We start from the raw sequence: 57,671 nt of genomic DNA, 5'->3' as shown, positions 1-57,671 counted from the left end.
ACCGTAAAACCTGGTCGCTGCAGGTCTTCCTCCCCTGAGGGAATAAAATAATGCCGGTGATTCCTCCTTCGGCCAGCCTTTCCAGGCAAAGCTCCTCATCGTCGCAATCCTTCGTCATTTTCAAAATGAGGTCGCAGCCGTGCTTTCGCACTTCGGCCTCGGCGGCGGCGATGATTCGGGCAGTATAATCGGACAGGTGAGGCATGATGAGCGCGATCTGCCCGCTCCGCTTCTCGACCGCCGGAGCCGCCTCGGGATCCTGGGGAGGGAACCCTCCTTGCGTGATGCGTCCGTCTTTCGGTTCGGCAAGGAACGTTCCTCTTCGGGGCAAGCGGTACACCAGACCCTGCTCGGCCAGCTTTTGCAGCGCTAGCTTGCTCGTCATTCGGCTGACGCCAAACAGCTTGGCAAGCTCGCCCTCCGAAGGAACCGGATCATGCGGCCGCAGCCTGCGGCTTTGAATAATCTCGATGACCTGATCGGCCACCCGGTGATAGAGTTGGTTCTGTTTGGTCAAACGGATATCTTTCATCACATTATCCCTCTAATCGTTGAGTCGACTCGAATCCGCAAGGGATCTAATTTGAACATAAAGAATGTCACTGACATATTCAATGATATATATGTAAATGTCTTGTAAAATCTATGTTAAATCCGGATTTTATGCTCCAAAATCAGGAATTGTATATCAGTGACATCCCCTCTTTACAAGCAACCGATTATTTGGGACATACGGCATTGCGGCTCCAAAAGAAAAAACCGACCCCAATTCCAGGTCGGTTCATCCTCAATTTTCATACTTTATCCACATAAATAAATATATTTCCAAAGTATTATACCGAGTTGAAATCATACTCGATCCTAATCGGACCATTCGAATGCTCTATTCGGATGTCTCGTAATGTACTCCAGCAGCTTCCCTCGAAATACTTTAGCAGGTGTGCCGAGCACCCTATCTCTATGCCAGATCAGTCCGTGGTTCAAGCGGACCGGCTTAGGCAGTGGAATACTGACAACCGATCCTGTGGCAAGCTCCTTCTCCATGGTGATCTCCGGCACAAACGCAATGCCGAGTCCGCATGCGACCATAGAGCGGATCATCTCTGTGCTTGGAAACTCTGCTTGTGGTGCGGAAGCGGGCAGTCCCAGCTCCGCCAATATGCGCAGACCGTCGTTGTGGTAGACACAGCGACTGCCAAAGCCGATCACCTGAACACCGGTTAATCCGCTCCAATCTTCGGAGCGGATCCGGCTGGCGAGTTCATTCGAACAAACGAGCACTAAATTTTCTTCGACGAGTGGCTCGAACAGAATGTCTTCCCGCTCGGGGTCTTTCGGTACGATACCGAAATCAATCTCATGGGAGGCGACCTGGTCGACAATATCTCCTTGGAATCCGGTCTCGAGCAGAAGCGTCACTTCCGGATATTCGGCGAAAAACGGATTCAAGAATCCGCTTAGCCGCGTAACGCAGAACGATTCGAGCGCCCGCACACGGACAGGCCCTCGCGGTCGTTCCAGACTCCCTAAATCCTCCTCCAGCATTTGCCCAAGCTGTACAAATTGCCTGGCATAAACGGCCAGCTTCTCTCCGGCGTCCGTCGGTTTTACGCCACGGGAAAGCCGGTGAAACAGTTTATTCCCACAGATTTGCTCCAGCATTTGAATCTGTGAGGTGACAGTCGACTGCACGTACCCCAGCTTATCAGCCGCACGGCTGAAGCTTCCCTCTCCCACTACGGTTAGGAATGTGACCAGAAACCGCCCTTCCAGCTTCTCCAGCACGCTTTGTCCTCCTTGTGATATCGAATTATCCGATATTATGCATCGTTTATTTTCGTTTTTCGAATATGTAATACGATGATAGCATAGGAGTTAGTTCCGGAACAATGAAAATGTAGGAGGGTTACGATGGAGATGGAGAAGGAGAAGGAAAAGGAAAAGAACATCATCCCGGGCTTCCGCCTTGGCATATACGTGTTCAAGGATGCGGAAATCGTGGACTATGCCGCCCCGTACGGGGTATTCTCTGTGGCCCGCAGACTGGCTCCCGAGCTTGAGGCATTCCTCGTTGCAGACGCAATGCATCCTATTCAGACGCAAGCTGGTCTTACCGTACTGCCCAACTATAGTTTCCACGACGAGCCTGACATGGATGCGTTCCTGATTCCAGGGGGCTTCGGTACCCGACAGGAAATGCATAACGGCCGACTGCACAGGTACATCCGTTCTTTGCCGGAATCATGCCTGCTGACGAGCGTATGCACCGGTTCCTGGGTGTACGGTCAGATGGGACTGCTCGATGGCATCGCCGCGACGAGCCGGAAGGAAGCTGACCGATTGGAGGCATCAACGCTCGGCAAAGTGCCGATCGACCGACTCGCGGAAATCGCCCCGGCGTGCAAGATCAGCCGCGCCCGGGTCGTGGACAGCGGTCGGATGATCACCGCCGGCGGCATCGCTTCCGGCATGGAACTCGGGTTTCACCTGCTGCGCCGGGCGGGCTATGACGAAACCTTTATTTCGGAGGTAGCGCGAATTATGGAATATCACCAGGCGTATGACGGATACCGGGACGATATCGAACCGGGCCGCGCGGCAATCAGAGGTTAAGCAGCATGTCCAGCGACAATGTGTACCATTCCGGTGAACTGGCCGTACAAAGATTAGCAGGCGCCGAGGCGATCGCAGAGCAGAACGGAAGAATGATCAAGAGCAGATTTCCTAAGGGCGCGGCGGTTTTTTTATCGAAGCAGACGCTGATCATCGCTTCTTCCATTGACAAGAACGGGAAAGTCTGGTGTTCGCTGTTAACCGGCAACCCGGGATTTATCGAGCTGTTAGACGAAGTCACCTTGGTGATCGAAGCCGTTCCCGTGGAAGGAGATCCCCTGATTCATCACTTAGGGGGCAATTCGAATCTCGGATTGCTAGCGATCGACCTCTACAAGAAATCGAGATTAAGAATGAACGGCCAGGCCGTGGTTGACAGCGATCATCGGCTAGTTATCAACATCGAACAAGTTTACGGCAATTGTCCGAAATACATTCAAAGAAGAACAGCGTTGTTCGAAGCCGGTTCCCGGAGAGTTCCTAAATTAGCTGAGCACAGTTCGGAGCTCAATGCCGTGCAATCGGCGCAGATTCGGAATGCGGACACTTTTTTCATCGGCAGTATCGGCCCTGAGGGGAATGCCGACGCTTCGCATCGGGGAGGGCCGCCGGGTTTTGTAAAGATGCTTGACGAACGCACGCTTCTTTTTCCCGATTATTACGGCAATTCCATGTTCAATACGTTAGGCAACATCTACTGCAACCCAAGTACCGGTTTATTATTCGTCGATTTCGATAACGGGCATTACCTGCAACTGACGGGGCGCTCGGAAATCATATGGGAAGATAACGAAATATCCCGCTTTCCAGGTGCGGAGCGGTTGGTACGGTTCGAGATCGACGAGGTGCTTTATACCGAAAATGGTACAAATCGAGTTTGGGTAATCGAAAACAAGGAGGAAGAACGATGGTAGCGGAAAAGTTTCTGATTGTGATTCATGCGAACCAACAGGATGTCGGCAAGGCGGTTCATGGACTTTTGTACGGGCAAGAGCTTTACGAAGCAGGCTGCGAAGTTGAAATCGTATTTGACGGGTTAGGGACGCAGTGGCCCGATGAGTTCGGCAAGCCGGAGCACCCATTTCACGCTTTGTTCAAGCAAGTGATGAAATCCGGAATCATTAAAGGAGGTTGTCAGGCTTGCTCGGGATTTTTCGAGGTAACCGAGCAAATCGAGAACGCTGGCATCCCGTTGATCGGTAACGAGGGTTCGGGCGGGCACATTCCTTTCGGCCAATATGTAAAAGACGGTTTCTTACCGATCGTTCTCTAACAATGAGCCTGAAATAGAGGGGCTTTATCAACCATTATAAATCGCTAGCGGATATAAATGAAAAAGAGCCCGGTATATTTATTACCGGACTCTTTTCATATAAACTGCCCAATACATAGGATGCCTGGCTATTAGAGCCCCTTCAAACAGAGACAGCCTCTATCTCATTAAGGCTTCGATACGGATACGAGAAGCTCGTTATCCCCGGAGATGACCGTCACTTCAGGCGGTAGGATCAGGTCTTTCACGAAGCGTGTATCTCCGACTTCCATCGCACTGATGTCCAGCTCAACGGTGGTTGGCAGGTCTTTCGGGAAAGCCTCTACTTCAACATAAGGGTCCTGGATTTGCACAACGCCGCCTGACTTGGTTCCGATCGGAGTCCCTACGAATTTCACCCCGAGCTTCGTACGAATGATTTCGCCCGTCTGGACGAGCTGAAAGTCGACATGCACAAGGGCGCGGGTTACCGGGTTCCGCTGAAGATCCTCCAGCAGCACCGTCATGGATCGGTCCCCTTCCATCTGCAGCTCAATAAAGCCAGATGCCCCTCTCTTTAGCCATTTCTCAAATTGTTTCGTGGAAATGTGAATGATTTCGTTATCTGCGTTTTTGCCGAACACAACCCCTGGCAAACGCCCCTTCTGACGTAAATTACGAAGTCCCGAAGAATTTAATCGCGGACGTCTTTCTGTATGAATGCATGCAGCCATGCTCTACCTCTCCTTTACATGAGTGATCTTAGCGCTGTAACAGCAGCCGTCGAACCTCCCCTGAACGGGGATCAATAGAGAAACATAGCATCCAGACCTCCATCCTATCAGATCGATCGCAATACATTAAATGTAAAAACCCCGCAAATACAGACGAAGGCACCCCACTCCGAGGAGTGGAATGCCTATGGGTTTTATCTACCATATCATAGTTTGATGGATATTGGTATAGGGGTTGATTTTTGTAGCAAATGTTGCCGGTGGGGCCGCCTTCGCTGGCTCAGAATCGCCTCTAAGGTGAGGCGGTTATTCCCTTCATCTTCTTTGCCTGGTAATACAATCTGAGCCGGCATACTATAACCGTTATATTTACGAGCGATAATACAACCAGCCATATGATCAGCGATGACATGGCGGTCCATAGTCCATACCAGGGCAATACTCGACCGGCTCCAATAAATGTAGCTAACGGCGACAGAAATAATAGAATCAAGACAGGGAGCAGTCCCCCGGCTAATGAAACGATCCATTTACCGGTTGTCATGGCCTTGTTGCTTCGATGGATACGATAGAGCCTATAGATCCCCCAAGCAATCGTCGCAAGCACCAGGAGAATCATAACCGCCTCCATATTTTTGCTGCTTACGATACTCGATTCAATCTTTTCGCCTTTCATAATCTTTGCGATTCCGTCGACAAAAGCCGAATAATCGACAAAGGCGTTTAAACCGGAGTTAAACATCATAGCAATGCCCAGCCGCTGATCCAAATCGATCGTCTCTTCCGCCTTATACGTCCATAGAATTCCGCTATGGGAAATCCTCCGGCCCCCTTGCTCATCCTCTTCCGCAAGCCACCCCATTCCATACGGGCCCTTCTGTCCGGCCGTGTGGTACTGCTCCATCAGCTCTGGCGTAAGAAGCCTGCCATTATATTGGGCGAGCATCCACTTGGCCATATCCTCGGCAGTCGAAATCATACCGGCGGGTCCGTCAACGAACCAAGAAGGTTCAGACTGTCTTACAGGATGGCCAAGCAATATATAATGTCCCCGCGGAATGGCGGAGTTCTCATTGATCTGCCGTGTGTTGCTCACATTAAAGGTATCTCTCATTCCCAGAGGCTCAAAGATATGATCCTCCAAGTAATCGGAGAAGTTCTGTCCGCTCATTGTTTCGACCAATAAAGCCAAATATTGATAGTTCGGATTGTGATAGCTATAAGCTGCTCCAGGATCATTCGCTAGCTGAACCGCGTTCAACGACTCGTTAACCTGCTGCAGCGATTGATATGGGGCCGAACGGGTCATGTCGGGATTCACCTTGTCATTAAGTCCGCTTGTCTGGTTGAGCAAATCCCGAACGGTAATATCGCGAACGCGCTCGTCCTTAGGTGCGAGGTCGGGAAAATATGATGCGTACGGCGCATCAAGCTCGATTAATCCTTTGTCCGCCAGCTGAAGGACAGCCAGTGCCGTAAAAGATTTGCTTAACGAAGCAATAGGAAACGGGGTGCGGTCGTTTATATCACGGCCCTCTGTAGCGCCGTACCCTTGCGTATAGAACACCTCATCGTTATGAACGATGGCAAGGGCCGCACCCTGAATATGATTGGCGCTCATTGTTTTTTTAACGTATTCATCGATCTCCTGTTGGACTTCTGTTTTGCTTCGAGCTTCAACGGCGGAAGCGGGTCTGGCCAGGATGCCCATCAATAGCAGGAAACAACTCAAGACTAGCCACATTTTCTTCTCTACGGTTCTCATACCAGCACTCCTTATTTCATGTTAAGGAAATGCTAATCGATCTTTTTCAACTATTTATCAACTCCGTACCAAAAACTTGCCGTTACGCTCCCACCGCCATGGAGGCCGTTGGCTACCTGCAGACTCCCCTCATGCTTTTCGCAAAGAACTTTGCAAATGTAAAGCCCCAGTCCGTGATGTTCATTCGCATCCCATACCTCTCCGCGATAAAAGGGAAGCACGGCCTTGCGGAGCGTCACCTCGGAAAAGCCTGCGCCGTCATCCGCGACGGTTATAGAAAAGAGGTCCTTGCCGACGTTATAATGAACGCTTACGTGACTAGAGGCATAACGCGCTGCATTTACGATCAAATTCTCAAAAACCTGCATCGTCAAATGGACATCGACCGTTATTTCGTTCGCTTCCTCGGCAATGGATGAACCGAAAGTCTTACCATTCCGTCCGGTAATTTGGCGTGCGCTGTCATTCAGCAAGGAGATGAGCTCATCCGTTTCAATCCTGCGGCTCTGTACCGGCATATCCTCCAGCTTCTGAATAGAATTCATCGCCTCCGTGAAGCTTTCAAGACGGACGATATGCGCCTGCATCGTTTGAATCGTGTCCAAGAGTTTCTCCTCGGATATTTTGCGCTCCGGCAAGTAAGCGGTCAGAAACTCAGAGTATCCTTTTAGAACGGACAGAGGTGTTCTCAGATCATGGGCAAAAATAGCGTTAAGTTGTCTTCGCTCTTCGGCCGATCGCCAAAGCGTTTGGTGGTTCTTCTCCAACTGACCGCGCATGTTCTCAAATACACGGCATAATTCCCCCATCTCATCCCGGCTGTCGTAAGAAATATGAAACCCCAAATCGTTCGCCGAAATTTTCTCCGATGCCTGCATCAAGATTTCAAGCGGTTGTTTCAGTTTCCACCGATAGAACAAGCTGCCCATCAGGACGATGCTGACGGCAACCGTTAACAGGACAACAGCAACGAGGGATGGCAGCAACCAGTCGTTCACGGAAGAATAGCCGGCAAACCGCAACCGTATGCTTTCCGCCCATCTAAACTCCAATGTGATGACGACTAGAACGGCGATGAGCGTAAGGCAGCATAATAGGATGAACGATTGCAGCAAGGTTAACCGCTTCAGGCTCAGCCAGTTTATCATTTTCGCCATTTGTAACCCACTCCCCATACCGTTTCAATCCTGTCGGCGCAGCCATGCTCTTTCAATTTGACACGAATTCGCCGGATATGCTCCGCTATTACGGCGCTGTCGCCTTCGCCGTCCAGTCCCCACACTTTTTCAAAAATACGCTCTTTGTCGAACACCATTCCGGGATGCATGGACAATAGCTCTATAATATCGAACTCTTTTTTGGCCAAGGGAATTCGTACATCGTGGATGTAAAGCGCGCGAGCCGAATAATCAATGGCCAAATCTTCGCTAAATCGTACGGACGTTTTCGTTTGGCTTCGCATCTCCCTGCGCAAATGTGCCTCTACCCTGGCACCCAGCTCATGAATACTGAACGGCTTGGCTATATAGTCATCCCCTCCGGCCTGAAATCCCGATATTTTATCCGCATCCTCGTCGCGGGCGGTTAGAAACAGAATCGGACAGGACACAAAATGCCGGATTTTCCTGCATAATTCCAGACCGTCAAGCTCCGGCATATTGATATCCAGCAGCACAAGATCCGGTTGATTCTCTAGTTGCCGCAGCGCCTCGCTGCCATCCTTCGCCGTCATCACAAAATACCCGTTTATTTCAAAGTAATCCGTGAGCAGTTTGCGAAGATCGGCTTCATCATCTACGATCAGTATCTTTTTCATCCTGCCCTCCCCGCCCCCCTATCCATTTCTCTGGATCCAGCATAACAAAAATCGCCGTCCGAGTCCCGACAGGGACCGTGAACGGCGACAATTCTAAAGTCATCACTTAAGCTGCAGTCTTCTCGGGTATACGTATATCTCAATCTAAAAAGCTAGTCGGCCATTTCCGCCAGCACCTTGCCCAACCGATCAAGCTGCTGTTCATTAGCTTCTATGCAGATGGGCTTCGCTTTTTCAAACTCCTCTTTCTTCTTGAAATTTTGACGGAAGGTGACCCTGGTTCGGCTATCCAAGTCTTCGAAGGTACCCGTCACCCGAAATTCGTGAACGTTCAGATGATCAATCACGACCCGCTCCGCCGGGACAAGCTCAACAAAGACATTATGGTTAGGATAATCCACGCCATCCGGTCCGTGCATAGTGAACTTCCACGTACCTCCCGGCCGTATATCGCACTCGTGAAACGTATTCTTGAAGCCTCTCGGTCCCCACCACTTTGCTAATAAATCAGGGGTTGTCCATGCCCGAAACACAAGCTCCTGCGGGACATCGTACTCGCGCGAAGCAATAAGCTCATTTTCTCCTATAATCATGTTCCTACCTCCCCTTCTATTTCCTTGCCCAATGTCTCTTCATGAACCATCTCCACTCATTTTGCGCTAGCTATGTACCGGTAACTCTAATGTAAATCATTACGTTGCGTAAGGTTCAAGTGCAATCGTAAATTGTTAGTTACTTATAACTAACACCCACTTCAAAAAAAATATGCTCAGCTTGATGCATGAATATTGCCGACATGTTCCTCCTTACTGTGTAATAAGGTTCGTCTTACAAAACCCATGAAGACCAGTAAAGCAATGAACCCCGAAACCGCGCATGATGCAAATAGAGCAGGGTAGCCGAACTGTTGGGATCCTCCTTTCGTTAGTTATAGATAACTAACATTTTTCATTATCAATACCTTGGGGAACTGACTGTCAATCGTATATGCGTGCTATTAGAAATGAATGGAGTATGTAGTCACCACATACCCCATTCATTCCCACCATATTAAACCCTCAACCCAGGCATGCATGAAACGAAGAACCATTCTTAGCGGCTTCTCAGGACATGCTCGATTCGCTTATCCGGCATGAACCAAACCACGGCAACAAGTACGAAAAAGAACCCGGATATCCAGACACTCACGTAAGCGGTCAAGGCCGCAGTCAAGTAGAGTAACGGTGATAGTTTCCCCTTCCAGTCCTTCCCCATCGCTGCAACGAATGAGGAATCACCGGAATGCTGGCTCATGATCATGCGCTGAAGCAGCCAATACGAGAACGCCGCCAGGAGCAGAATAATACCGTACAGCGCCGTTGGAGTAGGTGCAAAATGGCTTTCCCCCATCCACGCCGTCGTGAACGGCACAAGGGATAGCCAAAAGAGGAGCAGCAAGTTGAGCCACATCAATCTCCCGTTCATGGTTCGAACCATATGCAGCAGATGATGATGATTGTTCCAGTAGATCCCGATATATACGAAACTGAAGATATAGCTAACAACTTTCGGGCCAAGTGCGATTAGCGCATGCCAGTCATGGCCTTCCGGCACTTTGAATTCCAGCACCATGATCGTAATAATAATGGCCAGAACCCCATCGCTGAATGCTTCCATCCGATTTGCTTTCAATGCGTCTCACCTATTCCCCTCGCTTCAAGTAATGACCCTTAACCTTCTCCTCACCATTTGCTTATTAAGATCGTCACTTCACCGAGCCATCAGTCTATGCCCGCCGCTTTTAGCAGACGAAGCAGCAGCTCCTTGCGCGGTCCCTGCGCCTTGCGAGCCAATGCAGTCAGCTTCTCCGGCTTGCCCCAGATCGGATACAGTACCCGCTCGGCCTCGTCGTCCGACAGCGTCTCTATTTGCTGCACGAACAGCGTCAGCTTGTCTTCGTTCTCCAGCTCCGGCTGAATCTTCAGCTTCAACGAATCGTGGGAGCGCAGCAGACTGGCGATCAAGGTCGGCGTCGAGCGTTCCGTAATGCCATAGGTTTCGGCGAAAACGGCTGTAAACTTGTCATGCATCAGCTGATGCTCATCATCTACAAGGTCCATATAAGCTTCAACAAGCGGAAAATACCGCTCAGAGGAAAGCCCCAGCCCAAACACGGCATAACTGCCCGGCATGACGCTTTTTTCATCCTCCGCATCTTCATACCACTCGAATTCTACCATCGCCTCACGAGCGTACTCCTCTAATAACGGATGCAGCTCGGAATAAGCCAGAGCATTCGCAAAAAAACGGTGCGTATCCGATTTGGCCAGCCCCTTGATGGGCAAATACTCTCTCACGCTGGATTTTAGCTTGATTTTGTAGCTTTTCGGGAAGTCCTTTCGGAGCAGCGAGAGAATAAACGATATCGCCCGCTCATACGCCCCGGCTTCTTCCTTGCGAATAACGATGGTGAAAAGGGAAAAAACATTGTTCGCCTTGCATTCGACCAACTCATGGCGCATATTGACTTCGTCGTGTGAGAAGCTATCGCTGCCCTGTTTCAGCATACGTGAGGCTTTGCCGCTGCCAAGCTGCTCCGCCAGCTCCAGAAAAGTCTGCCCTCTAATCTTGCTATAGTTTGGCTCATACCGAATAATCATTACTCCGCCGTACAACAGAAGGTCAATAGGCTGGTTCGGCTCATCCTTGTTCTCAAGAACCGCATCCGGCTTGATCACATACTCATTGGCCCTGTATTCGGAACGGGTAACGTCATAGTAGCGTGGCAGGAATATATCCTCGGCCCAGCTGGTCAAGGCCATAATAATATCTCTTCGATGCTCCGCAAGCGCCTCAACCCGGCCTTTATTCAATTCTTGGATCCGGTCAAATAAAGCGATTGTCTTTGCGGCCTCCGGTTCAGGGAACAAATGCGGATCCAGCAGATGACGCGCCAAAAAGAAGGTTTCCAGCGGCTTTGTCGGATAAGTGCCCTTCTCGATTTTCTTCTCGATATAGGAATGAATTCGCTCCAGAAGCTGCTGCTTTTTCGCTTCATATTCGGTTTCCAGCACCGTTAATTCGACAAGACCGTCTGCTGTCGCGAAGGTTCCTTGAAAGGTAAACCGGTAATCGATCAGCGGCGACGTTTCCACCTTGTTCAGCCTCTCCCGTACGATTTTCACGAGCAGTGGCTGAACCTCATGCAATATCTGCTCTCGTGTAAAGGGCGAAACTCTCATCGACTTATTGCCTGCCGCGCTCCCCAAAGGTTTCAAGCTGTCAACGCTTGTCCTCCCCGGCCGATAATCCAGCATGACAGAGTTAAAGATGCCTACTTGCAGCGTGGTGCGTAAGACCACTTCCTCTGCGTTCTTTCGATTCTCCTGCTCGTCAAACCATGTATGAATGGCCGTTTCCATCTCTTCCAGCGCTTCCTTCTGCAGCTCGTTCATTGTGTTCCACCTTTCCGCTTGTCCCATCTTTTCTCAACATTATCATACTATGAAAATAAAAAAACTTACGGCCGCTCCATCCGATATGTTGCAATTTCTTCAGTCCTTCCGGGCTCATTCACTCGCTAACGAGACTCAGGAATGACTGCAGTTACTGATGATTCGACTAATTCATCAAGAAATCGGATAACAAAAAGACCGTCCTCCGCATGCAACGCAAGTCAGTGGTCGGTTCTTTTGACAAGATTGCCATTTTGCTTCGATCGGGGTTTTATCCGTACTTCGTTTCCAGCAATCCTCCAGGATCCGATCATTGCTTTGCGCCCCCTCCACAAATCATGAGAATTGCCAAAAACCTGCTATTGGATGTTGTATCCCCTCCGCCCCAATCTTCGCAAAAATATATAGAGATCCAAAACCAAAAGGATAACTGTAGTCGTCTCGAAGAAGCATATCGGGGTAACCATCTTCATCTACCTGAAATAAAAAAGAGTATGACTCCTCCTTCAGCTTCGTGAAATAGTAGTCGTTATTTTGGATAAGTCTCGGATTCCCGCCTAGCTTGATCAAAAAAGACTGATCCATGGATTTCTCGTCATTGCTTATATCCCCGGCGGAAATTCCATGTTTTAAGAGACCTGGATTCGTGAACGTCTCTTTAACGCTTTCCTTTGAAATTGGATGCTCGACCACCTTTATCGAGCACTTCGGATAAACATTATTGTCCAAATATTCCTCATAGTCCTCTGGGATGAAGATCGAAATCATGCTCTCCGGTTTAAAGGGATGGACGAGGCACATGTAAAAATAATATTTTTGATTACCTTCGTGGATAAGGTCTGCTTGATCATCAAAGAAGTCCGGTGCATTCCCCCCGATCCAGCCTGTACCCTGTTCGTTCGATAGACTTGGTTCCGCATAATAAAGAATACAGTCTGTTTTCTCAACTAAATAATTTGTGTGGTTCTCCATTTTACGCCTCTCCCTCAAGAAACTTCATGAGGTGCATTTCAGGCGACGCGAGGAACTCTGTAAAGCTGCATAAATCCGCATAAGTCTGATGTTCCTCGTCGTAGCAGCCGATCAGCCCTTTTTTCTTCGGATTCCAAACGAGCTGCAGATCGGAGTAATTGTCGATATCGGCTGATAGACGCAGCAGCTTTTGCTTGCCAACTTTCATCTCAATCGTATCGGTCAATGTGAAAAAGTCGATATGCCTGATTTCATACTCGTTTTGCGCGAGCTCAAGGCGCAGCTTGTCTCCCGTAAGGAAGCTGACCAGTTCATCCGTTAGCTTATATTTCTTTAACTCATATTTTTTGTTTTCCATATCATGCATCTCATCCGGCTCCAGCGATTTCAAATAATCGGCCAAGACGGTATTTTTATTACTGACTGCAATTGTATAAGGCCGCTCGCCGTTCTTTTCCGCTAACGTAACGTCCGCGCCGTGTTCAATCAAAAACTTGACCATGGCCATATTCCCAATTCGCGTCGCAACGGTTAACGGAGTCGCTTGATAAGGATAGACCATATCTGGTTTATTATAGTTGATGTCTACCCCTTGATCGAGCAGATACTTGAGTGTCTTCATGTCATGGTCCGAGGCGGCTTGACGCATTACGTCACCGCCATGCAGCTTGATATCTAATCCGAGCTCATGAATAAGCGGAATGTTTTTTTTGTTGCCATTGTAGGCCTCTGAATAGGCGCCTGATCCGATTTTATTGAGCTTGTCCATCTCGGCGCCTTGCGCTGCAATATAGCGGACGATGTCCTCCCTGCAATAGCGAACAGCCCGCAAAAAAGCCGGATTATGATGGACGTTCAGGTTGACGCCGTGCTCGACCAGCAGCTTTACAACATCCATTCTCTGCGTTACAAGCGCCAGATCCAACGGACTTAGCTTGGTGCGCTTGCTGAGTACGATGCCATCTTCAATATCCCAGCCTGCGGCAATTGCAGCCTCTAAAGCGGGAATATTGCCTTGGTATATATGCATCGCGATTTCAGGCAGCTCCTCGAACCTCCCGATATCTTTTAGAACGATCATCCAATACCACTCCTACTCAAAGTCTTATAAATACCTTTTTCCATTAAGAATACCGGGAGCATCAACAACTCTTTTTTCAAGTCTGTACCTGCTGAAATCAATACTAAATGAATCGATTCATTTAACAGTAGTTATCGATAACCATTGAGGTATGGCAGCTAAAGGATTATGCTTCCAATTATATAGTTTTTCGATTTCTTCTTTTGACATCTTTTCTCTTTCACCGCTTACCTCAAACCAGTATGTATTATATTCCGCGTACATTTCTTCGATATGCTTAATGCTAAGACCTGATGAAACAATTGCATTCAGAATATCCTGCATACGCCATGTATAAGTTGGTATGACCCCATGGGGCCCTATTGAATCATATGGCCTTACGACAGTAATCTGCTTCGTATCATCTCCGAATGGACGTGTAAATGGATGAACCTCATACATTAAATACGTGCCATTATCCTTAAGAATTCTATGTATATTTTGATACATGGAATTTAAATCATTAATCCATACATGAACTCCATTTGAAGTATAGACTAGATCATAGTCATTGCTCTTTATTTTGCTTAATTCCATCGAATCATCGCAAATGAAATCAATGTCCCAGCCGTGCTTTAAAGCAACTGCCGCGCCGTTCTCCAATTGCCGTTCCGAAATATCGACTGACGTCACTGTCGCTCCCAACAAATGAAACGCAAAGACGGCATGGTTATCGCCGCTTGAAGGCACACAGATTCGCTTACCCTCCAAGCTCGGAAATGCCTCATGAATCATTGCATAAGTCGTAGGGTGAAATGCTGATTCAGGTTGGGCTATTAACTTTGAAATACGGTCATCTGAACGGTATTTTGCGAAATCTGTGTCAGACCATTCATTCCAGGCTTCTTTTACTTTATTGTTCTTCCCCATAAAAATTCGAATCCTCTCAAAATAATTAATGTCTTTGGTTAATCCTGTGAATGAAATTATTATCCCAAGAAGAACCATAACACTAAAGGGAAATAATGGTTCCTAATTAATCTATCCTGTCCGTTAACTTAACCTAGCCAAGGCGGTTGCCATGTCCGGGAAATAAAAGTATTAAAAAAGCCAGCGGAAACGTACCGCCAGCTCATTTTCGTGCCGTATCACACTGCAGGCATGTTTAGTATAAAATTGATACTCAGCCGGCTCGATCGGGGCCCCTCCCGCGACTCCAGGCGCGAGGCCTCGGTCATACGTCAGCCTAATTTATTCTCGTTCTCCTGCCGCATATTCGCCTGGACAGACGTCCATCACTTCTCTGGCAGGCTGGATCAGCGACATTTCGAACCTGCAAGGCCAATGCACCTCCGGTGCCATCTCCCCGTTCAGCAAGCCGGCGATCGTCTCGCCGTCGTTCACCGGCACGTCCGCTTCAAACAAATAGGCTGCAACACTGAATGCATGCCGTGACACGTCGTTTGGATCCAAGGTATGAAAGTGATACTGGACATCCGGAAGTCCAAGCGCAAAGAGGCCGAGCGAATCGACCAAGCTGTCTTCGGTGCCATGAATGGTAAAATAGCGGATATTCATGCCGAACTGCAAGAACCTCGCGGCTCCTTCGTACGGATTATCCGCAATTTCGGACGGATGCAGCAGCTTCCCGCTCGATGGAATCCAGATCGCTTTGCAGGTCGGGAACAGGCTTACGGCAGCCTCCAGCCAATCCGCCAACAAGGCGCTGCGCGATTTATAGTCCAGCCCCGCCGCCATGAAGTCGCTGATCAGCAGCTTATAACGGCACTGTTCCAGAACGTCCTCCCCATCCGGCATTGTCCAAAACTGGGTGCGCTCCATGTCGGTAATCGACTCTGGTTGAAAAGGCGTAACGTCTGCCATCATTACCTGAGCCGGCATTTCCCCATCCCGGTAGGCTACTTTATACGCCTCTACGGCAAACGACGACAACGCGTCGGATCCCGACACGATATCCGTTTTTCCGCATTGGGTTTCTATCGCAATCCGGATGGCCTCGGCATTCGGCCGTTCCGCTTCCTCCTCAAACAGCAGGTACATTTGAAACAACCGCTGAAACTCGCTTTTTTCGTCTAAATTTTGCTGAAGCACGCGTTCGCTCTCCATTTTTCCCCTACCACTCCGTTCGTATGTCGTTCCCCTCTACTATAGAGATTGCCACACGGTTCCGGCAAGTCCGCCCAGGAAAATGATTCCAAAGTCGGATTTATGGGGCGCTCAGCCTTTCCTGAATCGGAACGCCCATCTCCGCCTTATGCCTATCAAAGCAGCTTATATCGGACATAAATTTTTCTCCGTCACTTGTTGTACGGTTCAGTTTAACGGGGATAACGAACAGAGGGCGAGTAAAACACGTCACTATGCATGTGCAGAATTCTGTCCCAGTTCCCGGGATTGGTCGTGTCTGGAGAGCGGTTCTCTAGAATGGCCTGATACAGGGTTGTTTTTTCCTCCAAATGGGCAACATGCCGTTTGGCTTCCTCGAGCTTAGCGAGCGCCGCTTCTTTATGCTCCATCATGAGTGTGTAGCGTTGCGGAATGGTTGAATCCCCTTCGAGACATAAATCGACGTACTTTTTAATGACTTCAATCGGCATCCCGGATTGCTTGAGGCATTTGACGCCAAACAGCCAGTTGATCGATTCTTCGTCGAACATCCGGATATTATTCTCATTGCGCTGTACGCTTGGCACCAGGCCTTTATCCGTGTAAAAGCGCACGGCATGCTCGGTGAGTCCCGTTATCTGGGCAGCTTCTTTGACCGTATGCATTGTGAAATCCTCCTGAAAAATAATTTGAAAGACGGCTTGACTTCGTGTAACACGAAGGCTCTAAGCTAATTGTAATGCAAATCGGCTGTAAGCGAAATCTTCGCTCGGCGGTACCGATTCCCCTGGGACTCGCGGCCGTTTGCCGTAATACATTTGAACAATAGGAGGAATTACAATGCAAACCGTAACGTTGAACAACGGAGTAAACATGCCGATCGTCGGCTTCGGGGTCTATCAAGTTCCCGATGCGGAAGAATGCGAGAACGCAGTATATGAAGCACTAATGACCGGTTACCGCCTCATCGACACCGCCGCCGGTTATCTGAACGAGGAGGCAGTCGGACGAGCAATTAAGCGCAGCGGCATACCGCGTGAGGAACTGTTCATCACGACCAAGCTTTGGGTCCAGGATGCCGGCTACGAGAGTGCCAAGCTGGCATTTGCCAAATCCCTGAAGAAGCTGCAGCTCGACTACCTCGATCTGTACCTGATTCACCAGCCGTTCGGCGATTACTACGGCGCTTGGCGCGCAATGGAGGAATTGTATCGCGAGGGCAAAATCAAGGCGATCGGGGTCAGCAACTTCCTGCCTGACCGTCTGATGGACCTTATCGTACACAATGAGGTCGTCCCCGCCGTCAACCAGATCGAAACGCATCCGTTCTACCAGCAGACAGAGGTCACCGCTTTTTTGAAAGAGCAGGGAGTTCAACATCAGTCGTGGGCGCCGTTCGCCGAAGGACGAGGCAACATGTTCGGCAACGAAGTGCTGACCTCGATCGCTGAAAAACACAACAAGTCCGTCGCCCAGATCGTGCTGCGCTGGCTTGTTCAGCGTGAAGTCGTTGTCATTCCAAAATCGGTGCGCAGAGAGCGGATCGCCGAAAACTTCGACATTTTCGATTTTGAGTTAAGCGCGGACGATATGACACAGATCTCTACCCTCGATACGCGGGAAAGTCTCTTCTTATCATACCGCGATCCGGAAGTCGCCAAGATGATGGGCAACTGGAGAGTCGACCTGTAAACCTCGGTCGAAACACAATCCCATAGAGAGAGCTATCGACGAAAAATGAAAAGAGGATCGATTTTAATACAGTACCTACGATCCTCTAATTCCGTTATCCGACCAAAAAACTAGCTCTGCAGCAGCTCGTCCCGCGCTTCGGTCAGCGCGAATCCCAGCAGGTTTTGGCCCCGCCATTTCACGGGGTTCTCCGCATTTGGATTGGACTGGCTCATACCGATCCCCCAAATGCGGTCCTGCGGGCTGGCTTCGACGAGGATGCGGTTCTTCGTCGACTTGAGATAATCGCCAAGCTCCGGATTCTGCGAAAACTTGGCCAAGCTGGCTCGTTTGACGATGCCGTAGCATTCCTGATCCCAGGTATCCTTGTCGAAGTTTCGGACCGCGCGCCCATAAGCCTTCATTTCCTTGGGATGCTTAGCTGTAAGGATCGACTCCAGCATTTCATGGTCGCCGAACAGCCTTGCCTTCTCAGCCATCATAAACTGCTCGGCACAGGAATACTCCGTCCCCTCTACCGTGAACGGGCACATCCACCACTGGCTGAAGCAGCTTTTGTCGATGCTCCCGTCCTTAGGCGGCGTATGGCCCCAAAAGAATACAAACTTGAACGTTTTCCCTTTGTTATAAGCTTGTTTTAGCTCATCGAGATTGTAAATCATCCGTTATTCCTCCAGTTTTCTTCGATACAAGCGGGATGGCCGATGTCCCGCATTTTCGGTGTAATGATCGGTCTCCGCCACGAGATCGGCCACCTTGCGCCGGAAGGCCGCCTTTAATAGCTCTTTATCCAAAATGACCTCATAAACCTGCTGCAGCTCCGTCAAGGTAAAAAGCTCTGGCATCAAGTGCAGCGCAATATCGGTATAGTTCACTTTTCCCCGCAGCCGCTCGATCGCGCATGCTATAATCTTCGCGTGGTCGAAGGCCAAACCGTTATTCGATACGATCTTATAATCCGTGCTGGTCGATGTCGTCTTCACGGTCAACGTCCTCGCCACGACCGCCGAAAGCTCCTCCTCACCGCTTAGCTTGAGTTCATACTCCAGCGTCTTGACGTATCCGTCCTCCATCATCTCTTTCTGCTCCCGCAGCAGCCGATAGGATACCTTGAACCAAGCAGCGTCGGCCGCATCGTCTCCCGCCTGAAGCTCCAATTTATCGCTGTTGATCAAAGCCATATAGCTGCAGCTCATCACCCAGGTTCGGGGATCTCGCCCGATGTCACTGAACGTATACAACTGCTCCAAATAAACGTCGTCCACGCCGGTCTCCTCGCGCAGTTCCCTTGCCGCGGCCTGTTCAGTCGTCTCGCCCGGCTGGACAAAGCCGCCAGGCAGCGCCCATTTACCCAGGAAAGGGTGACCTCCCCGGCGGATGAGCAGGATGCGGAGCTCCTTTTCGGGTAGCTTCCGATAGCTGTCAGCCGCCTCATCCGTAACCGTGAAGATCACCATATCGGCTGCCACCGAAGGCCGCTCGTAATTCTCTGCCCGGTACTTCTCCAAAAATTCGCGTTCCGTTAGTCCGTCCCGATCCAACAAATCCAATGGGGGCGCCTCCTTGTTTTTTCATTCTAAGCTAGTTGTGGTTATGTGTTCATTTTACTCCCTGCCTGCATCTAATTCTAAACGTTTTAGCTCCCCGAAATAGTTCCGATAGGGCTCGAACCCCGCCAGCACCTCGTCTACCTTGCGCATGCGCTCCTCCAGGCTCCCCCGCAGCGTAATGTAGGGGATGCGCCGCTCCTTCAAATCCGCGATGATCTGTTTATGAAAAACATGCCGCTTCTGATCCCCGCTTCGATCCCACGTATCGTCGTAAGGAATATCGTCGTCGCACAAGAAGAACAGATCGTAGCGCTGCGCGTTCTCCAGGGCAATCCGCGTTAATCGCTCCGGCGCCCGGCCGTGGTAATCCATAGCGAACATATACGTCGTAATCGCATTGGTATCGACGAACAGAAATCGGTTCGCCGCAAGCAAAGCTTCCTCTTCACGCTCGATATGGCCCACAGCGATTTCATCGAACGCCTCCAGGATGATTCTGCGGTCCACCTGATGCTCGGTCCAATAATCGCGCCCGTATTCGCTAGCATAGGTCGTGTGATACCGCCGCGCCAGCGCTTCGGTGATCGTCGACTTCCCCGTCGACATCGCCCCAACGAATACCACCTTCGTGATTAAGTCCCGGTACACGATATCACTTATGAACTCCCTGTATTTATACGGATCGGAACGGATCATCGTTGCAGAGATCGGAACCTGCTCGCGGGCTTCATCAACCCGCCGGTCAACCGAGCCCAAAGCGAGGCTCATATGCCTGCCGTAAAACTCGCTCGAATAAAAATGCGTGACCTGCTCCCCGTTCAGTAAACGGAGGATATACTGTTCCTCCCGAATCTCATGCTCTCGGTCATCCGAATACCCGTCCGGTCCGTCCCAAGCTTCAACGACCCGGACTGCCGGGTATAGTCGCCGAATCCAATTCGCCCGGATGTGAAGCGGGATCGGCGTCACCGTCGTCTCGTAAATGACCACGATCAACTCATCGACCTCTTGCAGCGCCGTTTCGATCATGAACTGATGCCCTTTATGCAGCGGGGCAAACTTCCCCAGCGTTAATCCGAGCTTTTTCATGCCGCCACCTCCCTGGCCCCTTTGTTCCAATTGTAATAGCCGTATACCGCATTAACCAAATACGCGCTCCACATGACGATCATCAGCATGCCTTCGCTGCTGCCCTCAAGCAGTCGAATCGCCCAGAGCAGCACCGTAAACAAATTCAACACAATATAGACAAGCCATTGCTCCTTGAATCTGCGGACCATTAAGAAGGTGGCTACAACGGACAACACCGTCGTAATAGCATCGATGTAAGGCGAGTTCTGTCCCGGGATGAACGAAAGCCCAAATCCCAGCAGCAAACAGCCCAAGATACAGGTTGCGCCAACGAGAAGCAGACCTCTAAACTCCATTTGGCGCATGATCAGCTTGCCGTCTTGGCGGTGATTTTTCCACATGTAGAAGCCAATGACGTTCATCGGAACGAAGAACAGCAGATTCAGCATAACCTCTCCAAACAACCCGTTAAAATAGGCCAGATAAGCGTAACCGATGGTGTTGTACATGCCGAAAACATAGCTCATCAGGCTGCCCTTCGCCGCAAGCACCACGCACAGCACCCCGGTAATAAAAACGGTAAATCCGAATAAAGAATCCTTGGACATCACCGTAAATCCCACCGCAATCAAGGTAAACAGCGCCAACCAAGCGATTTCGAACAGGTTCCAGCCGCGCGCAACCATCTTCACAATACATCCCCCCTGCTTTCTTCACTGGTTTATAGAGCGAAACCACCCAGTCAATACTTAGTATCATTTTGTTAATAACATTTTGTTACTATCAAAAATAACAGAAAAGCCTGCGCATGGCAAGTGAAATCTGCCCATTTATCGCAGACATGATCGTTATGATCTTGTACATTCCGCAAAATCATGAGAGGACGAACACCACTTGTTACAACACGGAATATACAAATACATAGGCACTTATCCCAATCATGCTTATTCTGTAAGCTTGGCGAATCGGAATAGGCACAAAGGAGTGTGTAGGTTGGTACTACAATCATCTCACTATTTTGCCCACGGCAACACTGCGCGCGGGGCTCATTTCTTGTATACATCCGCATTTGACGGATTGAACAAGATTTTTGTCCTTACGGGGCCCCAAGGTACGGGGAAATCGACGGTCATGCAAAGCTTGGCGGATCGCCTGCTGGATCAAGGCTTTCATGTACAATGCTTCCACTCCCCCCTCCGTCCCGACGAACTGGATGGCATCATTTTTACGGAATTGAAGGTTGGTATTGTTGACGGCAGAGTCTGTAGGGGAATTTCGGATAGCGGGGCCGATAACATCGTCTTTATCGATTTCGGGGAAGCATTCGATAACAGCCTGATTTCACCGGAAGACTTGGTCACGATAGAAGATCTTAGTGGCAAGCTTGAGGACGCCTATTCAACTGTGTATGAAACATTCGCAACGGCACTACGGATTCATGACGAGTGGGAAAAATATTATATCGAAAATATGGATTTCGCGAAGGCCGATCAGATTGCACTGGAATTCATTCAAGAATTATACGCCGGTCATGAAAGCGATACGCCAATCGCTCCGCGTCACTTATTTTTCGGAGCTGCGACCCCGAGGGGGGCGTTCGATTTTATTCAAAGCTTGACCGCTCAGCTGGAAAGACGGATATTCATCAAAGGAAGGGCGGGATCCGGCAAATCGACGCTGCTGAAAAAGCTTGCATCTGCTGCCGAACAGAAAGGAATCGACGTTCAAGTGTTTCATTGCGCCTTTGATCCGAACAGTCTGGATATGCTGATATTCCCGGAGCTTCGAACTGCGATCTTCGACAGTACCGCTCCGCATGAATATTTCCCCGATCGGGACGGGGATGAGATCCTAGATATGTATACGCGGACCATTGCCCCTGGAACCGATGAAGCCTATGCTAACGAAATAGCGGCTATCAAAGCACGCTATTCGGCAAAGATGAAAGAGGCCACCTCCCATCTGGCGGAAGCCGAAGCCATCGATTCTCAGATTAAAGCCTACTATGTTGCGGCCACTGATTTTTCGATCGTGGAGAAACTCCGCCTTCAATTACAGTCCGAATTGAATGAACGGATCAGCTCCATTCAGACTTCACAATAAGATACAACCCAAAAGCGTTCGTCAATGTCTACCTTTGAACCGTTTAATCGCTTCCTCGGTCACCGGCTCGAAGAGGTTAAGCAGATTGCCATCGGGATCGCGGAACAGCATAGAACGGTTCCCCCACGGCATCGTGGTCGGTTCCTTTACCCAATGATCGACGAATGGCTTCAAGCGCACATATTCGGCTTCGACATCATCGACGCGGAACTCAATAATGACAGTGCGATTATTGGCCCCCACTACGGAACCCGCGCCGAATAGCTGTGCCGTTTGGGAGTGGCCGATGGCAAGGGACCATGATGGCAAGACGAGTTCGGCAAATACGGGCGCGGGTCGCTCCGCCGAAACCCCCATGACTTTCTCATAGAACTCGACGAGACGATCCACGTCGTCAGTAATGATGCGTACAGAAGCGAAACTCACAAGTTATTCCTAATAATGGGTTTGGCTGTGCCCCACAGCCGTTGTAAAACATGCTTTTTTTACTTATTTCATTTACTTGTCCAATAATAAAAAAACGCTACTGACAACGTTATGTCAGTAGCGTTTTAGAATTTTTGGGGCTTCGTTCGATTCCTTCACCTTATCTGCGATGTCATGGTTAAATCGAAGGCATACTCGCAAGCGGCCATCAGCCTCTGACACACAAGAAACCATTAAAGACATTTATCGCGGTTGGGACGCCCCGTAGGTCATCGTATTGAGCTGCTATGCCGAGTTTTATTATACTGGCTGGAATACGAGGTTCCAAGTTTATAGATTTCCTGTAAAATGATGCTATGAAAAAAATATTATCTTTCATGGATTGGGGCATATTCGCTCTTCGTTCGTACCATTATATCTTGCTGTTGTTCCAGGCTCTGGCGGTAAGTGAGTTTTCGATCCGAACGTTATTAAATGTGACCTGGCTGGGCGCAGCCCTTGTCGTCCCTTTGCTGTTCTGGTTTCCTGGGCGCCGGATGAACAAAGTCTGGTTTTGCATATTGGAGTTATTGCTTGGCGGTTCTTATTATGTGAATTCTGTCATTCATCCGGATCTGACTTCAAAAGCGGACTATTTGCTGCCGAGTCTTACAATCGGGTACTTATTAACTAAGCAATCTCTTTGGATCATTCCCATGCTTGCTTTCATTCCTTTTTCCTTTCAGTCTTCCCTAAGACTGTCCTGGGAGCAAGCCCTAAGTCTCGGAACAGACAATCTGCTGTTCTGCTTCATCGGCATGTGGGCAAGCCTCGTAGCCAATGCGTATGATCAGAAGAATAAACTGGTAGCCGAAGTGGAGCATCAAAATAAGCTCTTAACTCACTACTCGGCCGAGATCGAGAAAATGACTTTGCTTGAAGAACGCAACCGCATGTCCAAGGAGCTTCATGATACGCTGGGTCATTCCTTTATCTCACTCATCCTGAGTCTTGATGCTTCTATTGCCCTTATGGATAGCAAGCCTGCCGAGGCCAAAGATCGGTTAATTCGCTTAAGGGCATTGGCTGAGAGAAATCTGGACGATATGAGAAACATCGTACACGAGATGGGGGAAGAAGAGGAATCCAGTCTGATCCGACAGATTGAATCCCTTGCGGCCCGTTTCCGGGAGCACACGGGTACGGCCCTGACTGTGAGTCTGCCGGGGACAGAGAGGTCGATACGTTTTGAAGTACGGCAAACAATCCTTCGGATCATCCAGGAGTCCTTTACGAATGCATTAAAACATGGAAAGGCAACTCAACTTCATCTGGAGCTTGGGTTTTCTGAGAGCCACCTGCTATTGTCCGTTCGAAATAACGGCAAGCCGATCGACAAGCTAAATTATGGCTTCGGCTTGACCACGATGAACCACCGGGTTGAGCAGTTAGGAGGCAGCTTGCACCTGTCATCCAGGGAAGGAACTCCAGTGATCACCGAAGTCAGATGCGAAATCCCGCTGAAAGGATTGGTACCGCATGGAGAAGATTAAAGTGCTGCTTGCTGATGATCAAGAATTGATTCTCGAAAGTTTACATATCGTGCTGTCCATGGAACCGGATTTGGAAATTGTCGGTTTGGCCAAGAATGGGGAAGAGGCACTGAAGGGCTGTGAGCAGTTTTTGCCGGATATTGTGTTGATGGATGTCAACATGCCGGTCATGGACGGCGTCGCCGCAACAGCCCTGATTAAAGAGCGGATGCCTGCAACTAAAATCATCATGCTAACCTCCTATAAGGAAGTAGAGTATGTGCTAGCAGCGTTAAGCCATGGAGCGGAAGGTTACCTGCTCAAAGCCCTTCATCCCAGAGACCTGGCTGCAGGCATACGGGTGGTTCAGGCGGGAGGGACTTTAATTTCGCAGGAAATGGCGAGTAAAATGATCAAGACCATGAACAATGCTCCCCCTGCAAAAAGTAACGAATTTGGGCTCACCGCCCGTGAAATGGAAGTGCTGCATAAGCTGGCTTCTGGCCTGCGTAATCAAGACATTGCCGAGTCGCTGTATCTTAGTGAAGGAACGGTCAAAAATTATATCTCCACGATTTATTCAAAGCTGAATGTGAAAGGTAGGCGCGAGGCCGCCCGTAAAGCCCGAGATTCGGGAATGCTGGATCATTCATAAGCTGATTCCCAAGAAGCCGGTAACTCATTAGAGTTACCGGCTTTTTTCTCAATAGCCATAGATTAAATGATGACCAAAGCGCACTGTCTCTTTATGACTTTTTCAGCCTATACTCTGAGCATCAAACAATAGAAGAGGCGATAAGAAATGAAGAAAAAAATGTCCGGAAATAAAGAACTTCTGCAGAAGCAGAATGGCAGGAAGTTAAGTGCTTGGAGTTCATTTTGGCGCTTTCCAATCGTCTGGATGCTTGTGGGAGCTATCGGTATTGTTCTTATCGATACGTTGTTCCGACAGCTGACTGAGCGAGTGGATGGGATGATTTCCCTTGTCCTTACACTAGTGATGGGGTTGCTGGCCATCATGGTTTATAAGCTCACGCTGACATACCTGGCCCGGCGTTCCACTCCAGAGATAACTAGACAACGGGCAGGGATTGAAGCAGTCCTTGGCGTACTTACCGGGACAATCTTTATCGCAGGGTCCGTCTTTATTATTATGGCTCTGGGAGGTTACTCCTTTCAGTGGGCAAGTTCTGCGAATGCGGGTTCTATTCTACTATCCTCCATTGGAGCAGCTTTAGGAGCAGCCATTGTCGAGGAGCTTATCTTTCGTGGACTTATGTTTCAAGCCATTGATCGATTGGGGGGGAAACCGCTCGCACTCGTTGTGACCTCACTATTCTTTGGAATTGCCCATCTTGGCAATCCAGGGGCAACATTATGGAGCGGGTTCGCCATAGCCCTGGAAGCAGGTGTTCTGCTCGGAGCGGCCTTCCTGTGGCGGCGGAACTTATGGTTTGCCATGGGGCTGCATTTTGCATGGAATGCCATTGAAGGAGTGCTAGGCATTCCTGTTTCCGGACACTCGGCTCCCGGTCTGTTTACTGTAGAGGTGAACGGTGCCACACTTCTCACAGGGGGCGATTTTGGACTTGAAGGTTCCATTGTTTCGGTTGTGGTCAGTCTTCTGATCTCCATTCCAATGCTAATTGGGGCTGCGCGGTATCGAAGGGTTCAGGCCCGGAACCTTCCTGTATCAAAGTAAACACGGCAGCTTATAGAGACATTGAAAATCCTGCAATTTTTGATCCATCTAATTAACCAAAAGGTACCTTAAGATAAAAGGCTCTCCTGTCATCACCATTTCGGATGACCCAAGGAGAGTGTTATTTACGAACAAGGCGTTTCCGGAGCGTAAAACGTGACACTTTAACATCTATAGAGAGAAATCAAAAAGGCACCCCATCAGGTGCCTTTCTTCTTTGGCGTATCTTTATTCAATTCGCTTTATTACGTAAAATACTCAATTTTTGAATTAGGGAAATAAGTATGGATATACCTGCCTAGCGTATCTTTAATATCCTCCTGCTCTTGATCAGTGTACACGTATTTTCCAATCCCATACCGCCCCCACTTCCACTTTCTCTTCGTTTCATCAAGTTCCAGCTTCGTCATCGGATAGTTTTTCTGTATGACATTCTTCGCTGGTTTAGTAAAGCGATGCTGAATCAGCTCAAAGGTCAAATCCTTTTTAGAAGAATGGGTAAGTGCGGATTCTAATTTCTCGAACATATCCTTGTAGCCCTCTTTCCATCCATCATGCAAATATATAGGGGCAATAATGAAACCTAATGGATATCCTGCCTCCCCAACTTTTCTGGCAGCTTCGATCCTCTCTGCCTGTCTGGATGTACCTGGTTCAAAATTTTTAATAATATAATCGTCATTCATACTAAATCGAAAGCGAGTCCGCCCATTATGCTTGGCATCAAGTAAATGATCAATATGAGCAAACTTGGTTACGAAGCGTAGTTGTCCCAAGTCAGACTTACCAAAGTATTCGATAGCCTTCTTGAGCGTATGGGTTAAGTGATCAATACCCGCGATATCCGATGTACATGATGCTTCAAACCTTGTAATCTCAGGGGCTCGCTCTTTCATATATTGGTCCGCAGCCTCAAAGATGTCGTCAATATTGACATAAGTCCGAATGTACGGCTTACTTCCCATCGTCGTTTGTAAATAACAATAATGACAATGGCCCATGCACCCTGTTGCAAACGGAATAGCAAACTCTGCCGAAGGCTTTGAAGTATCGAATTTTAAAGTTTTCCTAACTCCGACAACTAATGTTGACTTTGCTATTCGATATTTTTGAAAATCATTGTCTCCAGGCAGGTTCCGAATTTGATTATGTGAGGTTGTCTCACGGATTTCGATGCCCATTTTTTCAAATTTAGATATTAATTCTTTTCCCAACGGATAATCCAATGCCCTTGGCTCTACATATACGAGTTGAGGCACAAATGGCTTAACCATAATACGCCCCCATATCGGATAAACCGAATGCCTCTCTATAGGCGTGCTCAGCTTCACTTGCTGTTGGGTACACCGCAATCTCATCGTTCAATGGGTAATACGTCTCATAAATAAACAGCGCATAATTTCCCGGCGAATCAGGATCATTCACTACGGCAGCTTCCTGGACATTTGCGACACCCTGAACATGCGGGTTACGAATGATTACATACACAATCTGTCCCGGTTGATATTCATTCATCACATCATTGACCCCTATCCTAGATGTTTCGGTTAGTATCACACAAAACAATCTGGAATATGCCGACATGTAAGGAGATCTGATACTGAGGGCATATAAGGGGAATCAACCCGGCATACTCTCTCCCAGCCACACTGTCCTTGCTTCTTTACCAATTCCAGATGTATCTCATTTCCCTAAATCCGACATCCCATATTTTCAACACTCAAATTAACAATTCGACATGCCTGATTTCAGTTCACCGCTGCCTGAAACGGCATATGCACGCATAGAAACTAACTGTTGACTTAAACCATGGTTTAAGTCGTATCCTATTCTTGTCGACATTGAAATGTAAGATTTGGGGGCCTTCAAATGAAGTATTGTTCCATTAGCGAAGTTTCAGCCAAATTCAATATTCCAGAATCAACATTGCGTTATTACGAAAAAAAAGGGTTGCTGCCACGAATTGAGCGTGATGAAGCAGGCAGGCGGTTATTTTCAGAAGTCCAAATGGCGCTCCTTCAAACCGTAATTTGCTTAAAAAATACTCGCATGCCAATAAAGGAAATTAAGCAGTACATGGATTGGATCCAAGAAGGAGACGCCACAATTGAACGCCGACTTGAAATGATGACAAAACACAAACAGAACGTGCTGGATGAGATTTCGTTAATGTCAGACTCCTTGCAAGGTATTGATGAAAAAATAAAGCGCTATACAAATCGAATCAGGGAGGAACGAGCATGAATCTTTCAGGGAATACAATTCTCATTACAGGTGGAAGTGCTGGAATCGGATTAGCCTTTGCAGAAAGGTTCATAAAGGCTGGAAATAAAGTCATCGTTACTGGACGGCGGGAAAATGCACTTCAACATGCAAAAGAAAAACTTCCAAGCCTGATAACTCGTGTAAGCGATTTGAATAAGGAATCCGAGCGTGCAGCATTATTTGACTGGGTAACAGGAAACTATCCGGAAGTAAATGTGTTGGTTAATAATGCAGGGATCCAACAACGTTTTAACGTGTTGAAAGCAGATGCGACGAATAATTGGAGCTATTTCAACAAAGAAATCATAACGAACCTTGAAGCACCGCTCCATCTCTCTATGCTGTTTGCTCCGTTTTTTGCAGCAAAAGAATCGGCGACCATTATTAACGTAACATCAGGGTTAGCTTTTACACCGTTTGCGATGGCTCCGATTTATTCAGCAACGAAAGCGGCACTTCATTCGTTTACGATGAGTCTAAGGCATCAGCTGTCCGATACGTCTGTCGAAGTTATCGAAGTCGCTCCTCCGGCAGTAAATACAGATTTAGGCGGTGCGGGATTGCATACGCATGGCGAGCCATTAGACGCCTTTGCGGATGGAATCTTCAACGAATTAGCAAAAGGCAAAATGGAAATCGGATATGGTTCTTCTGTGGCCCGCTTGCGCATGTCACGAGATGAAATCGACAAATACACAGAAAAGTTGTATAAGGCAACGAAAAACACCGTTGAATAACCGCTTGTATAAAAAAAGTACTGCCATGACGCAGTCCCCGATCAGCCAATCTACAGTTGCTACGACTTCAAATTGGCATATAAGGAAAAACTCGCTTCCATAATGGATGCCCTCTTTAAATAACAAAAAAGCAGCATTATTGAACGCCAAAAAACTTGCCTTACTTACGATACGGTTCACTGTATCATAAGTAAGGCAAATTTCTTTTCCACTCGCATCTCATCTCCACGTACCCGTCATTAAGCTCAGCGGTCAGCCGCCCGTTCATCTTTAACATGAGACTACGGGCGATGGTTAAACCCAAGCCTGTTCTTCGACTTGATCTGGATCGATCCGCTGTGTAGAAGCGGTCAAACAGCCTGTCTAAGTCTTGCTCGCTCAAGTTATTTGCTTCATTCCTGAAGATAAGTATGATGTTCCCGCCTGCTTCTTTCAAGCTAATCGCTACATTGCCTGTCGCATGCCGGAGCACATTGCTGATTAGGTTTTCGATTACACGTTTAACCGCTGACGGATCCACGTTGGCAATCAGCACTTCATCCGTTATTTGCAAGTCCGGTTCCAGATGTCGCTCGTTAAATTGATCATAAAATCCGGTCAGCACTTCCCACAACAATGCATTCATGTGTACCGGTTCAAGCTTAAGTTCATAATCAGCAGATTGCACGAGAGACAATTCGAAGAATTCCTGAAGTAATAGGTGTAAACGATCAGCAGTTGCTCTGGTGGTGGATATATATTCCTGCCTTTTCTCTTCTGTAACCGAACTAGCCCCCAATAATTTGGTATATCCGATTATAGCCGTTAGCGGCGTCCTCAAATCATGAGACATATTAGCGATCGCTTGTCTCAATTCGCGATCACTGCGTATTCGCTCCCTGTTCGATTGGACCGCCAGATCCATCAATTGATTAATATTTCCGGCAAGCCCTTCGATATCTTTGTCCAGTAAAGCAATATCAACCTTCTTCCCGCTTAAGCCTTTATGAAAGCGTTCGACCTGGCTGGATAAGCGTCTCATCTCCTTCTTGACCATCACAAGGCGAAAGAGAAAAATGAACATAAACAGAACCGCAGCGATCGCTATATAGATCATTTTTCCTCTCCCTTACTATCTTTATTATTTAATCTCTTTCCTCTTAAACACCAGAATCCCGAAGAACACCAAAATTAGAAGGCTGCTGAATCCAACCGACAAAGACTGGATCACATCGGCGTATGTCATCCGGATTCGGAAGGAGTCGATAAGATGATGGAATATCGAATAGCGATACATCGCTTCCAGAACTCCTGGCAACGGTCTTAGAACTTCTGCTACGGAGATGAACAATGCAATTACGATGGAAATAATAATGGTTTTCCCGCTATCTTCCGCAAGCACCGCGATCAGCATCAATAAGGCAACTAGGGCCAGCATATGAATGAGGAACAAGCCTACTGCTCTTGCCAAATAGCCCAAGGCCGACGGGTCTGTCATTTCTCCAAATCCGAACAATACCTTCCCGCCTATGATTACAATGAACGGACATACACCCGCTAGAACCATGGAACCGAGTGCCAAGACGATAAACTTAGCTAAAAAGATATGACTTCTGCGGTTTCCGCTCATGACAATGTTCTTGACGACTCCTATTGTAAAGTCATTCGCCACAAAAAATCCGGCAAATGTACACAAGAATAGCATGAAGTAGAATGGGGCTGTAGCAAGTGCAAGCGAAGAGAACATTTCCAGACCCGCGCCCATAAACATATTATCCATCTTCCACCATCCGATGGTAATTAGAACGTGCAGGAGAGCAAAAACAACCGTTACAATGATCATTAGTGTCCAAAACATCCTATTTTTGCCGAGTTTGAACAGCTCCATGCGCAATAAATTAATCATGGAATCCGCCCCCAACCCGTTTAGTAAAATAGCTTTCCAAGTCATCCCCGTCTGGCGCAAAATATTCAATGACCAGACCGCTGCTTGTCAAAGCCATAGATACCCTTCTGACATCATGATAGAGGCTGTAAAGCTTGATCGTACCGTCCTGCAAAACTTCATAATCCTGGGTGCCCAGTTCCATCTCGAGAACAGTTGCGGCCTTGCTTGGATCATCAACTCGGATGCGTAGATGCTGCTTGCACTTCTCATTTAACTGTTCATGGGTCATTTGCTCCAACAGTCTGCCTTCATGGATAATGCCGTACTTCGTTGCCATCTGATGAAGCTCGCTCAAAATATGGCTGGAGATCAGAATCGTTAATTCCAACTCGCGATTCAGCTCCTTGACCAGTTCTCTAAGTTCCACGATGCCTCCAGGGTCAAGGCCATTCGTCGGTTCGTCGAGTATAAGCAGCTCCGGGTCGCCCAGCAAGGCGATTGCCAAGCCCAAGCGCTGCTTCATGCCGAGTGAGAAGTTCTTCGCCTTCTTCTTCCCCGTATCCTGTAGTCCGACGAGGGCAAGCGCTTTCGATATGCATGCCTTACCCGGGATGCCCCGGAGCAGCCGATGGACTTCAAGATTATCGCGGGCCGTCATATCAGGATATAACGCAGGGCTTTCAATAATCGCCCCTACGCGCTTCCGGGCTTCAATCAACCCCGCCTCGCTGCTTTCTCCAAACAAACGGACAGATCCGCTCGTTGGCCGGGCCATGGCAGTCACGATACGCAGCAACGTACTTTTTCCTGCTCCGTTCTGCCCGATAAAGCCGTATATATCTCCCTTTTCCACGACCAAGTTGACATGCTCCAGGGCGGTCTGTTCCTTGTATTTCTTCGTCAAATCGATGGTTGCCAGAACAGTCTGTCCCACTAGGATCTGCCTCCTTTAAGCCGATAATAAATTCTCTTTCCCGTCATGAACACCGCACATAAGAAGATGATCGATAACAGGATCGCCAAAGCCGGCCATAGTCGAAACACATCCAAGGTCGTCGAGCTATTGTCCTGCAGCTCCGGAACAACAAACATTAACCATCCTATTCCCGCAATAGGAATCAATTGAGGGATTAACCGCAGATAGTAACGCACAGCGGAATGGTGCTGGCGCTGATCAGACCACTTTTTACTGCGCAGGATTCCCCTGATCCCAAAGCTTGCATACAACAAAGTAAGAAATCCAAGCGATAAATCAATGATGGTAGGCACAGGTGCCTTTATCGCAGGTGCTTGTCCCTCGGTCAGCTGAATAATCCCTGAGCTCATCTCGTATGCATGCTCGAAGGTCGTTGTGAAGCTGTTAAGGATTACAGCTATGGCATAACCGCTGCTTAGTACGATGCTTTGTTGAGCTTGATAGCTTGATAATGCTCCACTATGCTGTATTCGTTGCGGCGCAACACCCGAAGAACTAAGCGACCAGCCTAGACCGTAATGCTCACTACCAGGCTGCGGGGAATAAGATTCCTCCAATAAGGATGAAGACAATAGTCTAACTCCTGATGGGCTTACCCCATCATCGGTATGCATGGAGAGCCATTTTCCCATATCTGCTGCTGTAGTAACGATTCCCCCTGCTCCACTGAACATGATCTCCATCTCTGATATTGGAATTGCTGTACCGTAGGCCGTCACATGCCCGCGAGGCAACCCTGGAATCGCAACCCTAGAGTTCACAGGCGAGAGCGAGTCGTCCATACCGAGTGGGGAAAACACCTTTGTGTCAAGATACGCAGCGAACTCCATGCCGCTTACGTTCTCCACCAGCCATGCCAAGATCCAATAGTTCGCATTGCTATAGAAATGCCTCTCCCCGGGGTTGGATTGAAGCTTCCAGGAGTGAAGACGACTAACGCCTTGTTCCAAGGTATCCGCCTTAGGCACAATGGTTGGGTTGGGAATCCCGGATGTATGGCTAAGCAGATGGCGTATGGTCACTTGTCCGAATCTGTTATCATCCATCGTCAGCTTAGGCAAATGGCGGATGACCGGGTCATCCAGTTGAATGGCTCCTTCATCCACGAGCTGCAGTATTGCAAATGCGGTAAATGTTTTAGACACGGAACCAATTCTCATTAACGAGTGTTCCGTTATGGGACTGCCCTCGGAATCATGCCCATAGCCTTGCGCATGGATGATCTCGCCATCCTTAACGATAACAATCGAAGCACCAGGCAGTCCATTCCGTCCCAAATAACGTTCAATATAGTCGTCTACCGTTTCCTTGTCGAGTACAGGCGCAGCGGCAAGGGTTGGTTGAGGAAGATAAAAAAACGGGGACAGAAGTGCTATTGTTATTACTATGAGTAGAAATTTTCTCATGTTACACTCTCCTATTTCAGCTGATGAACATCATACTAATCATCAAATCCTAATAGAAGATTAAATAAACTATTAAGAAACTATTAATTCATCCTTTCAGTCGATACCCCATTCCCCAGATCGTCTCAATATACTCGGCCTCCGGGTTTGCCTGGGCCAATTTTTTTCTTAAATTGCTCACATGTACGGTAATCGTATTGTCCTCCCCCAAGTAAGCGTCTCCCCACGCCGCTTCAAATAGATTCTGCTTCGTATATACTTTCTTGGGATAAGACATTAAGAGTTCAAGCACCGCAAATTCCCTCGCGGTCAGGATCACATCGGAACCGTTGACCGATACCGTCTTCGTATCTATGTTCAGCAGAATATCCTTGTACGTCAATTGCCGGATCGGATCGGGCTGCGCGACACGTCGATATCTGCCAAGATGGATGTCGATTCTTGCCGATACCTCTTCAACATCAAATGGTTTTGTAATGTAGTCGTCCGCTCCCATTCGTAAAACGGCGACTTTTGTCTGCTGTTCCCCTTTGGCCGATATAATGATAACCGGCAGTTGTCGATCCGGTCCTAACTGTTCAAGGATTTCTTCGCCGCTTCGACCGGGAAGCATCAGATCGAGCAGGACCATGCTCCACTCCTGCTTATTCGCCAAATACAACAAAGCCTCTGTGCCGGAATAAGCCGGCTGCGGAACATAACCACTATTGGCTATAATTTCGCACAGTAATTTATTTATTTCATTATCATCTTCTACGACCAATATCTTTACTATTCCGTTCATTTCATTCACCCCATCATTCTATATTCTCTCATAGAAATCCAGAGATTGGATCGAAAAATCAGGCAAAGATGAAATAATGCAGGTGCATTTTTTTATGACTAAATTTATGAAGGATAGGAAATTGGCATAAATTCAAGGGTATGACCCAGATCTTTTATCACAGATGGAATACGCAAATCAAATGCTGGATGAAGCCAAAAATAAAAAATGAGCCCGGTACAGTACCGAACTCATTTTGAGAAAGCTGCCTGATAAAATCACCGCGTCAAGATTTCCACATTTAGAATTAGTTGATTAATAATTTTGGTCCCTCATTTGCAGGCCCTACGATCGTGTTTCCGTCGAAACTGAGATGCTGACCATACTTCTCTACTATAAATTCGTTAAACGATCCGTCTGCATCCACTGTGGCAATGACTGTGGGAGCCCCTTTTTTGGTGAACGTCATTTGATCCTTGTCCCATGCATTTGTTCCTCTTGCTCCCTTATATCCTTTCAAATCCAGATTTAACATCGTTTTTGCGTCTTTCACTGCATTCTTCATTAATGTATCCAATGTCAGCTTCTTGATCTTTGCATCTTTTTCTTTTTCTTTCTTTTGGAATTCTTTGTAATTATCTATGCTTTTACCATTACTCTGATATACGCCTGCTTGAAGCAGTTCCAGCGTTTTTTCTTCAATGGCAAAGCTCGCATTCATCGTTTTGGATTTATACTTATATTGATACACATTCGGTTTGCCATCACGGACAAACACACGATCCAACTTAGCCCCCTGCTTGACCTTTCCATTGGTAAGCTTGGATAATACCTGAGCAGCCTTCTTCTCCACGCTTGCAGGGGCATCGTCAGGAGCATAATTCACACCATGAGCCTGCTCCTTCTCTGTCATATAAACTTGTTTATTTTGCTTGGCATTCGATGAGATCGCGCCCACACTGTAGTTTGACTCTGAGATACTCACATACTTTGGTGCTTCCCCTGGGAACAAAGCTTCCCACGTTTTCCCCAGCTCAGTTTGATATTTTCCGCCATTTAAATCTTCATAGTTGACGTTAATATTGATGCTTTCAAGCTTTCCATTCTTTTTATAAGTAATAACATCATATTTGAAATTCTCTCTTTTAAAACTCACCAAATCTTTCATGGCTGTTCCCTGAATTAACTTATAGGTATTTCCTGTTAGCTCTTTCAGTTTATCCTGAGCCTGCTGCATAAGCTTCTGATCCGCCTTAACATTCTGTGAAGCATTGATATTTACTTTGTTGGGCGAATCTGCCTGAACAGGTGTTTGGCATCCCAGCAAACTTCCTGATAATAAGGCTACCCCGAGTATAGGGAAAATTTTCTTTTTGTTCATATCGATGAATTCCTTTCTTTGGCTGCCTCATGGTTATACTGAAATTTAAGTGCATCTCCAAGCTGCTTTTCCATACATATCAGTCAATCAACAATTTGAGTTCTTCATTTGGGGGACCTGCGATGGTCATTCCGTAAAAATCGATTGTCTGATTATACTTATCAATGGTAAAGCTGCTAAACGATCCGTCTTTATTATATCTAGCAGTAACTGAAGGAGCCCCTTCTTTGGTGAACGTCATATAATTCTCATCCCATGCATTCGCTCCTCTTGCTGCCTTATACCCTTTCAAATCCAGGTTTAACATCGTTTTTGCGTCTTTCACTGCGTTCTTCATCAAAGTGTCTAACGTCAACTTCTTAATCTTTTCACTTTTTTCTTTTTCTCTTTTCTGGAATTCTTCATAACTGTCTACCCCTTTACCATCGGTATGATTTACGTCAGCTTGGAGCAGTTCCAGAGTTTGTTCTTCAATGGCAAAGGTCACGTTCATCGTTTTTGATTTATACTTATATTGATACACATTGGGTTTGCCATCAAGGACATACATACGATCCAACCTAGCACCCTGCTTGACCTTTCCATCGGTAAGCTTGGACAGAACAAGATCAGCCTCCTTCTGCACGCTTGCCGGGGCATCGTCAGGAGCATAATTTACGCCATAAGCCTCGCCATTCTCTTGCATATAAATTTGCTTATTTTGCATAGCATTCGATGAGATGGTGCCCACATAGTAGATTGACTCTGAGATATTCACATACTTCGGTTCTTCCCCTGGGAACAAAGCTTCCCACGATTCCTTCAGTTTGGTTTGATATTTTCCACCGTTTAAATCTTCATAATTGATTTTAATACTGATCGTTTCGAGCTTTCCGTTAGCTTTATAGGCGATGATATCGTCCTTGAAGTTCTCTCTTTTTAAATGGATAGATTCTTTTGCAGCAGTTCCTTGAATCAACGTATACGTATTTCCTGTCAATTCTTTAAGCTTATCCTGGGCCTTTTGCATAAGCGTTTGCTCAGATTTAGCATTTTGCTTAATGTTCACATTCTCGTTGTTATGCGAATTGGCTTGAATCGGTGTATCATATCCAAGCAGACTTCCTGATAACAAGGCTGCTCCGATGATAGGAAAAATTATCTTTTTGTTCATACGAATAAACTCCTTTATTTTTATATTTGCTTACCCACAGCTTGTTAATTGAATGCTTCAGTCACGTTAAAATGAATCTATAGAAGAACAGTAGTCATCACCCCCTCTCTCTGCCTTAGACCGAGCAGCAGCACCTTCAACTTGCCAGGCAATGCCGCTTGAGATTTTAATCCAGATAATCCCTGCACCTTCTGATTAGTCCGTACCTTTTTTAGATAACTGCTTTAGCTCAATTTTAATAGAATAGATCGTTCCTTTAGAGGTGAACAACGCAGTCACGTCTGGAGAACCCTCTTTTGTGAACGTTAATGTATCAAACCGTGATTCAAGTTTGGATACGTTATAATCAGCCAAATCCAAATTCATCCATGCTTTGGCTTGCTTCACTGCTTCCTCATGAATCTTGTCCAGCTCAATTGCTTTTGTTTTCTCAACTAAGTCATGATATTTATTTTTATCATCCAATCGATTAAGTTGATCCGACAGCGGAAAAGCTACAACCCTTGTGATCTGATTCGTATTTTTTTGTACATCAATGAGGATAGAACCCTTGTGTGTACGATACACGAACTTATACACCGGATTTTGATCGGGTCTTAAGATCATTTGATTTACTGACCGTTCACTTTCTTTAAAATCCCCAACTTTATGAAAAGCTTGGTCCGCTGCATCCTTTGTTGCATCTGGAACCTGCTCCTCTTCAATCGTTTGCTGCGCATAATACCATTTACCTTGGTCAAATTCGATGGAATTATTGTCGTTTCGCGCCTCTATGTGAAATGTGTTCGGTTTATATTCGTACATAATCACATCATTAATTCCTTCTCCTTGAGGGAAAATCTCATCCCAAACCTTTTGCAGCTGGCTTTTAAACTCCTGGTCCTCAATGTCCTCAAAGGGAATCATCCCCGTATGAAATTTCTTATTCCCATCCAAATCTCGTGAATAAATGGTATCCACCTTCTCATTTGGACTACTTTTCATTTCTTTGGCAAACGGATTAATATATTCAAGCAAAGATAGCCGCTCTATGGCTTGAGCCATGACAGGAGTTAGAGACACACAAAAAGCAACCAACGCCGCTGCGATGACACCCACTCTTCTTGTGAAGATCGGTTTTTGTGGTGGCATGCTTTTGGATTCAAGTTTTTCGACAATCTGTTGACTCATGCTGTACTCTGGCGTCTCCGTATCCCGAATCATTTGCTCCACTTGGTGAATACTTGCGATTTTAGATGGATTAGGTGATCGACGCATTCACTGTTCCTCCTTCATTAACTTCCTTCGTCTGCAGTTTTTTGCGAAGGCGTTCATACTTTTTGCGCACGGTTGCCGGTTTCATATTCATGATTTCACTAATCTCGTTGAAGTTATATCGATGAATCGCCCGGAGAACTAATATATGTCTCTCTTCGGCAGTCAGTAAATTTAGATAATCCTTCAGTGTCGTTTGACTGTCTATTTGCTGAGTCGGGGTTTCAGGCTGATCATATTTATAACGATCTATAAAACGAAACCACCTTTTTTTGCTCCTGATTTGATTCAGACTGTAATTGTAGGCAATTTTGTACAGCCATGCCGAAAAACTCATATTTGGACGATACTTATGTATCTGTTCATACACCTTAATAAATATTTCTTGTAGAGCGTCCTCGGCTTCTTCCTTGCTTTTGAGCATATGGTAACAATAGATATACATTGGTTTTTCAAAGTTTTTAATAATTGAAGCGAAAGCTTCCTTATCACCAAGCTTAGTCCTTTCAACCAGCATCTCAATTTCTTCTGAGTTCGATTTATACTCTCTGTAATGACTATCCAAAAACTTACCCCCTCCTGCCTACACTCTTAAAACACCAATGCAGCTCCTTTTGTGACAGCAGCATCAAAAATAATAACATCTTCGACCTTGAAATGATGAAAAAGAATATTTACGGGTATAAAACGCTAGGAAAGTCTTGTTTTCCAATTGTAACGTACGAAGCCGGCAAGTTATTCAAGGGGGGGCTTTATCCACTTATTCACGGACTGCTTGCAGCCGGACTGATCGAGTAGGTCACCGATGACGGAGGGCGATTGAAAAACATATGCATTGCATCACGGGAAGAGCAGGAGATCTATTCGAATGGAGGAATGCGGAATTAGCGAACTAAATGCATTGTTTCGTAAGCGAACGCCCTTTGGCTTCACAGCTTAACAGGCCTAACGGCGAAAAACTCTTCTTGGAAAGACCAGTCTCCATGAAGAGTTTTATTGTTAGATGATATCTATATGATTTACTGTTGGTGATCTTCAAGTGCATCGAGACTCTAAGTCAAGAACCGGATCCCGCTATCAGTGCCTTTTTGGTTTTGACATACGTTCCATGATCAAAGCCACCCTGCGCCTGCTGAAAAGTCGGATCATTAGAGCCATAAAGTAATTGCTACGGCCATCGATGATATAGCTGCGCCCCTGGTCAATTCCGCGAAATCCGGCCTGTACAACCTTTTCCGGGGTCGAGAGCTTCTGACCTGCTCCCATCTCCTCGCTGCCGACCGCATCGAAAAATCCCGTCTCTGTTGCACCCGGGCATAGTGCGAGCACGCGAATACCACGCCCGCGCGTCTCCGCCCATAGCGCCTCAGAGAAGGACAATACAAATGCTTTGGTACCCCCATAAACTGCAGAATATGCACAAGGCATGAACGCAGCCATCGAAGCTACGTTAACGATGACTCCATCCTTTCTCCTCAGCATATCGGGCAGCAGCCGATGCGTAAGATCGACTAACGCAGCCGTATTCAACAGAATCTCCTCCTGCTCGCGCTTCGGGTCTATTTCCTCGAAACGGCCATAAGTGCCAACGCCTGCGTTGTTGATGAGAATATCGACCGACAAGCCCAGTTCGAGTATTTGTTCGGCCAGCTGACGCGGGGCATTCGCTTTGGACAAATCGCAAGCGAGCGCATAAGCCTGCACGCCGTACTGGCGGTTGATTTCCCTTGCCATTGCATCCAGTTTGTCCTTGGAGCGCGCTGCCAGAACAACATGACAGCCTCGTGCCGCCAGTTCTTTGGCATACGCTTTCCCGATTCCAGATGAAGCACCAGTGACTACTGCCAGCTTATTTCGATATATATATTTGTTCAAGAAGCCAACCTCCTATTTAAGCGTCTCTGACGTAAATTATCTTCATTGTACTGTCGGTGGGGAGAAGTCAACCACATCATGTTTATACTATTAGCGGGATTAACAGCCTCTGTACTCGTTATGGTTCTCTTTTGTAGAAACGGCATTCAACAGAGATTATAATAATCATATATAACGTTCTTTTGGTCCATTTGGTACTAGCAATCTGCATCTACCCTATGAGTAAATAGATAAGTAAATAGAGGTGACCCATTTGAAAAAGAATCATTCTCCATCCGCATTGGGTGACTTCCTTAAATCGCGCAGAGAACGGTTACAGCCTTCAGAGGCAGGGATCCAGCCGCTGCCCGGACGAAGACGTACTCCGGGACTTCGAAGAGAAGAAGTCTCTTATCTTGCCAATATAAGCGTGACTTACTATGCCTGGCTGGAGCAAGGCAAGGAGGTTAATCCTTCGCCGGAAGTGCTGCTAAGTATCAGCAAAGCGCTTCAGCTTGACGAAGACGAGCAGAAGCATCTATTCGATCTGGCCAATGGAGATGTGGCGAGCGTCGTCACAGTGCCAAATAACGGTGGGCCGGATACGGGAGTTCTGCAGAAAATCGTAAATCAACTGCAGTATCCTTCTTTTATCACAGACGAAGGTACGGATATTATCGCCTGGAATCGAGCGGCAGAACTGATCGTAGCCGATTTCGGCAGTCTGCCGGACAACGAACGGAATATGATGGAGATTATGTTTTTAAAGCCGGATTACCGCAACAGACTGGTGAATTGGGAAGGCTTTGCCCGTTACGCTGTAGCTGTTCTGCGGGCAGGCTTCGATCTTTACAAGAACAACCCGTTATATATGGAACGATTCGAACGCTTGAGGCGGGAAAGCCCGGAATTCGTGCATTTCTGGGAACTATATGAAATCAAACAAAAACGCGTAGCCACCGCTTTATTCCGTGTTCCTGACGCACAGGAGATGGAGTTTGAGCTCCATTCCGCGGCTGTAATCGATAATGACCCGGGACTGCACTGGTGTTTCTTTGTTCCGGTGCCCGGTTCAGGTACGGAAGAGAGATTATTTCGTTTACTTGAGCAGGACAGGCAGCTACCGTAGACTGTTACTCCTATTAATAGAATAGACGTGCTGTGGCTAGCTCCCTCTAGTTGTTTGTATAATTCGGTGGATGACAACGATTGGAGGGTGTTTAGCATGCAAACTTGGTTTATTACAGGAGCATCAGGAGGCTTGGGTTCATGTATAACTCGCCGGTTGCTGGATAGAGGGGATCGTGTAGCCGCAACGGTACGCAAGCCGGGGGTGCTGGATGATCTGCAGGCACAGTATGGCTCTGGGCTTTGGCAGGCTAATTTAGATCTGACAAACTCTCAGCAAATTGCTGAAGTGGTGGAGCGTGCATTTTTAGAACTGGGCACGATCGACGTGTTTGTCAATAATGCAGCCTATGGCTTGTATGGCGCAGTGGAAGAAGCAAGCGACAGGCAAATTGAGCATCAGTTTATGACCAATGTACTTGGCTCCCTACGTGTGGCGCGTGCAATCCTGCCCTTTTTCCGTAAGCAGGGCGGCGGTCACATGGTACAGATTTCGAGTATGGCGGGTCATTATTCTATTCCGGGTATGGGACTGTATTGCTCTTCGAAATGGGCGGTCGAAGGAGCCTTTGAAGCGCTAGCTAAGGAAGTTGCTCCGTTTAATATTAAGACCACTATGGTGGAGCCCGGCGGAATCCGAACGAATTTCATTACAAGCAACGCCGTATTCGGCGAGCGGATGGACGAATACCGGGATACGGAGGCGGGCCAATTCGTCAGCCTGATGAAGGGAGAACTGCCTAGTATAGATATGAGCATGTTCAATCAAATGGTTGTCGGCGATCCGGATAAAATGGCGCAGCAGATTATCCGTCGTGTCGACCAGGGAGAGGGTCCGATACGTATGGCGCTGGGCAGTGACGCCTATGAGCAAATCCGGGCAGCCCTGCTGGACAGACTGGCCGCTCTGGAAGCACAGAAAGAGCTAGCTTACTCCACTGATTCAGATGATGTGGTAAAACCCTTGTAAAGGACACCAAAAAATTCGGCATCCACGATAACTGGTATGCTCCTCTGCAAGTAGCCTGTTTATTTATTAAACCTCCTTACTTAAAGGGGGGCATATTTAATAACTTGCCGTCACTTATGGTATGGTTCCCCCCGATTAATCTTCACCGCCCGGTAAATCTGCTCCACCAACACCAGCCTCATCAGCTGGTGAGGCAAGGTCATACGCCCGAAGCTGAGCTTCGTTTGGGCGCGTTTCAGCACGGCCTCGGAGAGACCGTTCGAGCCGCCGATCACGAAGGCAACGGTGCTGGTACCGTAGGTGCCCAGCTTGTCGATATGGGCGGCCAGATCCTCGCTGGACCACAGCTGGCCGCCGATCGCGAGCGCGATCACATGGGCGTCCTGCTTGATGTAGCCGAGAATGCCCGCACCCTCCTTCTCCTGCACTTGACGCATCTCCGCCTCGCTCATGTTTTCCGGCGCTTTCTCGTCAGGCACCTCGTGCACCGACAGGCGCACATATGGCGCAAGACGCTTGCTGTATTCCGCAATGCCCTGCACCAGATACTTCTCCTTCAGCTTGCCTACGCATACGATCTGTATATTCATGGCGATGATTTCGCTCCTTATCTTTGCTGTTCTGACGTTCATTCTACCATTGTAACCTCTGCACGGAAAGAAAGACGCCGTCTTACCTCCCTCCCGTACGAAGCCTGTCGTTTCCACCTACGCATGAAAAGAAAAAGAACCGCAACCCGCGGCTCTCCCATCCATCGTTATTTTCAGTTGCTGTTCATTGTCGTTACAAGAAGCTGATGCAGTCGGCCTTTCTGATGTAAACATCAGAACTACCCCGCACACTTCATTTGAACACACACGATCTCCCCATTTTGAATACACAGCCTCCGGTACCCCTCTTCCATGTACAGTCCTTCCGAGAACCCTTATGCTTGAGCCAGTTCTCCCGCTGTGCTTTAACTTGAAGCCTCCCCCGTCCCCTCAGCGCAAAATGACAGGCAGCTCCTTTAGCGCAAACATCATCGTGCTATCCATCCGGGAAAGCGGGGCCGAGCGGTCGCGCCGATACTCCGGGAAGCGCTCCAGCAGCGCCTCAATCGCAATGCGGGACTCCATCCGCGCGAGCTGAGAGCCGAGGCAATAATGGATGCCGCTTCCGAGTCCAAGATGCGGATTCGGATTTCGGTGAATATTGAATACGTCCGGACGCTCGAACACCGCCTCGTCATGATTGGCGGAGGCCATCCAAATATACACATGCTCGTTCTCCCTCAGCGTCTTCCCGCCCAGTTCCGTCTCCTGCTTCACGCGGCGGAACATCACCTGTACCGGCGAGAAATAACGGAATACTTCCTCCAGTGCGCCCGGGATGAGCGATCGGTCCGCGAGAAGCTCTGCCCGCACCTCCGGCAAGCTATCGATGGCCAGAACGGCAGAGGAGATCAAATTCGTTGTCGTCTCATTGCCGGCGACCAGCAGGAGGATGCAGAAGCCGATGATTTCAAGCTCGGTCAGAGACTCATTATCGATACGGGCTTCCACCAGCTTCGTAATCAGGTCATCCTGCGGATGGCGGCGCCGGTCCTCCGCGATGACCGAGAAGTACTCGCTCATCTCGCGCTGGCACTGGATATACGCTTCGTAATTATCGCCAACCAACGCATCTGACCAAGCCTTGAAGCGTTCCCGGTATTCCAGCGATACGCCTAGCATCTCGGCGATGACGACGATCGGGAGCGGACTCGCTAAATCCGCCACGATGTCCATCTTCCCCTTCTTCTCCGCTTCATCCAGCAGGGACTTCGTGATCTCCTCAATCTTGGGAGCAAGTGACTCGATCATCCGCGGCGTAAACGCATGGGAGACCAGTCTCCGAAGCTGTCGGTGCTTCGGCGGATCCTGCCGGAGCAGGCTGGACTCGATCGGGTCCTCCGAAGAAGGCGAGCCTTGGGAAGAGAAGACCTCATAGTTGGTGAAGACCGCTTTGACGTCCTCGTATTTAAATACGTTCCAGGCTCCGCTACCATCAATTGCACCCACCGGAGATTCCGTCCGCATCTGGCGGAACCATTCCAGCGGGAGTAAACCGTTCTTATTCCATTCCATGCTTAACACCTTCGCTTTCCTCATCGAATTTGAACTGACTGGTCAGTTAAACACATGTAAAAAAAGAAGGCCGAGTTTATTCAACCGATATAAACAGGCCTTGGGTAATGACCGTGAACACAAACTGCTCCAGGTCTTCGCGGGTATAGGCTTCTTGATGATTCAAATAATAATTACATACGCTCTCCAATGTGCCGATCATGCTGACTGCAGCCAGGTTGGCATCGACATCGCGGAACAGATTCTCTTCACACTTGCCATCCTCAATGATCTTCGCCAGAAAACCGATATGCGTCCGCTTCAGCTCCTTCAGCTCTTCCAGGACATCCTGCTCAATGCCGTTCGAGATCTCATTGAATACGATATGGGAAAAATGCCGGGATTCCAGAAACAGATCCAGATGATGACGGATGGTCCGCATAATCATCTCTTTGATCGGCAGCGGGGAATTCAGATCCGCTTCGGTCCGCCGCATAATATCCTCGAAGCCCTGCTTGACGACCGTCTTGAAGAGCTGGGATTTGCCCGGGAAGTTGTAGTACAGCGTTCCCTTGGCAACCTGAGCGCGGGCGGCAATCTCGTCCATGCTTGCGCGGTGGTATCCGTTCTCGGAGAATACTTCTATGGCTGCTTGGATAATTTTTTCTTTGCTCACAATGGGTTCTGCCCTTTCACACAAATTTCAGTTCAACGTCTCTTGTTCTGACTGGTCAGTTCAAAAATAAGATAACATGCTGGGAAAAATTAGTCAACCGAAGAAGTCCCTAGACTATATCAATGCTTGGATTCCATCCATATATATTTCGATTCTTAGGTTTATTTCCGTTCTATCCTATACATATGGTCCAATACAGTGTATATTTCAACAGGGCTGGTAAAGAATCAGCATATAGGGACAAGAATATATCGTAACGGAGTGATGGGTTGAGTAAATCCAAGGGCAAGGGCGGAACAGGCCGAGGCACAGGCAAGAAAGGTTGGAGCCGATGGGATGCCAGCGCGAGAAGAGCCAAGAGTAAACCCAAACCTTATACCAGTAAAGGGACCAAGCAGGCGGACAATGCAGCGGACGCCAGTAAGCATAAAGGTACCCCATAATGAACATATGGTTTTAGGAGCCCCCTGATACCACCTATGAAGGAGATGAACGGATTGGACAATCAAGAGGTTTTGACGGACGTGCCGTCGAATTATGAAGAGCTGAAAAGCTCCGCTAACCGGAACGCCAATTGGAGAGAACGGTTAAACGCCGTTGAAGAGCTGGGAAATTGGAAAAATCAGAAATCCATCGATATTTTGCTGCATAGACTGAATACGGATGCGGTTCACCAGGTAAGGGAAGCAGCCTATCATAAACTCCGGGCCTTTGGTGAGGACGTGCAGATGCCCGAAAGACGAAAAGGCGAGCTGATGAAAGACGTTTCTAAGGTGCTGCTGCGCATCAAAAAAAGCCTTCCCCGTGACCACAAGTATGAAGACTTCAAAGACAAGCTAAAAAAGATGAGAATTGATATCTATGATACGTACGAGGGTGACAAAGGAGACGAATTCGACAGCTGGCTGGAGCAAACCTGGTCTTCCTTGTTAAGAAGATAACGGGGTAACCAGCCTTCCGGAAAGTCTACCATGTTTATAAGAATTCCGGGTATGTTATACTGAACACAAATATTAATTTATAGGAGTGGTACTCTGAGAAAGCAAAAGCCCATGTCGTTTGATGATCTGTTGAAGGAATTGCAAGGACAAAAATCGGTACAGGAGGATCCGGATAACATCTCTCTGGAAAAGCTGTTCAATGAATCGTTTATGCGTAAACATTCATCCCATAACAGCTTTGGGGATTTTGTCGTAAAAGGTAACTTCCAAGTGGAAACGCATGAAGATATCGATAACATTCCGGACGAACTGTTTGACCGTCACGTTTCAAGAGAAACCGATTTTCCGGATTGGAAATCGATGCTGGAGCAGGCCAAAGCCGATCATGAGGCTGCCACGAAGTAAATCAAAGATAAATATCGCTGCTTTGACGCAGCTACGATTGGGGGCCGAAGGCCCCTTTTTCTATTCCATCCGTTTAAAGTGGTATGCATTCGACATCGGCTTGCTTACTTCGACTCGGAATTGGATTCCGATTCCGTCTCGGCCTTCTCCCTGAATTTCTTATAGAGCTTTGTAATATTCGCCGTATTGATCTGGATGTTGTGCTCGTAAGCATATTTCACAGCATATCCCAGCGCCAGGGTTGTAGCCCCCGCGACCGTCGCTCCGGCGACCGATCCAGCGCCAGGGAATACCTTCACGATCTGCCGGAAAATGCTCTTCCCGATATTCCCGAATATCGTGGCAATGACGAGCTCCTTCGCCGTCTCCTTGCTGATCGGCTTATTGTACAGCACCGCGAGCCGGGTAAGGAGACTCACTTGAATGCCGGTAATCGGAATGATATCCGATCCTGGAATGGGGGATGCGCCTACTGCTCCTGCCGAGATCGAGGCTCCGATGATCCACCCGTTGGCGGTCGCCGACTTTTCCTTGATGCTTTTGGCAAAAAGGATGTCTTTAGACTTTTTTTTAAGCATCTCCAGAATGCTGCTCCGCAGCCGGTCGATGTTCTCGCCCGTCCGAGAAGACACCGGCACAACCTCATAGCGCCCTCCGGTCTCCTTCCGGATACGCGCCACCAGGCGGTCGATTTCATCCGCGGCGTCAATTTTGTTCAGCACGATCAGGATGTTCGAGTTGACGCCTTGAATTTTCTCAAACGACCTCTTCTCCGCCTCCGAGAAGACGGTGCCTGCAGCGTTCAGAAAGAACAGCACCATATCCGCCTGTTTATAGTAATTCAAGGTCACTTCCGAATTGGCGGTATTCACATCATTCAACCCGGGTGTATCAATGAAAGATATATTGTCCTTATATTTATGCGGATGAATCACCGTCGTTTCGCCGGGCTCGGCCCCGACGCCCGCCACCTCTTCACCCACGATCCGATTCATGGTTGAGGACTTGCCCGTATTCACGTCGCCAATCAGCGCAATGAGGATTTCCTGCTTCAGTTGGCGGTTGATTTCATCCATTTCCTTCTCGTAAGCCTCATCGGCTGCCCGCTTGATCTCCTCTTCCCAGACCTTCCCGAAGTCATCCATCTCTGATCGTCTCCATTCACGATAGGTTATCGGCGTCTCCGTGCAATCTACACATCCATCATACACTACGGAGGACTGTCTACCAAAGCTTCGCTGCTTCGATTGCCTTCATGATCTCTTAAACAAAAAAAGCGTGAAATCATCACGCTTTCTCATTCGCATTATTTATTGAATTAAAATATTGACGTTATACAATTAAAAATTCAGCATGCTTCTCGCACTCCGCGCACTTCACTGGCGGGTCCCAGTCCGAAAACTCCGTCTCCTTCAAATCCACGATATCTGGAGCATCCTCATACTCATCCACGAAATTTTCGATTGCCAGTTCCACATGTTCTTTGCATACGACGTACATTCTATGCATCCTTTCTGTTATCGCCTATGAGCCCGCGTTTCTATCAAACCGTATAGCCACTCTTCTGTTCTACCACACTCTGCGGGAAAAAGAAATGCTTTTGCCCGAATTACCCCCGCATCCGGGCTTCCAATGTATTCTGCCTCGCTTCCAGGCTTGATATTCCCCCAAGATCTTCCTACTGGACAATGGATCATTCGTTATTCTGGGACAATACCACGCTCAAAGAGGCCCGTCCTCTACGTGCAGCCTCCATGAATCCATACTCGTGGAAGAGGGCGAAATGTCTGCAAGGAGTTGATCAGACCAATGTTCGGGACAAGGTATGCCGACGGGGAGGCCGCCTATCCCCATATGACGCTAAATTACCGCTAGGGATTGCCTCATTGCCTCAATCCCAGTAAAACAGCAAGAGAGCGTGCTTATGCACGCTCTCTCTTTAGTCCGCCAAGTGACTGACGCTCAACCTTTTTCATATCTCTTTCGTCTAAAGCCTAGCCGAAGCTTATTCCTCCGGCTTCTCTTCCAGCTTCACCTTGAGCGACTGCAGCTTCCCATCCCTGTAGAATGTTACATCCAGCTCACCACCAACCTTGGTGTTGCGGTACAGATGCTTGCGCAGCTCCAGGGTGGTCTTAATCGGCTTGCCATCCAGCTTGACGATGACGTCGTTCAGCTGAAGGCCCGCATCCTTGGCAGGTCCCAGGGCATCCAGTACGACCACACCCTCGGTTACGCTCTTCGGCAGCTTCAGATTCTCCTTCTCTTTCTTGCTCAGCGGCGCATAGGGATTGCCCAAATCCACCGTATAGACACCCAGGTATGGACGCGCGATGTAGCCCTTCAGCATAAGCTCCTTAACAACCTCGGTAATCTCGTTCACCGGAATGGCGAATCCAAGGCCTTCCACACCGGTATCCGCGATTTTCATCGTATTAATGCCGATCACCCGGCCATTGAGATCGACCAGCGCACCGCCGCTGTTGCCCTCATTGATGGCGGCATCGGTCTGAATGACTTCCTGCTCCCAATCGTAATTTCCGTCCTGATTGAGCGAGACCGGAATGATCCGGTTCGTATAACTGACGATGCCGGAGGTCAGCGTATCTCCCAGCCCAAGCGGGTTCCCGATCGCAATGACGGTCTCTCCCAGCCGCAGCTTGGAGGAGTCGCCGAACTCGGCTACATCGCCAATGCCTTTGGCGTCAATCGAGAGCACCGCAATATCGCTCACGCGATCGGTGCCGACAAGCGTCGCTTGCTTCTTCTCGCCGGTCACGGTAACGACCTCGAAGGAATCGGCATTTTCTACAACATGATTATTCGTGATGATGTAAGCCTTGCCTTCAAGCTTCTTGAAAATAACACCGGATCCCAGCGCATCCTCCTGAGATTCGCCGAAATCACCGAATTCATCCCCGAAATCGAATTCCTCTCCGAAATCAAATCCCTCCGGAAGCTCCAATCCCTCTTCGTCTTCAGGCAAGACTTCCTCCTCGCTCTCAAGATCCTCCTCTTCCGGCAGCACGGTCTCTTTATGCGTCAGCACGCTTACGACAGCAGGACGCACCTTCTCGGCTGCTTGAATAATCCGCTCATAAGGGTCCCCTTCCGTCGAGGACAGCTGATGTCCGCCGTTCACCAAGGAGACCCGGGATGTGGAGGCAGGATGGCCGGTAATGAAGCTGAACAGCATCACGGCAATCAATGCGCTGCATACCGAGCTGATCGCGGAGATTTGGAAGGTGGACAGCCCTCTGCTCCGGCGGCTGGTCCGCCACTTCGTTCGCCACTTGGTTCGCGCAGATCGGTCCTCGCTGGCATTTTTGCTCTTCCTGGATACTTTGGTTGAATAAAAATCATCGTCAAACAATCCCATTCGCGATCCCTCTCTCCCCTTGTCGCTGCACGTCAAGATACGATATCCGCTTAAAGACCATCGCCATTACCGACCGACTCCGCATTCATTCTGTCGCCATAACAATCCGCCCTGCATCGTGTATCAGATCTTTCTTCCAACGCATGCCCACGCCAATAAATCTCTCTATAGTAATAACTCTTGAGAAGGCCAAAAAGTTGCAGGTCTCGGCCATACTCTTTCGATTTGTACCATTTATACGAACCCTGCCTGAACGTTCCGACAGGAAACTATGAATCTTCATCCAGAAAAGGTATGTATTGGTACCCATATGGTTCAAAAAAAACCCTGTATCCTTCTATTACCACAAACAGGGCGGCTCCAAGCGCGAACTCCATGTAATTTTATGAAACAGCCGGCAATCCGCCTGCTCCATCCATCGTGAACAACCCAATCCAGTGCATTCCAAAGATGCACATTGTACCAAATACCAACAGCTGTCATGAGCATGTTCTTTAGTGCTCCTATTGTACCACATCAGTCACGTTTAAAGTTAGCTGTCTTTTGTAAAAACAATTGTCAAATTGATGGAAATATTTTTGGAATTCCGTTCACATACCTCAGGCATGATGCTGCAGCCACGCTTCTCCTAACACACACAATAAGGTATTACGCTATTTTCGCCCCAAGGTTCCGAGTTTTTCGCTGAGGCTGCCCGTTGTCTTCAAGGTGATCGAGCTGCTGCTTGCGCATGCGTCCGCCATAAGGCGGGGATGTTAAGAACGCGTCGTGATGATGGTTCACGAAAAGGAGGTGATCGAATATGGCTAGAAGATCAAGACGGCGCCGCAGTCCAGAAATGCAGCAGTTCATGAACGACGTCATGCGGAATGAGGGCTACCAGGTCAACCCGCAGCAGGAAGTGAAGTATGAGGTTGCAAAGACGCTTGGCGTCCCGCTCAAGCCTGAAGGCAACGGCAATCTGACCACCGAGCAGGCCGGGAAAGTCGGAGGCGCTATCGGCGGCTCGATGGTCCGGGAAATGATCCGGATGGCACAAGAGAGTTTAAGTAAGCCGTAAGAACGTTCTTAGTTGCCTGCTATGGATAAAAGCACAAAAGCACTCCATGGCTTCCGAATGTTGCACGGCCCGGGAGAATGCCTCATCATGCTTCCATGCCGTTCCTTGCACACTCGCTAGGGGTTAGCGCTCGGCGCTTCGCGGTGTGCAGCTGGGCCCCTTAACGCATGCGACGCAGGCATAGCTTATGGCGGCTTATGGCGATAACGCCGTTGCTGCATCTTTTTCACTTAGGGGTAAAAGAGCAAACAGGCTGCCTCTGTCACGATCCACGTGACGGAAGCAGCCCTTTCTTGTGTGCATATTTTCGCCTATTCTCTCGATTATACTGATTTCCAACGTTTTTTTAATTCATAACTAGGTGTCGCACAGCTTAAACTCACTGTCCTTGAAGAAGCAGCCGCGGTTTATCATCGTATCGCGCACGATCATTTGGACCAGCTCCTTCATGTTTCAATAGCTGACCATTCAGTATATGCCGCCACAATGCAACTATACCCGCCTGCCGCTGCATATACGGGAAACGAATCACTGCACATACCAACACACCCACTGTCCCAGCGGTTCGCGCAGTTCCTGTGCCAGCACAGGCCCTACTAATCGCTGACCTTATCCCAGGGGGTCGAGCGGTCATAATAGGTGTCGCACAGCTTAAACTCGCTGTCCTTGAAGAAGCAGCCGCGGTCCTCCATCGTATCGCGCACGGTCATTTTGGCCAGATCCATCATGTTATGATCCAAGCTGAGATGCGCCAGATAGGCCCGCTTCGTATCGCCTGTCAGCAGCTCGCTCAGCGCCTCTCCGGCCGAATTGTTGGACAAATGGCCCATATCGCCGAGAATCCGGCGCTTCGTGTTCCATGGGTAGCGTCCCATCCGCAGCATTTCGATATCGTGATTCGCCTCCAGCACCAGCACGTCCGACCCGTCCAGCGCTTTTTTCACTTTATCGCTCACATACCCAAGGTCTGTCGCAACACCAAGCTTCTCATCGCCGTCATAGAAGCAGTAACCGACCGGTGCCGCAGCGTCATGGGAAATTTCGAACGGCTCGACCCGCAGCGTCCCAAAATCCTTCACCTCATGACTCTCCAGCACAATCCGGTTCTCTTCGGCAATCTTTCCGAGCGATTTGCTCATCGCTTCCCAGGTCTTCTCATTGGCATAGATCGGCAGATTGTATTTGCGCGCGACGGCCCCGAGTCCTTTAATATGGTCGGAATGCTCATGCGTTACCAAAATACCGTCGATTTCTTCTCCCATCATATCACGTTCCTTGAGCAGCTCATCGATGCGCCGGGCACTTAAGCCCGCATCAATCAGCAGTGTCGTATCCTCGTTGCGGACAATGGTCGCATTGCCCGTCGAGCCGCTCGACAGCACGGAAAAAGATATCCCCATAATTCTGTTACTCCTTTGCCGTATCGCTTTTGGGTGTGAGCACATCCCCACTAATTCCCTGTACATAGATCATTTCGCCGTTATCCAGCGTGAACCGCCATGTCGGCGCCGCCAGCTGGTCCTCCGTATTGAACAGCTGACCGTAATAACCGAGCTGTATGTCCCTCACCGCCGTATCCCGCGGTATGAAATTACGCTCAATCAAGGTCTCCAGCGCTTTGGATGCCGGGAGCACCTTCTGCTCTTCCGCCCCGTCCGTCGGCAATATTTCAAACACCGGCTCACGATACGCATAAATCTTCTGCGACTCATGGATAAACTCCAGCTCCACATTAAACAGCGGCCATTCCTTCAGCACCAGCGGCCGGAACACAAATACATGCTCTTGATCCGAGGGCTGATCATGACGATAGTTTCCGAGATTCGGTATAGTCCCTTGCAGAACACTGCGCAGCTCCTTCTCATCGGCGTAAATGAGCTTCGTATCTACCGGCTCTTCGAGCTCCACCGGCTCCTTCTGCATTTCGGCGCTGTAGATATAATTGATTTTGGGCAGCTGCGGCGTTTCCGACGGAATCGGACTCTGCACCTGAATCCCGTTCTTCTCCATGATCTGCTGCGTGCTTTCCGAGAGCGAGGTAAAGTCCAGACTGGAGCCGGCCTGCTCCCGATAGTCGATCCACAGCTGATAGCCCAGCACCAGATTCAGCAGCAAAAAGGCGTAGATCAAAACATTTTTAGCCCGGCCCCAATCCATGACGGTCCCTCCTTGTTCTCGTAATTCCAACACAATCTGCTTTACCCGTTACTCCAGCGTGCGCACACTTCCGTTCTGAAGCTCGACGGCCCATACCGGTTTAAGCAACAGCCCTTCTCCTGTAATGATCGGCAGATATGCCGGCTCCAAATTCTGAATCCGGGATTCCTCTGCGATCGTATCCAGCTTCGCTTGGAGCTCCTCGCCTCCCGACAGGGTCACCATCTGCTTGCTCAGCGCCGGCGATTCCAGATAAAGCAGCGAACGTTCATACGACGTCACCGTGCCTTGCTGCAGATCTAGCTCCATCACGCCGTACTGGAAGCCTGACGTATTGAGAATCGGATAGCCTCCGTAGTACTGCTGGAATTTCACCAGCGTGCGCTCCTCAGATTCACTAGCTTTACTGAGCCGGTAGATTCCGTTCCACCCTCCATGCTGGTTGACAAAATCAATCGCAGACAGCACATCCTTGCCCGGACTGCTCTCTCCCGACGGCGGCGCAGCCGGGTCGGTATAGCTGATCCAATGCTGCCCCTGATCCACCTGCAGGCTGCGCTTGCTGTCGGTATAAATTTCGGAGCCGTCTTTTTCCCGAATATTGCGGGTGATGCTAGGGTCAAAGAACAGGCTGCGCTGCATCTGCTCAATCGTATACACGCCGATCGGCAGCTCGGTGCTGACCATATTCAGCTTCTTGTTCGGCACATAATATCTGCCATTAACCATGGTGTATGGCGTCCAATTGAACCCGAAATCGACCAGCTGATCAACGTCCTGAACGGTCAAGTCCGCCTGGACGGCTTCGTAAACGACATCTCCCTTGGTGCTGAAAAACATGACATGAACCTTCGCCTCGCCCGGAACGCTGTACAGCCACATTTTGTTGATGCTCTCTCCACTAAACAGCGAATCGGGCACGATCTGCATCACGCGCTGCAGAAGTGTTACCGGGATGCCTGAATCAAAGCTTAGCTCAATGCCTCGGTTCTCGGATCGAACCTTGTTCCAGTCGATATTGCCTACCATCCGGCGCTGGAAATTGTCGAAGGTCCGGCCCTTCAGCCGGTTGTACACCAGATTGTAGAACGTATCGTTCGGATAAAAGATCGTATGCTTGTCCTCACCGAGATGAATGATCATTTTGTCGGGATACAAGAGATTCTCCGGCTTCTCCTCCGGCCCCATCTCCTCGGTTCGGATGTAGGAATCCTTCGATTGAACGACGGAATCGCTGCCCGGCAGGCGGTAGATCAGCACGTAGCTCTGCACGAGACTGCCAAGGACCAGCACGACCAGCAGTAAAGTCTTTAATCGTTCCTTCACGGCGTTGACCTCCCCTCGTCATTCAGGGGCAAGGTAAAGGTCACGGTTGTACCTTTCTCCAGCTCCGACTGAAGGGTGATTGAGCCCCCGTGGGCTCTAACAATTTCCCGGGCAATGGACAGGCCAAGACCGGTGCCCCCCAAATTGCGGCTTCGAGCCTTGTCCACCCGGTAAAACCGTTCGAAGATGCGATCCAGATCCTTCTTCGGAATGCCGATCCCGGTATCTTTCACGGATAAGGACAGCATGCCGTCCTCTGTGATGCTTGCCTCCATGGTGATGGAACCCCCGTCGGGCGTATATTTCAGGGCGTTGGAGATCAGGTTGTCAAGCACTTGGTCGATACCGTCCCGGTCCAGCATCGCTGCTGACACGCCTGGCTTGATATCGATAATGGTGCGGATATGCTTCTGTTTCATTTGAAAAGAGAACCGGTCCTCGACATCCTCCAGCATCTCCACGATATCCGTCGGCTCCTTATGAAGCGCCGCTTCCTTGGAATCGAGCCGCGACAGGTGAAGCAGGTCGGTGACGAGGCGGATCATCCGCCCGGTCTCGTTCTGGATGACGCCGACAAAGCGCGGCCCCATCTGCTTGTCCTCCAGCGCCCCGTCTTCAAGCGCTTCGGTATAGCTTTTGATCGTGGTCAGCGGCGTGCGCAGCTCATGCGACACATTCGCCACGAACTCCCGCCGCGAAGCCTCAAGCTTCTCCTGCTCCGTTACGTCCTGAAGCACGGCAATGGTGCCCGTAATCCCGATCTCCCGCCGATGGATCGGCGTAAAGGTAACCCGCACCATGAACGGCTCTCCGCCTTCGCGCGGCGCGATCTCCAGCAGCTTGGAGTCATGATGCTCCCCGCGTGCCAGCGCCTCGGATTCCGCTTCCTCCAAGCCAAGGAGCGACCCGATATCGCGTCCAGCCAGCTCCTCGCCTTCCACGCCCAGCATCTCACCGGCGCGGCGGTTCATCAGGATCACCCGGCCCGCTTCATCCGTGGCAATGACGCCGTCGCTCATGTTGGTGAGGATCGAAGCAAGCTTCTCCTTCTCCTCTTCGTTCTGGGACAGCGCTTCGCGCAGGCGGCTCGTCATATAGTTGAACGCCTGGCTGAGCTGGCCGATCTCGTCGCTGCCGAATACCGGCGTTTTCTCGGTAAACCGGCCGTCGGCGACCGCGCGCGCATGCTTCGTCAGCTCCTTGATCGGGTGCGTGATCGTATGCGACAGGATAACCCCCAGCACGGCCGTTAAGCCCAGCGCCAGGAGAATCCCGGATATAAAAATATTGTTAATCCGCTGCATTGTATTGTACAGCTCGCTCATGCTCGCAACGATATAGATCGCGCCTACGATCTTGTCGTTATACATGACGGGCTTGGCGACGACTTTTTTGCGGATATTGTCATCGTCAATAATGTATTCCTCGTTGTCCTGGATTCCCTGCAAAGCCCGGCTTACGACAGTCTGCGTGTTTTTCGTGCCCTCATAATCGGCGTGGGAAGGCAGTGAGGTCGTCAATACCCGTCCCGTCGAATCCAGCACCTGGATCTCGGCCCCGCTCAGATTGAACAGATTGTTCACCATGACGCGCAGGCTTTCCACGGGATCCTCCTCCGATTCGTTCTCGCCGCCAAGGGTTTTGGCGGCCAGCACCGACATCAGCTCCGCACGCTCCTGCAAATCCTTCGTAAAGTTGCTGGTCAGGGACGTCTTCATCGCACTGACGAAATACACCCCGATCAGCTGCATCGCGATCAGAATGAGCAGCACGTAGATGATGATCACCTTCGCCTGAATCGTGCGGAAGAAGGAGAGCCACTTCATTAGAGGCCTCCGTTTTTAAGGCTTCGCATCAGGTAGCCGAGACCGCGCCGGGTTAAAATATATTCCGGCTTGCTCGGATTCTCTTCAATCTTCTCCCGCAATCGGCGAATGGTCACATCCACCGTGCGTACATCCCCGAAATACTCAAAGCCCCATACCGCTTGCAGCAAATGCTCCCGGGTCATCACTTTGCCGGCATTGCGCGCCAAATAATACACCAGCTCATACTCGCGGTGCGTCAAATCAAGGGCCTCGCCGCCCTTATATACCATATACATATCCGTATCAATAAACAGATCGAACAACCGCAGGCCTTGTCCGCCCGCGCCGGTACCGCCCGTTTGATCGGCCGTGCTGTCAGGCTTTTGCTGTCGGCGCATCTGCGCCTTCACCCGGGCCAGCAGTTCTCTTGTGCTGAACGGCTTCGTCACGTAGTCGTCCGCCCCAAGCTCAAGCCCGAGCACCTTGTCGATCTCTCCGTCCTTAGCCGTCAGCATGATGATCGGGATCTGCAGGTTGGCGGCACGCACCTCGCGGCATACGTCCATCCCATCTTTACCGGGCAGCATCAGATCAAGCAGCATCAGATCCGGGCGCCGAGTCAGCGCGATGTCGACCGCACTGATGCCGTCAAAGGCGCAAATGACCTCATAGCCCTCTTTTTCCAGGTTAAATTTCAAAATATCGGCGATGGGCTGTTCGTCATCCACCACCAGAATGGTTCCCTGCATCTTCCTGTTCACCTCATACCTTCACTTGAACGGTCTTCTTTTCATTTTAACACACCTGCCGCCTAGACACACCCATTCCGCCGGGGCAAAGGACACCCATGCATGCAGCACTCGCTCCTTTGCTCCAGCTTCCACTCCGCCTCCCACACCCCCGCCTCCATGGACCGCTCCGATTCACGGGGAGCGGCCACCTCTTCGGCAGCATCGGCCTCCACGGGAATGGGGATGGACTTTGCAGATAAGGGAAACCCTTCATACTCAGCTTGGGGTGGCATTCGGAAAGCGGAGCGCTCGCCTTTGAATTCGGAAAATCTCATCAGGGATTAGTAGTTCCAATTTTCCGAATTCAACAGCGATGGAGAAGGACACCCCATGCCACTAGACTGCAAAGATATTTCCCGCTCTGCCTCCCACACCCTCGCCTTCATGGCCCGCTCCGGTTCAAGGGGAGCGGCCACCTCTTCGGCAGCGTCGGCTTCCACGAGAATGGGATGGACTTTGCAGATAAGGGAAACCCTTCATACTCAGCTTGGGGTGGCATTCGGAAAGCGGAGCGCTCGCTTTGAATTCGGAAAATCTCATCAGGGATTATTAGTTCCAAATTTTCCGAATTCAACAGCGATGGAGAAGGACACCCCATGCCACAAGACTGCAAAGATATTTCCCGCTCTGCCTCCCACACCCCCCGCCTCCATGGCCCGCTCCGATTCACGGGGAGCGGCCACCTCTTCGGCAGCATCGGCCTCCACGGGAATGGGGATGGACTTTGCAGATAAGGGAAACCCTTCATACTCAGCTTGGGGTGGCATTCGGAAAGCGGAGCGCTCGCCTTTGAATTCGGAAAATCCCATCAGGGATTATTAGTTCCAAATTGTCCGAATTCAACAGCGATGGAGAAGGACACCCCATGCCACTAAACTGCAAAGATATTTCCCGCTCTGCCTCCCACACCCTCGCCTCCATGGCCCGCTCCGGTTCACGGGGAGCGGCCACCTCTTCGGCAGCATCGGCCTCCACGGGATTGGGGATGGACTTTGCAGATAAGGGAAACCCTTCATACTCAGCTTGGGGTGGCATTCGGAAAGCGGAGCGCTCGCCTTTGAATTCGGAAAATCTCATCAGGGATTATTAGTTCCAATTTTCCGAATTCAACAGCGATGGAGAAGGACACCCCATGCCACTAAACTGCAAAGATATTTCCCGTTCTGCCTCCCACATCCCCATCCCCCATCCAAGCAGATGCAAACGAAGAAAATGACCGCCCCCGTAAAGGAGCGGCCATCTTCATCATTATGATATATAAAACCAATAATGGCTTATGTCGTCACTAGTAACGATAGTATAACACAGATTTATAAATATTTCATCGGGTTTTGGGCAACTCCATTTTTTTGAATTTCAAAATGGAGATGGGTTCCGGTCGAACGACCGGTATTGCCCATCACGCCAAGCTTCTGGCCTTGGCTGATGGACTGGCCGTTGCTGACGGAGATCCGGCTCATGT

At 49.0% G+C, this 57,671-nt stretch carries 59 protein-coding genes and 1 pseudogene (2 of these 60 only partly in view); 16 read left to right on the top strand and 44 right to left on the bottom strand.

The annotated features are described in order from the left end of the window. Both MKX76_RS23370 and MKX76_RS23365 read right to left on the bottom strand, forming a co-directional pair. On the bottom strand, window positions 1-532 hold the beginning of the coding sequence (locus MKX76_RS23370; protein ID WP_341034673.1) for a GntR family transcriptional regulator. The gene continues 620 nt to the left of window position 1, outside the view; 532 of the gene's 1,152 nt are visible here — the first part of the coding sequence; the start codon lies at window positions 530-532; the stop codon falls past the left edge of the window. 329 nt (window positions 533-861) lie between these two features. Then, window positions 862-1,785: a LysR family transcriptional regulator gene (locus MKX76_RS23365; protein WP_341034672.1), complete on the bottom strand. Its 924-nt coding sequence runs from the start codon at window positions 1,783-1,785 to the stop codon at window positions 862-864. Window positions 1,786-1,911: 126 nt separating this feature from the next. On the opposite strand from MKX76_RS23365, the gene MKX76_RS23360 reads away from it, so the two are divergent. From MKX76_RS23360 to MKX76_RS23350, 3 genes are read left to right on the top strand one after another with little or no spacing between them, the layout of a single operon-like run. Beyond that, the gene (locus MKX76_RS23360; protein WP_341034671.1) at window positions 1,912-2,613 is read left to right on the top strand and encodes a DJ-1/PfpI family protein; all 702 of its coding nucleotides are present in this window, start codon (window positions 1,912-1,914) and stop codon (window positions 2,611-2,613) included. 5 nt (window positions 2,614-2,618) lie between these two features. Then, complete coding sequence (locus tag MKX76_RS23355; protein ID WP_341034670.1) at window positions 2,619-3,527, top strand: pyridoxamine 5'-phosphate oxidase family protein; 909 nt, start codon at window positions 2,619-2,621, stop codon at window positions 3,525-3,527. Next, window positions 3,521-3,886: a hypothetical protein gene (locus MKX76_RS23350; RefSeq protein ID WP_341034669.1), complete on the top strand. Its 366-nt coding sequence runs from the start codon at window positions 3,521-3,523 to the stop codon at window positions 3,884-3,886. The genes MKX76_RS23355 and MKX76_RS23350 overlap by 7 nt, the downstream gene beginning before the upstream one ends. A gap of 167 nt (window positions 3,887-4,053) precedes the next feature. Here MKX76_RS23350 and MKX76_RS23345 read toward each other — a convergent pair whose 3' ends face one another. From MKX76_RS23345 to MKX76_RS23290, 12 genes are all read right to left on the bottom strand, one after another. Continuing rightward, entirely contained in the window at window positions 4,054-4,599 is a 546-nt protein-coding gene (locus tag MKX76_RS23345) for a 50S ribosomal protein L25 (protein WP_341034668.1), read from the bottom strand. Between the two features lie 292 nt (window positions 4,600-4,891). Beyond that, window positions 4,892-6,364, bottom strand: a complete 1,473-nt coding sequence (locus MKX76_RS23340) for a serine hydrolase domain-containing protein (RefSeq protein ID WP_341034667.1) — start codon at window positions 6,362-6,364, stop codon at window positions 4,892-4,894. A gap of 50 nt (window positions 6,365-6,414) precedes the next feature. Beyond that, window positions 6,415-7,521 carry a HAMP domain-containing sensor histidine kinase gene (locus MKX76_RS23335; protein ID WP_251535872.1) on the bottom strand — a complete coding sequence of 369 codons (1,107 nt, stop codon included), beginning with the start codon at window positions 7,519-7,521 and terminating at the stop codon, window positions 6,415-6,417. After that, on the bottom strand, window positions 7,509-8,180 hold the full coding sequence (locus tag MKX76_RS23330; RefSeq protein WP_251535873.1) for a response regulator transcription factor: 672 nt from the start codon (window positions 8,178-8,180) through the stop codon (window positions 7,509-7,511). Before MKX76_RS23330 ends, MKX76_RS23335 begins: the two co-directional genes overlap by 13 nt. Window positions 8,181-8,332: 152 nt before the next feature. Beyond that, complete coding sequence (locus MKX76_RS23325) at window positions 8,333-8,773, bottom strand: SRPBCC family protein (protein ID WP_007129127.1); 441 nt, start codon at window positions 8,771-8,773, stop codon at window positions 8,333-8,335. Between the two features lie 499 nt (window positions 8,774-9,272). After that, a complete protein-coding gene (locus tag MKX76_RS23320) occupies window positions 9,273-9,851 on the bottom strand; it encodes a TMEM175 family protein (protein ID WP_341034666.1) in 579 nt (192 codons plus the stop codon). An 89-nt stretch (window positions 9,852-9,940) separates the two neighbouring features. After that, window positions 9,941-11,614, bottom strand: a complete 1,674-nt coding sequence (locus tag MKX76_RS23315; protein ID WP_341034665.1) for a DUF6138 family protein — start codon at window positions 11,612-11,614, stop codon at window positions 9,941-9,943. Window positions 11,615-11,950: 336 nt separating this feature from the next. Next, window positions 11,951-12,586, bottom strand: a complete 636-nt coding sequence (locus MKX76_RS23310) for a hypothetical protein (protein WP_341034664.1) — start codon at window positions 12,584-12,586, stop codon at window positions 11,951-11,953. A 1-nt stretch (window position 12,587) separates the two neighbouring features. Continuing rightward, the gene (locus MKX76_RS23305; RefSeq protein WP_210094144.1) at window positions 12,588-13,667 is read right to left on the bottom strand and encodes an ankyrin repeat domain-containing protein; all 1,080 of its coding nucleotides are present in this window, start codon (window positions 13,665-13,667) and stop codon (window positions 12,588-12,590) included. A gap of 117 nt (window positions 13,668-13,784) precedes the next feature. Further along, a complete protein-coding gene (locus MKX76_RS23300) occupies window positions 13,785-14,576 on the bottom strand; it encodes a class I SAM-dependent methyltransferase (RefSeq protein ID WP_341034663.1) in 792 nt (263 codons plus the stop codon). A 321-nt stretch (window positions 14,577-14,897) separates the two neighbouring features. Continuing rightward, window positions 14,898-15,773: a DUF4261 domain-containing protein gene (locus MKX76_RS23295; protein ID WP_040738332.1), complete on the bottom strand. Its 876-nt coding sequence runs from the start codon at window positions 15,771-15,773 to the stop codon at window positions 14,898-14,900. Window positions 15,774-15,985: 212 nt separating this feature from the next. Beyond that, window positions 15,986-16,438: a MerR family transcriptional regulator gene (locus tag MKX76_RS23290; protein ID WP_210094145.1), complete on the bottom strand. Its 453-nt coding sequence runs from the start codon at window positions 16,436-16,438 to the stop codon at window positions 15,986-15,988. Between the two features lie 175 nt (window positions 16,439-16,613). Between MKX76_RS23290 and MKX76_RS23285 the strand changes: the two genes are divergently transcribed. Further along, entirely contained in the window at window positions 16,614-17,465 is an 852-nt protein-coding gene (locus tag MKX76_RS23285; protein ID WP_210094146.1) for an aldo/keto reductase, read from the top strand. 110 nt (window positions 17,466-17,575) lie between these two features. On the opposite strand, the gene MKX76_RS23280 is transcribed toward MKX76_RS23285, so the two are convergent. Genes MKX76_RS23280 through pnuC form a run of 4 tightly spaced genes read right to left on the bottom strand, consistent with a single transcriptional unit; the run spans window position 17,576 to window position 20,772 of the window. Next, complete coding sequence (locus MKX76_RS23280; protein ID WP_007129135.1) at window positions 17,576-18,127, bottom strand: NADAR family protein; 552 nt, start codon at window positions 18,125-18,127, stop codon at window positions 17,576-17,578. Between the two features lie 3 nt (window positions 18,128-18,130). Next, a complete protein-coding gene (locus tag MKX76_RS23275; RefSeq protein ID WP_028405864.1) occupies window positions 18,131-19,015 on the bottom strand; it encodes an NUDIX hydrolase in 885 nt (294 codons plus the stop codon). 54 nt (window positions 19,016-19,069) lie between these two features. Then, complete coding sequence (locus MKX76_RS23270; RefSeq protein ID WP_341034662.1) at window positions 19,070-20,104, bottom strand: AAA family ATPase; 1,035 nt, start codon at window positions 20,102-20,104, stop codon at window positions 19,070-19,072. Next, window positions 20,101-20,772, bottom strand: coding sequence for a nicotinamide riboside transporter PnuC (gene pnuC / locus MKX76_RS23265; protein WP_245255834.1), 672 nt, complete (start codon window positions 20,770-20,772; stop codon window positions 20,101-20,103). Before pnuC ends, MKX76_RS23270 begins: the two co-directional genes overlap by 4 nt. 307 nt (window positions 20,773-21,079) lie before the next feature. Between pnuC and MKX76_RS23260 the strand changes: the two genes are divergently transcribed. Further along, window positions 21,080-22,189 (top strand): PRK06851 family protein, encoded by a 1,110-nt coding sequence (locus tag MKX76_RS23260; protein ID WP_210094151.1) that lies wholly within the window; start codon window positions 21,080-21,082, stop codon window positions 22,187-22,189. Window positions 22,190-22,210: 21 nt separating this feature from the next. Here MKX76_RS23260 and MKX76_RS23255 read toward each other — a convergent pair whose 3' ends face one another. After that, complete coding sequence (locus MKX76_RS23255) at window positions 22,211-22,615, bottom strand: VOC family protein (protein WP_210094152.1); 405 nt, start codon at window positions 22,613-22,615, stop codon at window positions 22,211-22,213. A gap of 356 nt (window positions 22,616-22,971) precedes the next feature. Between MKX76_RS23255 and MKX76_RS23250 the strand changes: the two genes are divergently transcribed. The 3 genes from MKX76_RS23250 to MKX76_RS23240 all read left to right on the top strand — a co-directional run bounded on the left by MKX76_RS23250 (window position 22,972) and on the right by MKX76_RS23240 (window position 25,828). Continuing rightward, window positions 22,972-24,147, top strand: a complete 1,176-nt coding sequence (locus tag MKX76_RS23250; protein WP_210094153.1) for a sensor histidine kinase — start codon at window positions 22,972-22,974, stop codon at window positions 24,145-24,147. Then, entirely contained in the window at window positions 24,134-24,781 is a 648-nt protein-coding gene (locus tag MKX76_RS23245) for a response regulator transcription factor (RefSeq protein WP_210094154.1), read from the top strand. The genes MKX76_RS23250 and MKX76_RS23245 overlap by 14 nt, the downstream gene beginning before the upstream one ends. Window positions 24,782-24,928: 147 nt before the next feature. Next, window positions 24,929-25,828 (top strand): CPBP family intramembrane glutamic endopeptidase, encoded by a 900-nt coding sequence (locus MKX76_RS23240; protein ID WP_341034661.1) that lies wholly within the window; start codon window positions 24,929-24,931, stop codon window positions 25,826-25,828. A gap of 245 nt (window positions 25,829-26,073) precedes the next feature. Here MKX76_RS23240 and splB read toward each other — a convergent pair whose 3' ends face one another. Together splB and MKX76_RS23230 are read right to left on the bottom strand one after the other, a co-directional pair. Beyond that, a complete protein-coding gene (gene splB / locus MKX76_RS23235) occupies window positions 26,074-27,102 on the bottom strand; it encodes a spore photoproduct lyase (protein WP_251535880.1) in 1,029 nt (342 codons plus the stop codon). After that, entirely contained in the window at window positions 27,095-27,343 is a 249-nt protein-coding gene (locus MKX76_RS23230) for a transcriptional regulator SplA domain-containing protein (RefSeq protein ID WP_007129155.1), read from the bottom strand. The genes splB and MKX76_RS23230 overlap by 8 nt, the downstream gene beginning before the upstream one ends. A 354-nt stretch (window positions 27,344-27,697) precedes the next feature. On the opposite strand from MKX76_RS23230, the gene MKX76_RS23225 reads away from it, so the two are divergent. After that, window positions 27,698-28,072 (top strand): MerR family transcriptional regulator, encoded by a 375-nt coding sequence (locus MKX76_RS23225; protein WP_251535881.1) that lies wholly within the window; start codon window positions 27,698-27,700, stop codon window positions 28,070-28,072. Beyond that, complete coding sequence (locus MKX76_RS23220) at window positions 28,069-28,830, top strand: SDR family oxidoreductase (protein ID WP_251535882.1); 762 nt, start codon at window positions 28,069-28,071, stop codon at window positions 28,828-28,830. The genes MKX76_RS23225 and MKX76_RS23220 overlap by 4 nt, the downstream gene beginning before the upstream one ends. A gap of 184 nt (window positions 28,831-29,014) precedes the next feature. On the opposite strand, the gene MKX76_RS23215 is transcribed toward MKX76_RS23220, so the two are convergent. The 10 genes from MKX76_RS23215 to MKX76_RS23170 all read right to left on the bottom strand — a co-directional run bounded on the left by MKX76_RS23215 (window position 29,015) and on the right by MKX76_RS23170 (window position 39,505). After that, window positions 29,015-29,926: a sensor histidine kinase gene (locus MKX76_RS23215; protein ID WP_341034660.1), complete on the bottom strand. Its 912-nt coding sequence runs from the start codon at window positions 29,924-29,926 to the stop codon at window positions 29,015-29,017. A 24-nt stretch (window positions 29,927-29,950) separates the two neighbouring features. Continuing rightward, window positions 29,951-30,715: an ABC transporter permease gene (locus tag MKX76_RS23210; protein WP_251535883.1), complete on the bottom strand. Its 765-nt coding sequence runs from the start codon at window positions 30,713-30,715 to the stop codon at window positions 29,951-29,953. Then, complete coding sequence (locus tag MKX76_RS23205; protein ID WP_007129160.1) at window positions 30,708-31,631, bottom strand: ABC transporter ATP-binding protein; 924 nt, start codon at window positions 31,629-31,631, stop codon at window positions 30,708-30,710. The genes MKX76_RS23210 and MKX76_RS23205 overlap by 8 nt, the downstream gene beginning before the upstream one ends. After that, window positions 31,631-33,079: a serine hydrolase domain-containing protein gene (locus MKX76_RS23200; protein ID WP_007129161.1), complete on the bottom strand. Its 1,449-nt coding sequence runs from the start codon at window positions 33,077-33,079 to the stop codon at window positions 31,631-31,633. Before MKX76_RS23200 ends, MKX76_RS23205 begins: the two co-directional genes overlap by 1 nt. 88 nt (window positions 33,080-33,167) lie before the next feature. After that, entirely contained in the window at window positions 33,168-33,863 is a 696-nt protein-coding gene (locus MKX76_RS23195) for a response regulator transcription factor (protein WP_040738336.1), read from the bottom strand. A 286-nt stretch (window positions 33,864-34,149) separates the two neighbouring features. Next, entirely contained in the window at window positions 34,150-35,223 is a 1,074-nt protein-coding gene (locus tag MKX76_RS23190) for a hypothetical protein (RefSeq protein ID WP_007129163.1), read from the bottom strand. A gap of 79 nt (window positions 35,224-35,302) precedes the next feature. Then, window positions 35,303-36,376 carry a hypothetical protein gene (locus MKX76_RS23185; protein ID WP_007129164.1) on the bottom strand — a complete coding sequence of 358 codons (1,074 nt, stop codon included), beginning with the start codon at window positions 36,374-36,376 and terminating at the stop codon, window positions 35,303-35,305. Between the two features lie 195 nt (window positions 36,377-36,571). Further along, the gene (locus MKX76_RS23180; protein WP_251535884.1) at window positions 36,572-37,633 is read right to left on the bottom strand and encodes a hypothetical protein; all 1,062 of its coding nucleotides are present in this window, start codon (window positions 37,631-37,633) and stop codon (window positions 36,572-36,574) included. Further along, window positions 37,617-38,195, bottom strand: coding sequence for an RNA polymerase sigma factor (locus MKX76_RS23175; protein ID WP_251535885.1), 579 nt, complete (start codon window positions 38,193-38,195; stop codon window positions 37,617-37,619). Before MKX76_RS23175 ends, MKX76_RS23180 begins: the two co-directional genes overlap by 17 nt. A gap of 512 nt (window positions 38,196-38,707) precedes the next feature. Next, entirely contained in the window at window positions 38,708-39,505 is a 798-nt protein-coding gene (locus tag MKX76_RS23170) for an SDR family NAD(P)-dependent oxidoreductase (RefSeq protein ID WP_251535886.1), read from the bottom strand. Window positions 39,506-39,758: 253 nt separating this feature from the next. Here MKX76_RS23170 and MKX76_RS23165 point away from each other — a divergent pair, with 253 nt between their 5' ends. Further along, window positions 39,759-40,613, top strand: coding sequence for a helix-turn-helix transcriptional regulator (locus tag MKX76_RS23165; RefSeq protein ID WP_285852493.1), 855 nt, complete (start codon window positions 39,759-39,761; stop codon window positions 40,611-40,613). 96 nt (window positions 40,614-40,709) lie between these two features. Further along, complete coding sequence (locus MKX76_RS23160; RefSeq protein ID WP_251535888.1) at window positions 40,710-41,582, top strand: SDR family oxidoreductase; 873 nt, start codon at window positions 40,710-40,712, stop codon at window positions 41,580-41,582. A gap of 110 nt (window positions 41,583-41,692) precedes the next feature. Here the strand turns inward: MKX76_RS23160 and rlmH are convergent, their stop codons facing one another. From rlmH to MKX76_RS23145, 3 genes are all read right to left on the bottom strand, one after another. After that, window positions 41,693-42,172, bottom strand: coding sequence for a 23S rRNA (pseudouridine(1915)-N(3))-methyltransferase RlmH (gene rlmH / locus MKX76_RS23155; protein ID WP_251535889.1), 480 nt, complete (start codon window positions 42,170-42,172; stop codon window positions 41,693-41,695). A gap of 390 nt (window positions 42,173-42,562) precedes the next feature. Then, a complete protein-coding gene (locus MKX76_RS23150) occupies window positions 42,563-43,687 on the bottom strand; it encodes a cytochrome P450 (RefSeq protein WP_251535890.1) in 1,125 nt (374 codons plus the stop codon). Between the two features lie 76 nt (window positions 43,688-43,763). Further along, window positions 43,764-44,342, bottom strand: a complete 579-nt coding sequence (locus MKX76_RS23145) for a TetR/AcrR family transcriptional regulator (protein ID WP_007129182.1) — start codon at window positions 44,340-44,342, stop codon at window positions 43,764-43,766. A gap of 269 nt (window positions 44,343-44,611) precedes the next feature. Between MKX76_RS23145 and MKX76_RS23140 the strand changes: the two genes are divergently transcribed. The 3 genes from MKX76_RS23140 (at window position 44,612) to MKX76_RS23130 (ending at window position 45,688) form a co-directional block, all read left to right on the top strand. Further along, window positions 44,612-44,785: a DUF3934 family protein gene (locus MKX76_RS23140; RefSeq protein ID WP_083832603.1), complete on the top strand. Its 174-nt coding sequence runs from the start codon at window positions 44,612-44,614 to the stop codon at window positions 44,783-44,785. A gap of 54 nt (window positions 44,786-44,839) precedes the next feature. Beyond that, window positions 44,840-45,283, top strand: coding sequence for a HEAT repeat domain-containing protein (locus tag MKX76_RS23135; RefSeq protein ID WP_007129183.1), 444 nt, complete (start codon window positions 44,840-44,842; stop codon window positions 45,281-45,283). Between the two features lie 111 nt (window positions 45,284-45,394). Next, window positions 45,395-45,688 (top strand): hypothetical protein, encoded by a 294-nt coding sequence (locus MKX76_RS23130; protein ID WP_007129184.1) that lies wholly within the window; start codon window positions 45,395-45,397, stop codon window positions 45,686-45,688. Between the two features lie 104 nt (window positions 45,689-45,792). Here the strand turns inward: MKX76_RS23130 and MKX76_RS23125 are convergent, their stop codons facing one another. The 3 genes from MKX76_RS23125 to MKX76_RS23115 form a co-directional block, all read right to left on the bottom strand. Beyond that, the gene (locus tag MKX76_RS23125; protein ID WP_007129185.1) at window positions 45,793-46,833 is read right to left on the bottom strand and encodes a GTPase; all 1,041 of its coding nucleotides are present in this window, start codon (window positions 46,831-46,833) and stop codon (window positions 45,793-45,795) included. Window positions 46,834-47,020: 187 nt separating this feature from the next. Continuing rightward, window positions 47,021-47,188: a CxxH/CxxC protein gene (locus MKX76_RS23120; RefSeq protein ID WP_007129186.1), complete on the bottom strand. Its 168-nt coding sequence runs from the start codon at window positions 47,186-47,188 to the stop codon at window positions 47,021-47,023. Between the two features lie 505 nt (window positions 47,189-47,693). Beyond that, entirely contained in the window at window positions 47,694-49,067 is a 1,374-nt protein-coding gene (locus tag MKX76_RS23115) for a S1C family serine protease (protein WP_007129187.1), read from the bottom strand. 802 nt (window positions 49,068-49,869) lie between these two features. Between MKX76_RS23115 and MKX76_RS23110 the strand changes: the two genes are divergently transcribed. Beyond that, on the top strand, window positions 49,870-50,127 hold the full coding sequence (locus MKX76_RS23110) for an alpha/beta-type small acid-soluble spore protein (RefSeq protein ID WP_028406228.1): 258 nt from the start codon (window positions 49,870-49,872) through the stop codon (window positions 50,125-50,127). Between the two features lie 357 nt (window positions 50,128-50,484). Here the strand turns inward: MKX76_RS23110 and MKX76_RS23105 are convergent. The 7 genes and pseudogenes from MKX76_RS23105 to MKX76_RS23075 form a co-directional block, all read right to left on the bottom strand. Continuing rightward, window positions 50,485-50,580 (bottom strand): annotated as a pseudogene (locus tag MKX76_RS23105) (MBL fold metallo-hydrolase); the annotation flags it as partial. A gap of 143 nt (window positions 50,581-50,723) precedes the next feature. Continuing rightward, entirely contained in the window at window positions 50,724-51,527 is an 804-nt protein-coding gene (locus MKX76_RS23100; RefSeq protein ID WP_007129189.1) for an MBL fold metallo-hydrolase, read from the bottom strand. A gap of 7 nt (window positions 51,528-51,534) precedes the next feature. Further along, the gene (yycI, locus tag MKX76_RS23095; protein ID WP_007129190.1) at window positions 51,535-52,284 is read right to left on the bottom strand and encodes a two-component system regulatory protein YycI; all 750 of its coding nucleotides are present in this window, start codon (window positions 52,282-52,284) and stop codon (window positions 51,535-51,537) included. 48 nt (window positions 52,285-52,332) lie between these two features. Further along, complete coding sequence (locus MKX76_RS23090; RefSeq protein WP_007129191.1) at window positions 52,333-53,610, bottom strand: YycH family regulatory protein; 1,278 nt, start codon at window positions 53,608-53,610, stop codon at window positions 52,333-52,335. After that, window positions 53,607-55,361: a cell wall metabolism sensor histidine kinase WalK gene (gene walK / locus MKX76_RS23085; RefSeq protein ID WP_387733780.1), complete on the bottom strand. Its 1,755-nt coding sequence runs from the start codon at window positions 55,359-55,361 to the stop codon at window positions 53,607-53,609. The genes MKX76_RS23090 and walK overlap by 4 nt, the downstream gene beginning before the upstream one ends. A 74-nt stretch (window positions 55,362-55,435) precedes the next feature. Further along, entirely contained in the window at window positions 55,436-56,167 is a 732-nt protein-coding gene (gene yycF / locus MKX76_RS23080; protein WP_251535891.1) for a response regulator YycF, read from the bottom strand. Between the two features lie 1,352 nt (window positions 56,168-57,519). Continuing rightward, a protein-coding gene (locus MKX76_RS23075) for a peptidoglycan DD-metalloendopeptidase family protein (protein ID WP_210094164.1) crosses the window boundary here: on the bottom strand, window positions 57,520-57,671 show its 3' portion. 1,420 nt of this gene lie beyond the right edge of the window; 152 of the gene's 1,572 nt are visible here — the last part of the coding sequence; its start codon lies off the right edge, out of view — the gene reads right to left on this strand; the stop codon is at window positions 57,520-57,522.

The organism is Paenibacillus sp. FSL R5-0810 (assembly GCF_038002285.1).
In the GTDB taxonomy this organism is placed as follows: domain Bacteria; phylum Bacillota; class Bacilli; order Paenibacillales; family Paenibacillaceae; genus Paenibacillus_AQ; species Paenibacillus_AQ lactis.
Note: the sequence above shows the minus strand (reverse complement) of the source record. Positions and strands in the feature narration are given on the sequence as shown.

Bases quoted from the DNA above. Each gene is read 5' to 3' on its own strand.
- MKX76_RS23360 (WP_341034671.1), top strand. From the start codon at position 1,912: ATGGAGATGGAGAAGGAGAAGGAAAAGGAAAAGAACATCATCCCGGGC.
- MKX76_RS23355 (WP_341034670.1), top strand. From the start codon at position 2,619: ATGTCCAGCGACAATGTGTACCATTCCGGTGAACTGGCCGTACAAAGA.
- MKX76_RS23350 (WP_341034669.1), top strand. From the start codon at position 3,521: ATGGTAGCGGAAAAGTTTCTGATTGTGATTCATGCGAACCAACAGGAT.
- MKX76_RS23345 (WP_341034668.1), bottom strand. From the start codon at position 4,599: ATGGCTGCATGCATTCATACAGAAAGACGTCCGCGATTAAATTCTTCG.
- MKX76_RS23340 (WP_341034667.1), bottom strand. From the start codon at position 6,364: ATGAGAACCGTAGAGAAGAAAATGTGGCTAGTCTTGAGTTGTTTCCTG.
- MKX76_RS23335 (WP_251535872.1), bottom strand. From the start codon at position 7,521: ATGGCGAAAATGATAAACTGGCTGAGCCTGAAGCGGTTAACCTTGCTG.
- MKX76_RS23330 (WP_251535873.1), bottom strand. From the start codon at position 8,180: ATGAAAAAGATACTGATCGTAGATGATGAAGCCGATCTTCGCAAACTG.
- MKX76_RS23325 (WP_007129127.1), bottom strand. From the start codon at position 8,773: ATGATTATAGGAGAAAATGAGCTTATTGCTTCGCGCGAGTACGATGTC.
- MKX76_RS23315 (WP_341034665.1), bottom strand. From the start codon at position 11,614: ATGAACGAGCTGCAGAAGGAAGCGCTGGAAGAGATGGAAACGGCCATT.
- MKX76_RS23310 (WP_341034664.1), bottom strand. From the start codon at position 12,586: ATGGAGAACCACACAAATTATTTAGTTGAGAAAACAGACTGTATTCTT.
- MKX76_RS23305 (WP_210094144.1), bottom strand. From the start codon at position 13,667: ATGATCGTTCTAAAAGATATCGGGAGGTTCGAGGAGCTGCCTGAAATC.
- MKX76_RS23300 (WP_341034663.1), bottom strand. From the start codon at position 14,576: ATGGGGAAGAACAATAAAGTAAAAGAAGCCTGGAATGAATGGTCTGAC.
- MKX76_RS23295 (WP_040738332.1), bottom strand. From the start codon at position 15,773: ATGGAGAGCGAACGCGTGCTTCAGCAAAATTTAGACGAAAAAAGCGAG.
- MKX76_RS23290 (WP_210094145.1), bottom strand. From the start codon at position 16,438: ATGCATACGGTCAAAGAAGCTGCCCAGATAACGGGACTCACCGAGCAT.
- MKX76_RS23285 (WP_210094146.1), top strand. From the start codon at position 16,614: ATGCAAACCGTAACGTTGAACAACGGAGTAAACATGCCGATCGTCGGC.
- MKX76_RS23280 (WP_007129135.1), bottom strand. From the start codon at position 18,127: ATGATTTACAATCTCGATGAGCTAAAACAAGCTTATAACAAAGGGAAA.
- MKX76_RS23270 (WP_341034662.1), bottom strand. From the start codon at position 20,104: ATGAAAAAGCTCGGATTAACGCTGGGGAAGTTTGCCCCGCTGCATAAA.
- pnuC (WP_245255834.1), bottom strand. From the start codon at position 20,772: ATGGTTGCGCGCGGCTGGAACCTGTTCGAAATCGCTTGGTTGGCGCTG.
- MKX76_RS23250 (WP_210094153.1), top strand. From the start codon at position 22,972: ATGAAAAAAATATTATCTTTCATGGATTGGGGCATATTCGCTCTTCGT.
- MKX76_RS23245 (WP_210094154.1), top strand. From the start codon at position 24,134: ATGGAGAAGATTAAAGTGCTGCTTGCTGATGATCAAGAATTGATTCTC.
- MKX76_RS23240 (WP_341034661.1), top strand. From the start codon at position 24,929: ATGAAGAAAAAAATGTCCGGAAATAAAGAACTTCTGCAGAAGCAGAAT.
- splB (WP_251535880.1), bottom strand. From the start codon at position 27,102: ATGGTTAAGCCATTTGTGCCTCAACTCGTATATGTAGAGCCAAGGGCA.
- MKX76_RS23230 (WP_007129155.1), bottom strand. From the start codon at position 27,343: ATGAATGAATATCAACCGGGACAGATTGTGTATGTAATCATTCGTAAC.
- MKX76_RS23225 (WP_251535881.1), top strand. From the start codon at position 27,698: ATGAAGTATTGTTCCATTAGCGAAGTTTCAGCCAAATTCAATATTCCA.
- MKX76_RS23220 (WP_251535882.1), top strand. From the start codon at position 28,069: ATGAATCTTTCAGGGAATACAATTCTCATTACAGGTGGAAGTGCTGGA.
- MKX76_RS23215 (WP_341034660.1), bottom strand. From the start codon at position 29,926: ATGATCTATATAGCGATCGCTGCGGTTCTGTTTATGTTCATTTTTCTC.
- MKX76_RS23210 (WP_251535883.1), bottom strand. From the start codon at position 30,715: ATGATTAATTTATTGCGCATGGAGCTGTTCAAACTCGGCAAAAATAGG.
- MKX76_RS23200 (WP_007129161.1), bottom strand. From the start codon at position 33,079: ATGAGAAAATTTCTACTCATAGTAATAACAATAGCACTTCTGTCCCCG.
- MKX76_RS23195 (WP_040738336.1), bottom strand. From the start codon at position 33,863: ATGAACGGAATAGTAAAGATATTGGTCGTAGAAGATGATAATGAAATA.
- MKX76_RS23190 (WP_007129163.1), bottom strand. From the start codon at position 35,223: ATGAACAAAAAGAAAATTTTCCCTATACTCGGGGTAGCCTTATTATCA.
- MKX76_RS23185 (WP_007129164.1), bottom strand. From the start codon at position 36,376: ATGAACAAAAAGATAATTTTTCCTATCATCGGAGCAGCCTTGTTATCA.
- MKX76_RS23180 (WP_251535884.1), bottom strand. From the start codon at position 37,633: ATGCGTCGATCACCTAATCCATCTAAAATCGCAAGTATTCACCAAGTG.
- MKX76_RS23160 (WP_251535888.1), top strand. From the start codon at position 40,710: ATGCAAACTTGGTTTATTACAGGAGCATCAGGAGGCTTGGGTTCATGT.
- rlmH (WP_251535889.1), bottom strand. From the start codon at position 42,172: ATGAATATACAGATCGTATGCGTAGGCAAGCTGAAGGAGAAGTATCTG.
- MKX76_RS23150 (WP_251535890.1), bottom strand. From the start codon at position 43,687: ATGGAATGGAATAAGAACGGTTTACTCCCGCTGGAATGGTTCCGCCAG.
- MKX76_RS23130 (WP_007129184.1), top strand. From the start codon at position 45,395: ATGTCGTTTGATGATCTGTTGAAGGAATTGCAAGGACAAAAATCGGTA.
- MKX76_RS23125 (WP_007129185.1), bottom strand. From the start codon at position 46,833: ATGGATGACTTCGGGAAGGTCTGGGAAGAGGAGATCAAGCGGGCAGCC.
- MKX76_RS23120 (WP_007129186.1), bottom strand. From the start codon at position 47,188: ATGTACGTCGTATGCAAAGAACATGTGGAACTGGCAATCGAAAATTTC.
- MKX76_RS23115 (WP_007129187.1), bottom strand. From the start codon at position 49,067: ATGGGATTGTTTGACGATGATTTTTATTCAACCAAAGTATCCAGGAAG.
- MKX76_RS23110 (WP_028406228.1), top strand. From the start codon at position 49,870: ATGGCTAGAAGATCAAGACGGCGCCGCAGTCCAGAAATGCAGCAGTTC.
- MKX76_RS23100 (WP_007129189.1), bottom strand. From the start codon at position 51,527: ATGGGGATATCTTTTTCCGTGCTGTCGAGCGGCTCGACGGGCAATGCG.
- yycI (WP_007129190.1), bottom strand. From the start codon at position 52,284: ATGGATTGGGGCCGGGCTAAAAATGTTTTGATCTACGCCTTTTTGCTG.
- walK (WP_387733780.1), bottom strand. From the start codon at position 55,361: ATGCAGCTGATCGGGGTGTATTTCGTCAGTGCGATGAAGACGTCCCTG.
- yycF (WP_251535891.1), bottom strand. From the start codon at position 56,167: ATGCAGGGAACCATTCTGGTGGTGGATGACGAACAGCCCATCGCCGAT.